The sequence below is a fragment of the Ectobacillus funiculus genome (genome assembly GCF_004138295.1).
Taxonomy (GTDB): Bacteria; Bacillota; Bacilli; order Bacillales; family Bacillaceae_G; genus Ectobacillus; species Ectobacillus funiculus.
Window position 1 is genome coordinate 57672 of sequence record NZ_SCFM01000017.1, and the last position, 57671, is coordinate 115342.

The 57671-nt window shown below is 39.8% G+C and carries 54 protein-coding genes and 1 pseudogene (2 of these 55 cut by a window edge); 12 read left to right on the forward strand and 43 right to left on the reverse strand.

The genetic code is table 11. The features are described from left to right. The 12 genes from EP737_RS13115 to EP737_RS13170 all read right to left on the reverse strand — a co-directional run. Positions 1-541: the start of a GntP family permease gene (locus EP737_RS13115; protein WP_129728426.1), read on the reverse strand. Its footprint begins 785 nt before the window's first position; the window shows 541 of its 1326 coding nt (coding positions 1-541); its start codon is at positions 539-541; its stop codon lies off the left edge, out of view. A gap of 82 nt (positions 542-623) precedes the next feature. After that, entirely contained in the window at positions 624-1352 is a 729-nt protein-coding gene (locus EP737_RS13120; protein WP_205650938.1) for a GntR family transcriptional regulator, read from the reverse strand. Continuing rightward, positions 1352-2368, reverse strand: coding sequence for a sugar kinase (locus EP737_RS13125; RefSeq protein ID WP_129728504.1), 1017 nt, complete (start codon positions 2366-2368; stop codon positions 1352-1354). The genes EP737_RS13120 and EP737_RS13125 overlap by 1 nt, the downstream gene beginning before the upstream one ends. Then, complete coding sequence (dagF, locus tag EP737_RS13130) at positions 2361-3116, reverse strand: 2-dehydro-3-deoxy-phosphogluconate aldolase (RefSeq protein WP_129728428.1); 756 nt, start codon at positions 3114-3116, stop codon at positions 2361-2363. The genes EP737_RS13125 and dagF overlap by 8 nt, the downstream gene beginning before the upstream one ends. Position 3117: 1 nt before the next feature. Continuing rightward, positions 3118-4221 carry a DgaE family pyridoxal phosphate-dependent ammonia lyase gene (locus EP737_RS13135; protein ID WP_129728429.1) on the reverse strand — a complete coding sequence of 368 codons (1104 nt, stop codon included), beginning with the start codon at positions 4219-4221 and terminating at the stop codon, positions 3118-3120. Beyond that, a complete protein-coding gene (locus EP737_RS13140; RefSeq protein WP_129728430.1) occupies positions 4199-5299 on the reverse strand; it encodes an amidohydrolase/deacetylase family metallohydrolase in 1101 nt (366 codons plus the stop codon). The genes EP737_RS13135 and EP737_RS13140 overlap by 23 nt, the downstream gene beginning before the upstream one ends. Before the next feature lie 589 nt (positions 5300-5888). Continuing rightward, positions 5889-6980: a DUF871 domain-containing protein gene (locus tag EP737_RS13145; RefSeq protein ID WP_129728431.1), complete on the reverse strand. Its 1092-nt coding sequence runs from the start codon at positions 6978-6980 to the stop codon at positions 5889-5891. 23 nt (positions 6981-7003) lie between these two features. Further along, complete coding sequence (locus EP737_RS13150; RefSeq protein WP_129728432.1) at positions 7004-7264, reverse strand: hypothetical protein; 261 nt, start codon at positions 7262-7264, stop codon at positions 7004-7006. A 1-nt stretch (position 7265) separates the two neighbouring features. Further along, positions 7266-8564, reverse strand: a complete 1299-nt coding sequence (locus EP737_RS13155; protein ID WP_129728433.1) for a PTS sugar transporter subunit IIC — start codon at positions 8562-8564, stop codon at positions 7266-7268. A 26-nt stretch (positions 8565-8590) separates the two neighbouring features. Continuing rightward, positions 8591-8899 (reverse strand): PTS sugar transporter subunit IIB, encoded by a 309-nt coding sequence (locus tag EP737_RS13160; protein WP_129728434.1) that lies wholly within the window; start codon positions 8897-8899, stop codon positions 8591-8593. A 112-nt stretch (positions 8900-9011) separates the two neighbouring features. Beyond that, a complete protein-coding gene (locus EP737_RS13165) occupies positions 9012-9338 on the reverse strand; it encodes a PTS lactose/cellobiose transporter subunit IIA (RefSeq protein ID WP_129728435.1) in 327 nt (108 codons plus the stop codon). 173 nt (positions 9339-9511) lie between these two features. Then, entirely contained in the window at positions 9512-11452 is a 1941-nt protein-coding gene (locus EP737_RS13170; RefSeq protein ID WP_129728436.1) for a BglG family transcription antiterminator, read from the reverse strand. 603 nt (positions 11453-12055) lie between these two features. Between EP737_RS13170 and EP737_RS26900 the strand changes: the two genes are divergently transcribed. Continuing rightward, the gene (locus EP737_RS26900; protein WP_425455906.1) at positions 12056-12232 is read left to right on the forward strand and encodes an IS3 family transposase; all 177 of its coding nucleotides are present in this window, start codon (positions 12056-12058) and stop codon (positions 12230-12232) included. A gap of 60 nt (positions 12233-12292) precedes the next feature. Here the strand turns inward: EP737_RS26900 and EP737_RS13185 are convergent, their stop codons facing one another. The 10 genes from EP737_RS13185 to EP737_RS25595 all read right to left on the reverse strand — a co-directional run bounded on the left by EP737_RS13185 (position 12293) and on the right by EP737_RS25595 (position 24168). Then, positions 12293-13471, reverse strand: coding sequence for a sugar ABC transporter permease (locus tag EP737_RS13185; RefSeq protein WP_129728437.1), 1179 nt, complete (start codon positions 13469-13471; stop codon positions 12293-12295). 2 nt (positions 13472-13473) lie between these two features. After that, positions 13474-14985 (reverse strand): xylose ABC transporter ATP-binding protein, encoded by a 1512-nt coding sequence (locus tag EP737_RS13190; protein WP_129728438.1) that lies wholly within the window; start codon positions 14983-14985, stop codon positions 13474-13476. A 70-nt stretch (positions 14986-15055) separates the two neighbouring features. Then, entirely contained in the window at positions 15056-16144 is a 1089-nt protein-coding gene (gene xylF, locus EP737_RS13195) for a D-xylose ABC transporter substrate-binding protein (RefSeq protein ID WP_129728439.1), read from the reverse strand. A 366-nt stretch (positions 16145-16510) separates the two neighbouring features. Further along, positions 16511-18049: a response regulator transcription factor gene (locus tag EP737_RS13200; protein ID WP_129728440.1), complete on the reverse strand. Its 1539-nt coding sequence runs from the start codon at positions 18047-18049 to the stop codon at positions 16511-16513. Continuing rightward, positions 18034-19479 (reverse strand): sensor histidine kinase, encoded by a 1446-nt coding sequence (locus tag EP737_RS13205; RefSeq protein WP_129728441.1) that lies wholly within the window; start codon positions 19477-19479, stop codon positions 18034-18036. The genes EP737_RS13200 and EP737_RS13205 overlap by 16 nt, the downstream gene beginning before the upstream one ends. Next, positions 19476-20462 (reverse strand): sugar-binding protein, encoded by a 987-nt coding sequence (locus EP737_RS13210; protein WP_129728442.1) that lies wholly within the window; start codon positions 20460-20462, stop codon positions 19476-19478. The genes EP737_RS13205 and EP737_RS13210 overlap by 4 nt, the downstream gene beginning before the upstream one ends. Positions 20463-20863: 401 nt before the next feature. Further along, complete coding sequence (locus EP737_RS13215; protein WP_246040253.1) at positions 20864-21118, reverse strand: P-loop NTPase family protein; 255 nt, start codon at positions 21116-21118, stop codon at positions 20864-20866. A 108-nt stretch (positions 21119-21226) separates the two neighbouring features. Further along, on the reverse strand, positions 21227-23536 hold the full coding sequence (gene helD / locus EP737_RS13220) for an RNA polymerase recycling motor HelD (RefSeq protein ID WP_129728507.1): 2310 nt from the start codon (positions 23534-23536) through the stop codon (positions 21227-21229). Positions 23537-23856: 320 nt separating this feature from the next. Further along, positions 23857-24024, reverse strand: a complete 168-nt coding sequence (locus EP737_RS26905) for a Fur-regulated basic protein FbpA (protein ID WP_129728443.1) — start codon at positions 24022-24024, stop codon at positions 23857-23859. Between the two features lie 24 nt (positions 24025-24048). Next, complete coding sequence (locus EP737_RS25595; RefSeq protein WP_246040257.1) at positions 24049-24168, reverse strand: hypothetical protein; 120 nt, start codon at positions 24166-24168, stop codon at positions 24049-24051. Positions 24169-24456: 288 nt separating this feature from the next. Here EP737_RS25595 and EP737_RS13230 point away from each other — a divergent pair, with 288 nt between their 5' ends. After that, the gene (locus EP737_RS13230; RefSeq protein ID WP_129728444.1) at positions 24457-24789 is read left to right on the forward strand and encodes a MerR family transcriptional regulator; all 333 of its coding nucleotides are present in this window, start codon (positions 24457-24459) and stop codon (positions 24787-24789) included. A 295-nt stretch (positions 24790-25084) separates the two neighbouring features. Here the strand turns inward: EP737_RS13230 and EP737_RS25600 are convergent, their stop codons facing one another. From EP737_RS25600 to EP737_RS13240, 3 genes are all read right to left on the reverse strand, one after another. Then, positions 25085-25255: a hypothetical protein gene (locus EP737_RS25600; RefSeq protein ID WP_165350784.1), complete on the reverse strand. Its 171-nt coding sequence runs from the start codon at positions 25253-25255 to the stop codon at positions 25085-25087. Positions 25256-25459: 204 nt separating this feature from the next. Continuing rightward, the gene (locus EP737_RS13235) at positions 25460-25717 is read right to left on the reverse strand and encodes a hypothetical protein (protein WP_129728445.1); all 258 of its coding nucleotides are present in this window, start codon (positions 25715-25717) and stop codon (positions 25460-25462) included. A 191-nt stretch (positions 25718-25908) separates the two neighbouring features. Then, a complete protein-coding gene (locus EP737_RS13240; protein WP_129728446.1) occupies positions 25909-27159 on the reverse strand; it encodes a dicarboxylate/amino acid:cation symporter in 1251 nt (416 codons plus the stop codon). 259 nt (positions 27160-27418) lie between these two features. Between EP737_RS13240 and EP737_RS13245 the strand changes: the two genes are divergently transcribed. After that, a complete protein-coding gene (locus EP737_RS13245) occupies positions 27419-28363 on the forward strand; it encodes a DctP family TRAP transporter solute-binding subunit (protein ID WP_165350785.1) in 945 nt (314 codons plus the stop codon). A gap of 336 nt (positions 28364-28699) precedes the next feature. Here the strand turns inward: EP737_RS13245 and EP737_RS13250 are convergent, their stop codons facing one another. After that, positions 28700-29395, reverse strand: a complete 696-nt coding sequence (locus EP737_RS13250) for a response regulator (RefSeq protein WP_281278897.1) — start codon at positions 29393-29395, stop codon at positions 28700-28702. Between the two features lie 16 nt (positions 29396-29411). Continuing rightward, positions 29412-30992, reverse strand: coding sequence for an ATP-binding protein (locus EP737_RS13255; protein WP_129728448.1), 1581 nt, complete (start codon positions 30990-30992; stop codon positions 29412-29414). Positions 30993-31246: 254 nt separating this feature from the next. Between EP737_RS13255 and EP737_RS13260 the strand changes: the two genes are divergently transcribed. After that, positions 31247-31414, forward strand: a complete 168-nt coding sequence (locus EP737_RS13260) for a DUF3933 family protein (RefSeq protein WP_129728449.1) — start codon at positions 31247-31249, stop codon at positions 31412-31414. Positions 31415-31651: 237 nt separating this feature from the next. Here EP737_RS13260 and EP737_RS13265 read toward each other — a convergent pair whose 3' ends face one another. The 6 genes from EP737_RS13265 to EP737_RS13290 all read right to left on the reverse strand — a co-directional run bounded on the left by EP737_RS13265 (position 31652) and on the right by EP737_RS13290 (position 42437). Continuing rightward, a complete protein-coding gene (locus EP737_RS13265; protein ID WP_129728450.1) occupies positions 31652-32650 on the reverse strand; it encodes a LacI family DNA-binding transcriptional regulator in 999 nt (332 codons plus the stop codon). A 770-nt stretch (positions 32651-33420) separates the two neighbouring features. Then, complete coding sequence (locus tag EP737_RS13270; protein ID WP_129728451.1) at positions 33421-34854, reverse strand: sugar porter family MFS transporter; 1434 nt, start codon at positions 34852-34854, stop codon at positions 33421-33423. A gap of 216 nt (positions 34855-35070) precedes the next feature. Next, a complete protein-coding gene (locus EP737_RS13275) occupies positions 35071-36123 on the reverse strand; it encodes a Gfo/Idh/MocA family oxidoreductase (RefSeq protein ID WP_165350790.1) in 1053 nt (350 codons plus the stop codon). 628 nt (positions 36124-36751) lie between these two features. Continuing rightward, complete coding sequence (locus tag EP737_RS13280) at positions 36752-39151, reverse strand: transglycosylase domain-containing protein (protein ID WP_129728453.1); 2400 nt, start codon at positions 39149-39151, stop codon at positions 36752-36754. Positions 39152-39633: 482 nt separating this feature from the next. Next, positions 39634-40806 (reverse strand): Ger(x)C family spore germination protein, encoded by a 1173-nt coding sequence (locus tag EP737_RS13285; protein ID WP_129728454.1) that lies wholly within the window; start codon positions 40804-40806, stop codon positions 39634-39636. A gap of 29 nt (positions 40807-40835) precedes the next feature. After that, on the reverse strand, positions 40836-42437 hold the full coding sequence (locus EP737_RS13290; RefSeq protein WP_129728455.1) for a spore germination protein: 1602 nt from the start codon (positions 42435-42437) through the stop codon (positions 40836-40838). A 142-nt stretch (positions 42438-42579) separates the two neighbouring features. Between EP737_RS13290 and EP737_RS13295 the strand changes: the two genes are divergently transcribed. Continuing rightward, positions 42580-43689 (forward strand): GerAB/ArcD/ProY family transporter, encoded by a 1110-nt coding sequence (locus tag EP737_RS13295; protein ID WP_129728456.1) that lies wholly within the window; start codon positions 42580-42582, stop codon positions 43687-43689. A 242-nt stretch (positions 43690-43931) separates the two neighbouring features. Continuing rightward, the gene (locus EP737_RS13300; protein ID WP_129728457.1) at positions 43932-44138 is read left to right on the forward strand and encodes a heavy-metal-associated domain-containing protein; all 207 of its coding nucleotides are present in this window, start codon (positions 43932-43934) and stop codon (positions 44136-44138) included. Between the two features lie 59 nt (positions 44139-44197). On the opposite strand, the gene EP737_RS13305 is transcribed toward EP737_RS13300, so the two are convergent. Together EP737_RS13305 and gloA2 are read right to left on the reverse strand one after the other, a co-directional pair. Then, complete coding sequence (locus EP737_RS13305; protein ID WP_129728458.1) at positions 44198-44833, reverse strand: MOSC domain-containing protein; 636 nt, start codon at positions 44831-44833, stop codon at positions 44198-44200. Between the two features lie 30 nt (positions 44834-44863). Next, positions 44864-45250, reverse strand: coding sequence for an SMU1112c/YaeR family gloxylase I-like metalloprotein (gene gloA2, locus EP737_RS13310; RefSeq protein WP_129728459.1), 387 nt, complete (start codon positions 45248-45250; stop codon positions 44864-44866). Between the two features lie 483 nt (positions 45251-45733). On the opposite strand from gloA2, the gene EP737_RS13315 reads away from it, so the two are divergent. Both EP737_RS13315 and EP737_RS13320 read left to right on the forward strand, forming a co-directional pair. Further along, positions 45734-46009: an ArsR/SmtB family transcription factor gene (locus EP737_RS13315; protein ID WP_379951712.1), complete on the forward strand. Its 276-nt coding sequence runs from the start codon at positions 45734-45736 to the stop codon at positions 46007-46009. 85 nt (positions 46010-46094) lie between these two features. Continuing rightward, on the forward strand, positions 46095-46367 hold the full coding sequence (locus tag EP737_RS13320) for an ArsR/SmtB family transcription factor (RefSeq protein ID WP_129728460.1): 273 nt from the start codon (positions 46095-46097) through the stop codon (positions 46365-46367). A gap of 102 nt (positions 46368-46469) precedes the next feature. Here EP737_RS13320 and EP737_RS13325 read toward each other — a convergent pair whose 3' ends face one another. After that, on the reverse strand, positions 46470-47330 hold the full coding sequence (locus EP737_RS13325) for a 50S ribosomal protein L11 methyltransferase (RefSeq protein WP_129728461.1): 861 nt from the start codon (positions 47328-47330) through the stop codon (positions 46470-46472). A gap of 542 nt (positions 47331-47872) precedes the next feature. On the opposite strand from EP737_RS13325, the gene EP737_RS13330 reads away from it, so the two are divergent. The 3 genes from EP737_RS13330 to EP737_RS13340 all read left to right on the forward strand — a co-directional run bounded on the left by EP737_RS13330 (position 47873) and on the right by EP737_RS13340 (position 49765). Beyond that, entirely contained in the window at positions 47873-48943 is a 1071-nt protein-coding gene (locus EP737_RS13330; protein WP_129728462.1) for an AI-2E family transporter, read from the forward strand. Between the two features lie 65 nt (positions 48944-49008). Beyond that, entirely contained in the window at positions 49009-49290 is a 282-nt protein-coding gene (locus EP737_RS13335; protein WP_165350786.1) for a YueH family protein, read from the forward strand. 229 nt (positions 49291-49519) lie between these two features. Then, on the forward strand, positions 49520-49765 hold the full coding sequence (locus tag EP737_RS13340) for an HPr family phosphocarrier protein (protein ID WP_129728464.1): 246 nt from the start codon (positions 49520-49522) through the stop codon (positions 49763-49765). 219 nt (positions 49766-49984) lie between these two features. Here the strand turns inward: EP737_RS13340 and EP737_RS13345 are convergent, their stop codons facing one another. Then, positions 49985-50848, reverse strand: a complete 864-nt coding sequence (locus tag EP737_RS13345; RefSeq protein WP_129728465.1) for an SDR family oxidoreductase — start codon at positions 50846-50848, stop codon at positions 49985-49987. Between the two features lie 240 nt (positions 50849-51088). Between EP737_RS13345 and EP737_RS13350 the strand changes: the two genes are divergently transcribed. Continuing rightward, complete coding sequence (locus EP737_RS13350; RefSeq protein WP_129728466.1) at positions 51089-51436, forward strand: winged helix-turn-helix transcriptional regulator; 348 nt, start codon at positions 51089-51091, stop codon at positions 51434-51436. Positions 51437-51631: 195 nt separating this feature from the next. Here the strand turns inward: EP737_RS13350 and gvpU are convergent, their stop codons facing one another. The 6 genes and pseudogenes from gvpU to bglB all read right to left on the reverse strand — a co-directional run. Further along, positions 51632-52066 carry a gas vesicle accessory protein GvpU gene (gene gvpU / locus EP737_RS13355; protein WP_129728467.1) on the reverse strand — a complete coding sequence of 145 codons (435 nt, stop codon included), beginning with the start codon at positions 52064-52066 and terminating at the stop codon, positions 51632-51634. A 217-nt stretch (positions 52067-52283) separates the two neighbouring features. After that, positions 52284-53579 (reverse strand): glucose-6-phosphate dehydrogenase, encoded by a 1296-nt coding sequence (zwf, locus tag EP737_RS13360; RefSeq protein ID WP_129728468.1) that lies wholly within the window; start codon positions 53577-53579, stop codon positions 52284-52286. 645 nt (positions 53580-54224) lie between these two features. Next, positions 54225-54425, reverse strand: a pseudogene (locus tag EP737_RS26910) (hypothetical protein); the annotation flags it as partial. 44 nt (positions 54426-54469) lie between these two features. Then, positions 54470-54784, reverse strand: a complete 315-nt coding sequence (rhaM, locus tag EP737_RS13365; protein ID WP_129728469.1) for an L-rhamnose mutarotase — start codon at positions 54782-54784, stop codon at positions 54470-54472. A 154-nt stretch (positions 54785-54938) separates the two neighbouring features. After that, the gene (locus tag EP737_RS13370; RefSeq protein WP_129728470.1) at positions 54939-56489 is read right to left on the reverse strand and encodes an MFS transporter; all 1551 of its coding nucleotides are present in this window, start codon (positions 56487-56489) and stop codon (positions 54939-54941) included. 128 nt (positions 56490-56617) lie between these two features. Beyond that, positions 56618-57671, reverse strand: partial view of a beta-galactosidase BglB gene (bglB, locus tag EP737_RS13375; RefSeq protein ID WP_129728471.1) — the 3' portion only. It continues 32 nt past the right edge of the window; 1054 of the gene's 1086 nt are visible here — the last part of the coding sequence; the start codon falls outside the window, past its right edge; its stop codon occupies positions 56618-56620.

The window sequence follows — 57671 nt, forward strand, 5'->3', positions numbered from 1 at the left end:
AGTAAATAAGGACTTTTCCTATATTGGCATTATAAATACCTATCGCGGTCATCGCCCCCGGATGCGGCGGTACAAGACCATGTACAATGGATAATCCGGCAATTACAGGTAATGCGATTAATAAAATGTTTTGTTTCGTTGTTTTATGAATTGAGATTACTAGAGGTAATAAAATTACAATCCCTACGTCGAAAAATACCGGAATTCCAATAATAAACCCTGCGATCAGCATTGCCCAAGGCAATTTCTTTATCCCAAAGACGCGAATAAAAAATTCTGCCACTTGCATGCCGGCACCTGAATCTGACATCAGCTTTCCTAAAATTGTACCTAGCGCCAAGATTCCAACTAAATGTCCTAAAACATTTCCAACCCCCGTTTCATAGGCAACAGCGATTTTATCCATTGATAACCCAGACATAATCGCTAAGAACAAACTCGCAACGGTTAAACTAATAAACGCATGCCATTTCCACCAAGCTACTCCTAAGATAACAATCACAATTGCTAACAAAGTAATCATTAATAGGTATATATCCATACTCCATTCCCCTTCCCTTTGGATAGTAAGCGTTTTCAAACACTTGGCGAGAAAAGAGACTGCATCGCTTTCTCGCTATTTTTTATATATCGTAATTTACAACATAATGTTGCATTTCCGTGTTGTAATATCCTTCACTGTATTCAATCACATCCCCCGCTTCATCATAGGAATAACGTGATCGTTTTAATAAAGGTGTTCCTTTTTTTACATGTAGTCTGTCCTCTACATGGAAAGGGGCAACAGCAACAGCAAACCCATCTCGAAACCTTTCTAAAGAAATATCTTGTCCCTCAATCAAACCGTACAAGGATTGCACATGTAAATCCGATGGTTCAATCCCTTCCATTCGCCGCGCATCTAAATAATGCGTGTAATGAATATAGGGTACGCCGTCAAGGTGATAAAGACGTTCTATTCGGAGACAATGCTCTCCGAATAATTGATAAGGCTCTGTATCTTCTTGATTGCATATAACTTCTGCTTGCAACAACTGTTTTTGAATTTTATGCCCCTCTTCGACCAATACTTCTGTAAAACGTTTTCCTTTGGAAAGTTTTGAAGCAGACGTATTTCGAATGACTTTCGTCCCTTTGCCGCTCTTCGTTTCAAGAAACCCCTCTTGAACAAGCTCTTTGATCGCATTTCGGACAGTAATTTTGCTGACATTGAATTCGCTTTCTAATTGCGGCTCCGAAGGTATATTCGTATCAATAGGATAGATACCGTGTAAAATCCGATCTTTCAAGATATTCTTCACTTGCAAATATAAAGGTCCTTTTTTTCGAGTTACGTTCACTGTTACATTCACTACCTTTCTACATCGCCCACTGTTTCTGTCATCGCTCTGAATATTTCGTTTTCCGACGACATTGGGGTATCGCCTACAATCGTATGCGCAAGCATCCCTGACGCTGCAGCAAACGCGACTGTTTTCTCTGGTGAAAACCCTTCCATCTCACCATGTACGATCCCACTCGTATAGGCATCTCCTGCACCTATTCTATCATAGACAGAAAAGGTAATGGTATTTGAGAACGTGAATGTTTGATTCTTAAATATAAAGCCGTGCAAAGAATGGGTATTGTCGCCATTGATTGTTCGATGCGTGCCTGCTATAACAGATATCTCGTATTTTTGTGCAACTTTTGGAATAAGCTCCATAAGTTGCTCTATACGTTTTTCTCTCTCTGTTTGCATACCGAGGACAAACATCGCATCTTTTTCGTTCATCATAACGATATCGGCAAAATACAGCATTTCTTCATAATGCGGTTTTGCCTTTTCATATCCGTCTGCCCCCCAGAGTGACGGGCGGTAGTTACAGTCGAAGACAACTGTGCCGCCATTTTCTTTAACAGCCTTCGCAAAGGATTTCATGTGATGACGGACGGAGTCGTTCATCGCAAGTGTGATTCCGCAAAAATGAACAACATCGATATTCTTGGCAATTCCCTCAAAATCATATGATCCTTCAGGGGCCGTATTGAAGCTGCTTTCCAGACGATTAGAATAGGTAACGCGGCTGGACCGCGCACCGAATCCATTTTCTAAGAAGTACATACCAACATAATTCCCGCCGCGAGTAATAAACGATCGATCAATACCTAATTTTTGAAGATACGATACTGCCGCATCACCTACTGCATTAGCTGGTAATGTGGATACGAGGTATCCTATATGCCCAAAGCGCGCCAGAGCCGATGCTACATTCACTCCCGTGCCAGAGAAAGAATAGTTTAATGTACTAGCCTGTGACAAAAGTTCGTATCCAGGCACTTGCAAGCGCATCATAACCTCGCCAAAAGCCGCAAACCTTTTAACCATGGTGATCAACTAATTTCTTCATTATTTCAAGTAATTCACGTACATCATCTACATTTGTTTTTCCTGTTTCCTTGTCAATGATTGATGAATAGACATGAGGGATTACTTGCGGAACATTTGCTTCTAAAGCAATACGTAAGATTGCTGCGAAATTCTCTTTATCAATTCCGCCAGTCGGCTCTAACGCAAATCCTTCTTCGCCACATGCTTGTGCAACAGCACGGAACTCGTCTTCACGGCTTAATCCTTGCATCGGGAAGTATTTCAATGCATTCCCGCCCATATCGCGCACAAGTGCAATCGCAGTTTTAATTGGTACAATTGCATGTTCATCCTGCGCAGCGCTTACTGGGCCTGTTGAGATATTCACATAGCCTACGCGCCCTGTCGGCGACACTAAACTGTTAATCCAGCTATCTTTTTCACCAAGGTTAGCACGTGTTGCTCCAACAGCAGGAAATACTTGGTTAATATGGCTGCCTGGGTAGTGTTTCGCAATTTCTGCTACTACAGCGGCCTGACGATTGTCACCAGCACCTAATCCAATCGATACTGCCTCATCAATTTCTTTTCCGTATTCTTTCATTGCTGCTACTGCTTCTTCTACCGTTGGATAATCTTTGGAGAGGACACCTACTAAAACATATCCTTCTGCCGCTTCAAATACCTCTTTCGCATTCTCTACGCTGCTTGCTAATACATTTAATGAGACACGATCTTTGTAAAAACGTTTTGTAATGTTTGACATATTATTTTCCCCTCACTAATTCGCGTATTTTAGATTCAATGACGTGGATGTCATCACCTTGGAGCGGACGTGGATCAATATCGAAATAGCCTTGTCTCACACCGTAATCACGTGTGTAGATGGCAATTTCACCTTCGCGCAGTCCCTTCACGACATCTTTTGCCGTCGTATTTGTCCGCTCTGGATCAATTTGAATACGTGCGCGGAATATTGCCCGCCCTGCTTCATCCTGTACAACCGTCACATTGACACCTTCAATGTCCTTCAGCGGCATTAATACTTGCAATGTTTCTTTTTCTTGTTTGCTTTTGTCCTCTTTTACGCCGTACTCATCAAGTGCTTGAAGCAGCCCGAACGTCGTTTCTTTGCCGACTTTCATACTTCTTCCGATACAATGCAGTTGCACTTTTAACCATTCAATATAGTTTCGATTACCGCCGACGATCCCTGAAGTCGGGCCTTCAATAGCCTTTGAACCGCTGTAAATCGCAAGGTCCGAGTATTTCACATACTTTTGAATATCTTCTTCTGCCGCAGCATCGACGATGAGCGGAACGCCATTCCTCCTTGCGACTTCCCATGCTTCCTCAATAGAGATCATATTTTTTTGAACCGTATGGTGCGATTTCACATAAAGAATAGCTGCCGTATTTTCACAAATGGCCTCTTCGATATGCTCCGCTCTGCCTTCATTCGCATAGCCGACTTCAACAAGCTTACCGCCGCCCAAGTAGATCATCGTTTCAACCGGCGCCCCGTATTGTACGTTGTGACCTTTCAGCATAATTACTTGATTTTTCGCAATGACTTCTTGATGCAGGCGTTCACTCTTGCGGCGATTCCCTTGCGTCACAAGTGCCGCGACAGAAAGGGCGATACCGCTGGATGCCGAGTTCACGACAACTGCCGCCTCTGAACCTAGGATGCGTGCGATATGGTCACCTGCTTTATCGACCAAATCCGCAATCTCCACATAACTTTGTCCGCCCTGCTTCATCGCATCCATCACTGTATCCGTCGGGGCTGACACACCTAGAATACTCATTCGTCCGCTCGCGTTAATGACACGTTTAAGCCCATATTTAGCATTCAATGAACGTTCCATTTACAACCACTCCTTTTGCTTCTATCCTTCTCTCTGCTACACGCTTGTCCCCCTCAGAATCAATGAGTGTAATCGGATCATTTTGAACTGTAAATAGTGTTAAATTCGCAGTGTCCCCGATCTGTATCCGGCCAAGCTCCGGTTTTTCCAGCCAGCTTGCCGCATTCGTTGTGACCGCCGCAATAACATCCTCAAGTGAATATCCTAAGTAAAGGAATTTTGAGAGAACATTGGACATGCTGTATACCGGACCGTTCAATCTATTCTTACGGTAGATATCTGTGCTGATTGTATTTAAATCGATGTGATGCCGTTTCGCTGCTTCAGCAACCTTGAATGAAAAGCTTGCATTGCCGTGACCGACATCCAAATGCACACCGCGTTCAATTGCATCAATCAACACTTGAAGCGGCTTGCCTTCATCATCGAAAAGATTATTTTCTTTCCCGTTGAGGTAATGAGTAATGACATCCCTTTTTTCCAAGAGAGGTATTACTTCCTCAATATTTGGCGGTCCGGAACCGATGTGCACCATTAATGGCAACGATGTTTCATGAGAAAGCTCCCGTGCCACCCGCAAAGGTTCAACCCCGCTGTCACGAACGACACTCTTACTAATACGCGCCTTCAATCCGACAATGAGATCCCGATGTTTGTTAACGGCCTGCAATACCTTGTCTTTATCTATCCAGTCCATATTGGATAATTCATCGATTCGTTTTAATCCAATTCGTGAAATGTTCAAAAATGCAAACAAGTTCGTTTTTGCCTGTTCCCTGCTCGCAGCCAAATCTGCAATCCGGTCCGCTCCGCAGCTTCCAGCATCAACAATCGTCGTTACGCCTTGTTTGACGCCAATTTCATCAATTTCATCGCCATATGGATCAAACTCAGGAAATGCATGGACATGTAAATCAATCCAGCCGCTCGATACGTATACATCTGAGTAGTCAATTATCTGCTGCCCACGTCCACTCCCAGCCTTTGTCACCTCGGCAATTTTTCCGTCTTCAACCACGATATCGATTTCTTCTTTATTTATGCGCTTTACATTGCGCAATACGAACCGCCCTTTCATTCATTTCACCTCTTCCGTAACTCCATTTAAATGCGCTTACATAACTAATTGCATCTGTATTTCTTTCTTACACATGTAGAATAACATAGAAAATCGATAAAGTAAACATAACGTTATAATGTTATGTTGTTGATATGTCCTAAGAAATCAAAAAAGTATAACTATCGTTGTTTTGTAATATTTCTGAAGCTTATTGTTCCTCAGGTCAGGGATTTTTCGCCCGCCTCCTTTAGATTCCCTATCACCAGAGACATCCTTTGTATATCTCGACACCCATAACGGACTTTCACCGTCTAATTGATGAATATGCCTGGCACATCAAAAAGCCAAGCGAGACTGAAGCTCACTTGGCAAATATGCTGCCTCCATAATATTGTCGGACAGAATCAGTGTTTTATAAAGAAAACTCGCCGATTGGCAAGCCCTGCCCTTGGGCGAAGACAGAGGCGTAGTTGCACTTATACTTTGTTCCTAAAATTTCTAACTACGTCGAATTGTCTTCCAGTTAGAAATTTATACTTTCTTAAAGTGTAAAGAAATGAACTCGTTCTATGTTTAAAACCTCTTTCACGCTGTCCCCACTCCAGTATTATTCTTGATCCTTTAAAACAAATGCTCCCCAGGGCTGAATATAATCAATGAGGAAATGCTCCTCCTCCACAACATCCCCAATATAGTTTTTCCGCTCATCTAATGGCATGTCTCGCAAAACAACCTGGAGCTCCCCTTTGTACTTACCAAAACTATTGTTTCCAATGAATAATCTCCCTTTTTGTTGCTTTATACTATTGTGGAAAGAGAAATCTTCGGCAGCATATTTTTTTCTTACCTCTACAGAACGAATCATATATTCGCTTATATCACCGCGTCGTACATGGATTTCTCGCAGTGCTATTTGTTTCTCTATATTAGATGCTTCCGGTTGAAGCTTTACTTTTAATTCCACCATTTCACGATTGAGGGAACCTAGTAATTTCAACTCTGCTTCACTTGCATATGCATTTCCAATAATTACATCATCAATTAGCTTTGTCGCCCATAGATGCTTCGCTTGTACATCAATTGGCAAGGAACGATGTTGTTCTAATGTACATAAACCATCATTAATATCCCAAGGGCCAAGATTTCCTTGACGAGAAGTGACAAACGCTGCCGTGCGGATTCCATGCTTTTTAAATCGTTTACTGCAGTCTATAAAAAAATTATATGGTAAGCCCGTATACCTTTGCGGATAAAAATTATGACATCCGAGCAGTTGTGTTTTATTCGCTTGATGAGTTAATATGTTCTCCAGATAGTCCACATCATTGCTCATGTTTAATTCAATCTTGAGTCCATATGGATTATATGTCATTTTTGCCTCTTTTAAACCATCGAATCCAAGATCTAGCCGAATGCCGTCAGCACCCAAATGAGCAAAGAAGCTTAAGTCGTCATAGCTAATACCCAACTTTCCGAAGACATCTGGTGCGACATCCAAAATGACTTCCATCCTCAGTGATTTTGCATGGGCGATAATGTCCATAAACTCTTCGATAATGATTTCTTTCGGTTTATTCACAGAGAGAAGACAGGTAAACACTCTTTCAAATCCGTATTGAGAAGCCAGCGTTAAATATTTCTTGTCTTTTTCGGGTGTTGAATGTTCTGGGTATATAGAAACACCTAATTTTCTTGACATTACCTCTTCTTCCTCTCATTCTGTTATAACTTTTTGCTGCGAGCCAAGCTCATTAAATAGTCTCGATATCTTGTTGAAACAAATACACCGCAAAATACAGTTGTTACAATAACTATAAAAACAAACTTGCTGCCGCTTAATACAAATATAACTAAGGACAAACTGATAACTAGAATAGAGATGCCGATAGATTTCCAGGGAGTTAACTTCTTCCCTAGGCCTGAACGTTCAAAAAGAATATGAGCTGCTATTAGAGCTAGCCCAGCACTTATCATTTCAATCATCTTAGGCTGCTTGTCCCCCTTCTTCTTCAGCTTTCATTTGTCGTCTTTCAAACATCTTAAAGAATGGATAGTAAATTACTAATGCAATAAGGAAATTTATAATTGAAAGTGCGCCAGCCGCAAAGGTCCAATTTGTGCTTATAATAGCTCCAATTGGCGCTAGCATGGTAAAAGGTAATTTTGCCATCATCATTGGAATAAACCCCGAAACTACTGCAAAATAAGAGATTGTTGTTGTGACTAATGGCGTAATAATAAATGGAATGGCAAGTATTGGATTCATAACGATAGGAGCACCAAAGATAATAGGCTCATTGATATTAAATAATCCTGGAACAAGGGATAATTTACCCAGTTCTTTTAAATATTTTACTTTTGAGAACATGAATAGAACGACAAGAGCTAAGGTTGATCCTGCTCCCCCAATCCATACAAACCATTGGAGAAATTGTTCTGTAAATAAATATGGCAAGTGATGGGCATCCCCAGTTCGTGCGAAAGTGTCCGCATTTTCTAAGATTGCCGTATCCCACATCGGACGTATAAGCGGATCTAAAATTGCCGGTCCATGAATACCAAGTGACCAGAAAAATACAATTAAGAAAACTGTTAATAATCCTCCCAACAGACTGTTGCCTACTAATACATTTTTAAGCGGGGAAATCAAGGTTGTAATAAAAGAGTTAATATTGAAGTTTAGCCCGTAACGAATCCCCCAAAAGACTAACACAACCGCAAAAGTAGGAATTAGGGCAGAAAACGATTTTGCAACTGCTGGCGGAACACTGTCTGGCAGCCTAACAGTAATGTTGCGTTTGATTAAAAACCTATAAATTTCAACAGTGATTAAAGATGTAACAATAGCTCCGAATAAAGATCCGGCACTTAAGCTACTGATAGGCAGCCAACGTCCGGCTCCGATTACTCCTTCAACTGGCTGTGTAATCTGTACAGGTACTACACAGGAAATTAGGAATGCAAGAATGGATAAAAAACCAGCGTTTAATTGATCTAGTTTATACGATTCTGCTAATGCTGACCCTACCCCAAAGGCTGCATATAGCGACATGGCACCAACCGTAAAACGAAATGGAACATCAAGAGCAGCTTTATGCGGCGCTATCCATTCACTAAACGCTTCAACTGGGAAGTTTAGCAAGAGAACAAAAAACGATCCGACAATTGTTAAGGGCAGCGTTGACATAACACCATTTCGTACTGCTAATAAATGCCTTTGCGATCCAATCTTGTAAGTGATTGGAGCGACCTTATTCTCCAAAAAGCCAAATAACTTATTCATCTCCTCATCCTCCCCTCTTGTTCTCGTTATGCTTTGGAAACTAATGACTCTGCATGCTGCAGAATTGCTTCTCCGTTGCACATTCCATAGTGCATTTGATTGATGACTTCAACCGGCACATTGTGATACTTTCCTAACTCTTGAAATCTTGGCAGTGAAAAGCGGATTTGAGGACCAAGAAGCACTACATCACAATCTTTTATTTCTTCTTCCGCTCTGCCTTGGTCAACTGCTTTAATCATATATTCTTTCCCTTGGCTCTCAGCCGACGCTTGCATTTTTCTCACGATGATACTAGTAGACATTCCTGCTGCACAACATAATAAAATTTTCATGTCTTATCTCCCCTTATAGAAATAAACTTAAAATTGCAATTTAAACGTGACTGCTATGCTTCTTGATTTATTGATCTCTTGCTGTAACGTAATAGATTTTGTTAAACATGCATTATGACTGAATAAGCAGTGTATCTATTTTTTGGTATAACGAAACAAATTCTTCTGCTAAATCTCTCACTGTAATTGCATTCATCAAATGATCTTGAGCATGAATCAAGATTAAACTAATCTCCGTTTTATTCTCGCCTGCTTCATCTTGAATGAGCTTAGTTTGTATTTGATGCGCAAGCCCTAATTCCTCTTTAGCCCTTTTAAGATTTGCTAGTGCTTCCTCCATGTTTGCATTCTTGGCAAACCTTATAGCTTCTAATGCTAAACTGCGTGCATTTCCACTATGCAAAATAATTTGAAAACTGATTGGCAAGTTTGTTTCCATATTAACCTCCTTATTTGTAAAAGCGCTTTCTTTTGATGGTTTTATTTTAGTTCAAAATCACCTTCTTCTAAATATAAAAAACTTCCGTTGGAAACGGAAGTTTTGGAATAGCATGATAATTCTTCTGCTACACTTTTCCATACATATACACTACGGACACGAATTGCGACTGTCTATTTTACATGTACCAATCTTTTAAACTCTTTTTGATTCACACAACTAATCATTTTATCTACTGTACTATTATTATCAAGAATGTTGTATAGGAAATCATATAAATATTGTAAGTCGCTCGTATTGTTTTCTTTTACGCTGAATAAACAAACCAATTGTACGGGTGTTCCTCCCCAATCAATCGGCTTAACCAAGGAACAAAATGCAACAAACGTCTCTTTACTTATGTTTTTGATAGGATGAGGAATGGCTACAAGGTTGCCAAAGGCTGTAGAAGAGCATGCCTCGCGCTCTAAAACAGAACTGCACAAAGTATGGCTTGCTAAGTTTAACTCAACGATTTTGTCACTTAAAAATTGAATGACTTCCTCTCTCGAATCCATATGTTGCTGTAAAAATATGAGCTCACTCTTTACATGGCTGCTGATGTCTTCACTGTGCTGTTCATATAAATTTTTCCTGACTTTACTTACATCATCTTTTCCTAGAATAGTGTTCACCTTTGTAACAGGTACAGGAAGATCGAAATCAATCGTAACAGTACTAATAATAAAATCAATATGCATCTCTAATACACAATCTTTTAATTCATAATAGCTGGTAACATCAACAACATCTAACAATCCCCCGAAATGCTCAATCAATTTATATTTCAATAATTGAGCACTTCCCTTTCCTGTTGCACAAACGATTAAACAGCGTTTTTGTTTCCGGGTCTTTTTCAGCCTCTCGATGGCTGCACCTAAATGAATGGCTAAATACCCGGTTTCACTTTCTTCAATTTCTTTGTTTATCTTGCCACCAATCACATTAGCTGCGATTAAACCCGCTTCGAAGGCTAAGGGATAATGCGTTTTGATATCTTGAATAATAGGATTTCGTACATTTAACCCATATTTAATACGGTTTAATGCAACATATAAATGCGCCGCCATATTAAGCTTTAGCTCTTCGTCATGCTTTACATCTATATTCATCTCTTCGTAAACGGCTTGAATAATTTCTTGTATCATGTCGTTCACTGTTTTCTCTTTTGAACTCGCTTCAGAGGTTGGATAACTAGTCACTTTTGTCCCTAATAAACGAATGGTAATATAAATGCCTTCTAAATATGGGAAATGAATAGAAAATACCTTTTCCAACTCCGAGAGCATATTACGGGAAATCGCATATTCCTTTGTATGTTCAATGTCTTTTGTATCTATATCTATTTCTTTCATTACACTGCCACTTCGAATTCTTTCAATAGAAATCAAAATATGCGCCAGCAAATTTTCAAATTCTTGATCGGATAATCCCATGCCTTTTTCCTTTAGAGAGCGCAGTACAATCTCTTTAACCATATCTATCTCAAGGGAGTTGAACAATTTCAACATATATTGTTCATTTTGCAGCATCGGTATGTGGATATCGCGATTAAAATAATACTCGGACATACAAGAACGAATGTAAAATTCATCACCCGTTACTCTCACACCGTAATTCGGACGTTTCTCTAGCATTAATTGATATTTCCCTAATAATTTCTTTACATCTTTCATTAAATTATTCACAGTAGATTTGCTAATATAAAGTTCTTCAGACAAGTCTTCTAACTTCATATAATTTGGTGAACTGAGTAATCTTCTTACTATATACATAACTCGTTCTTTCTGATCAATGGGGACAACAGCATGATTTACGGTATTGTTTTGAAGGTATGTTTGTATAAATGAATAAAATGAACCCTCATCCATGATTTCAAGCTGATACCCATTTCCCCTAGATGACTGGATAACCGCACCGTGTTCACAAATGAGCGAATTTAACATTTTTATATCGCCTCGGATTGTACGAGAGGAAACATTCGCAAACTTTGAGAGATAATTTCCATTAATGACCGACTTTGTATTGAGAAATTCTTTTAATATAAAGATTGATCGAGGATGCAAATGAATCATTCATGATCCCTCCCTTTTTATTCATCTCCCTCATAAAAGGTTCTGGTACAAATATGTTGTGAGAATGTAAAGACATGGTCCAGGCAATTTCTTGACATCGAGGAATCGAATGAGGGAATCTATCGCTTGCATGCCATTTCCGCCACTCCACTCCTAAAATGACAATTACATTGGCTGACAAGGTAGCCATTAATAGATACATACCCAAACTTAATTCCCTTCTTCTCCTGTCAAGTAAACGTTTTTGAATTATAAGTGAGAAAAGGATGTAATATCTTTTTTACACATAGACAATATCATAGAAAGCCAATGAAGTAAATATAACATTATAATCTTTAAAAGAGATACAAACTATAGGTTTGATTGTCTCTGATGTGAATGGGTTGGGACATGGTAACGAAGCAATTAAACTTACCAAGCAATCGTCATATAAGGAGATGGGTAAAGGCATATCGTAAATCTGGTGGGTGTTCTAGGATTAGAGGATCGGCGTGGAAAATCTATACGTAATACAAAAAAGCAACCGAGTAAAAAAACAATGAGCTTAGAGACAGTAGTAGAATACGTACAAGCACAAAATGATGTATAAAAAAAGATATTGGCATTCAAAATTTCTTTGGCCATTTAAAATCAAAGCTGTTATATCTACAGTCATTTCAAACAAAAGAGATGGTACGGCGTGCCGTTAAGAATTATATTTATTTTTATAACACAGAAAGAATTCAATTAAAGTTACACAGCCATTCTCCGATAGAGTACCGAAGAATGGCTGCATCATAGACACTGTCTTTTTGCCGATGTCTACTTGACAGGGGGATGTTCACACTAACAACACTATCATTACTTTTTATTCCTGCTCGCAATATCAAGCCAAACTGCTAAAATTAAGATGCTTCCTTTTACGATATACTGCCAGAAGGATTCCATTCCCATTAAGGACATTCCGTTATCAAGAGATGTCATAACAAGCGCACCGATAATGGCTCCAAGGATTGTTCCTGTACCGCCCATAAGCGATGTTCCGCCGATTACGCATGCAGCAACTGCATCCAATTCAAAGTTTTGTCCTGCTGTAATTGTTGCGGATGTTAGGCGCGCTGTTAGGATAAGAGCAGCCACAGCGGATAGTAAGCCTGTTAGGATAAAGAGCAGCATTGTACGGCTTTTAATATTAATACCTGACAAACGAGCTGCCTCAGGGTTTCCACCGAGTGCATAAATATGGCGGCCAAATGTCGTTTTTGTTGAAATAAAGCTGAAGATTAATGCGATAAGAATAACAAAGATGATTGGAAATGGTGTTCCTTTATAACTGTTCATCACATATACGAATGCAATAATAAGCAGGCTATAGAACGCAAGCTTTGCTGCATCTAAACCGAATGGCGCAACTTCAAATCCATATTGCTGACGGGATTTGCGTCTTCTAAACATTGAAATAGCCAATGCTCCAATTACGATTACCGCTAAAATTATTCCGAATGCATTTGTGAAATACGCATTTCCAATCGCTACAAAGTTTGGATCAGAAATTGAAATCGTTGTTGATTTTGTAATAGCCATTAATAAACCACGGAATATCATCATACCGCCAAGCGTTACGATAAAGGCAGGAATTGCGCGATATGCGACAAGCCACCCCTGCAATAAACCAATGAGAATGCCAGCTACAAGTGTACCTACAATTGCAACAACTGTCGGCAATCCCATCCAGCTACTTAAAATAGCAGCAACACCGCCTGTTAAACCTACGATAGAGCCGACAGATAGGTCAATATGACCAGCTACGATAACGAGTACCATACCAATTGCTAGGATAGAGGTTACCGACATTTGTGTAAATAGGTTCGATAGGTTACGCGCAGTTAAAAATGTATCATTTAAGAATGAGAATAAAATCCAGATCCCTACTAACGCAATAATCATCGTATAAGCACGAACATCAAATTTTCCAAAGATGTTTTTTGGACTCCGCTGCTTGATGGTCTCTTTTTGAGAAATCACTGCTTTTGCTTCCATTTTTATTTCCCTCCTGTTGCTGCCTGCATAATATTTTCCTGATTTGCTTCCTCACGCTTTAGCTCTTTTACGAATTTCCCCTCATTCATAACAAGAATACGATCGCTCATACCAAGAACCTCTGGAAGCTCGGAAGAAATCATGATGATTGCAACCCCGTCTTCTACAAGCCGATTCATTAAGTTATAAATCTCATATTTTGCTCCAACATCAATTCCGCGTGTTGGTTCATCTAAAATCAAAATTTTCGGCTTTGCCATCAGCCATTTTGCTAATACAACCTTCTGCTGATTTCCGCCTGAAAGGGATCCTACTCTTGTTTCAAGTGATGCTGTCTTCGTCTTCAACTCTTTCGCATATTTTGCACTCCACTTAATTTCTTCATTGTTATTCATCACACCGAACTTGCTGATTGTAGGCAAACTCGCTAGTGTTGTATTTGTTTTGACATCCATCCCAAGCACAAGACCAAGCCGCTTCCGATCCTCTGTTACAAGAGCCAAGCCTGCTTGAATCGCAGAGCGAACGGAGTTAATTTTCACCTTTTGGCCCTCGATACACACTTCACCTTCTGCTTTTCCTTCATATGCGCCAAACAAACTCATCACAAGCTCAGACCGACCTGCACCCATTAATCCAGCGATACCAAGAATTTCTCCCTTGCGCAGCTTAAAATTAATATTTTCATTCACCTTCATGCCCGGCTTATCCTTATTCCAGACGGTATAGTTCTTCACCTCAAGCACAACTTCCTTTGGTGTATGCTTTACATACGGATAACGCTCTGTTAATTCGCGTCCTACCATCAAAGCGATAACGCGGTCCTCATTTGCCTCTTCCCGGTCTAGCGTAGCGATAGATTGGCCGTCCCGTAAAATGGTAATAGAATCTGATAAGAAAAACACCTCAGGCATTTTATGGGAAATATAAATACAAGCAACGCCTTTTTTCCGCAAGTCCTGCAGCAAATTCATTAAAATTTCCACTTCACTCTCCGTTAGCGCTGCCGTCGGTTCATCCAAGATTAAAATTCTTGTATTCTTAGATAATGCTTTTGCAATTTCTACTAGCTGCTGTTGACCGATACCAAGAGAATGAACTTTCGTTTCCGGGTGAACATCGAGTCCGACAGCTTGCAGCCATTTTCTCGTTTCAGCATACAGCTGATCCCATTGAATGGAGCCGAACCGCTTCGGTTCTCTGCCTAGAAATATATTTTCTCCCACTGTCATATCCTTCACGAGCGCCAGCTCCTGATGAATAATGGAGATACCTGCTTGCTCTGCATCTGTAATATTACGGAAATTCATTGTCTTGCCATCGATACGGATTTCACCGCTGTATGTCCCTGCTGGATATAAACCGCTGAGCACCTTCATTAAGGTAGATTTACCTGCTCCATTTTCTCCGCACAGCGAATGAATTTCTCCTTTTTTGACTTTAAAACTTACATTATCTAAGGCTTTTACGCCGGGAAACTCTTTTGTAATGCTCATCATCTCTAAAGCGTACATTATTCCAACCCCCTTACTCTGTAAGGAATGAATTGGACATTCTGTCCAATTCACTTCCTCTTTACTAGAATTATTGTTTTGGCCATTGATCTTTCGGAACGTTTTTAAATACATCCTCAAGCTTTTTGAAGCCATCTTTAATAACTGTCGACATGATGTTTTCTTTCGTAACCGCAACTGGATCAAGCAACACAGCTGGAACGTCAATTTTTCCGTTCTCTACCTTTTGATCCGCCTTCACCTGTTCTCCTTTTGCTACGTTTACAGCCATTTCTGCTGCTGTCGTTGCGATTTTATCAATTGGCTTGTACACTGTCATCGTTTGTATACCTTCCGCAATACGCTGCAAGCCTGCTAAGTCTGCATCTTGACCAGACACCGGAATCTTACCGGCTAAGCCTTGTGCCGTTAATGCTTGGATTGCACCGCCTGCAGTTCCATCATTTGCTGCTACAACAGCTTGGATATTGTTTTTATTAGCTGTTAACGCATTCTCCATGTTTTTCAAGGCTTCCTCTGGCTTCCAATCTTTAGAATACTGATCATATACGATTTTGATATCGCCTTTATCAACGAGCGGCTTTAAGACATTCATTGCCCCTTCACGGAATAGCTTTGCATTGTTATCAGTATCTGCTCCTCCAATATAGGCGTAGTTGCCTTTCGGAGCCTTGTCTACAATCGCCTGCGCTTGCATTTCTCCTACACGTACATTGTCAAAGGAAACGTAGTAATCTACATCCGAATTTTTAATTAAACGGTCATAGGAAATCACTTTAATCCCTTCTCTATGAGCCTTTTCTACGATCGCTGCAGAAGCTTCGGCATTATGAGGTACCACTACAAGAACATCAACACCTTGAGAAATCAACTGCTCTGCTTGGCTCAGCTGCATGGCATCATCCCCGTTAGCTGATAGCGTTTTCACTTCTGCACCAAGGTCCTTTGCTTTTTTCTCAAATAATGCTTTGTCTGTTAGCCAACGTTCCTCTTTCAGGGTATCTAGTGAAAAACCGATTACAACTTTATCGTCTTTTTTCTTTTCATTGTTCTCTGCCTTCTGTTCATTGCCAGATGATACAACTCCACAAGCGGCAACCGTAGAAGCTAATGCAACTGCTAACGCACCTTTAGATACAACGTTGAACCATTTATTCATATGCTTAAGTCCCCCTATTTCTCTATTATGATCACGCTTACATACATAGATTATCATGGGGAATACTCCCTCTGTTTTCACTTTTTCTTCACTTATTTATGCATTATCTTCATTAATTTAACCTATCGAAAACGGTTACAAATAATTTCTACTGAAAACTAGCATTTTTTTATCTTTTACTTAAAATAGTCCAGAATTCAGCCCCTTCTCCCAGAAAATGCCGCCTGCGCCAAATTCACTTCCAACTCGAAATCTACTCTTTTTTAAATAGAAATAGAAAAATACCGTTACAAATCGCAACGGCATTCCACATTGAATCTATGTTTATACTATACCTGTTAGAAAAGGAATTTCTTTCACAGTTTGTTAAAGCAAAAGCTTTTGACGATATTCCTTTGGAGCTTCGTTCGTACATTTTTTAAATACCCGGCTAAAATAATTTGGATCATGATAGCCAATCTGAAAGCAAATCTCTTTTAAGCTTAATGCTTCATTTCTCATCAATTGCTTTGCTTTTTCAATGCGCATATTCATTACATAATCGCTGAATGTTTCTCCCGTTTGCTTTTTAAAAAGCTTACTGAAATATACAGAATTTAAATTTACATGCTCAGCTACCTGTTCAAGAGAAATATCCTCTGTATATTTGTCCTTAATATAATTCTTGGCCAGCATGAGCAAATGTCCTGCCCTTTTCTCCCGCTCATTCTTCATCTTAGAAATAATATTTATAACATATTGCTCACTCGCTACTCGCAGCATTGATAGATCATCTATATCAGGGAAGGAAATAGGCTCCAGCTGCAGATGGGAATGCTGCATGAATTGTGAAATATAACCAAACAGAGAAAGAAGCTGAGCGCGAATACGCTTTGCGTCACTCTTCGTTATCTCTATAAGCTTTTCATATATAGTCCGAAGCTGCAACATAGCTGCCTGCTCATCCATGATACTAATTGCATTGCATAGCTGCCGCCCTTGCTCCTCTGAAATGCTTCTTTTCATCTCTTTACGAAATGGCTGCACAGGTACAGCTTCTGTACATTGCTTGCTCGCTGCCAATGCCTCCTCATACGACTGCCGCCAGCCCGCGGCTCCTTTATGTACTGGACCAATTCCAATACAGACGGTTTGTCCTGTTTGCTGCTTTATATATTCACGCAACTTCCCTGCATCATGCAAAAAAGCTGCTTGCTGCACATCTCGTTCCCGCTCTAGGACAACAGGAAAGAAAACTGCCATATGCTGCTGAATAACTGGGCTGACTAAGCAATTTTGCTGTGACTTTACATAATGCTTCGCACACTCATATACGCGTCTTTGCTCCTTTTCATCCTTCACATCTGGAAATGATATCACAACTGCGCTGCCAAATTGCATCTCTATAGCAAGCATTCGTGACAGTGTGAGTACATCCAGCTCTTGAACCGTTTCTAGCATCAGCATTAACGTGCATTCATTCTCTGTAAGAGGCCGAAGATGAGAAACTTGTTCAATAAGCTCAAGCTCCTGTGTTCGCTTGCTGCGGTCTGTAACAATTTCATTCGTAAGCCGCTGGAGCAATGCAACAATCTGCTCCCGTTTTGCCGGCTTTAAAAGATAATCGCTCACTCCTAAGGAGAGCGCTTCCTTTGCATAAGTAAAATAATCATACGCTGTTACAATTACAATCTTTGTATCCGGGAGCTTTTTTTGAATCACAGAAACTGCCTCAAGACCCTGAATGCCTGGCATTTTAATATCCATAAAAATAATATCGGGCTGGTGTTTATCTGCCTTTTCAATTGCAACTCTTCCGTTCTCTGCATGATAGATGGTAAATTGCTCAGGCATTGCCCTTTGCACCATAAGCTCAAGACCTTCTCTCTCTAGCGGTTCATCATCAGCGATTAGTAATTGATACATACTTTCCCCTGCCCCCCTTGTTTGATTGGAAGCTTCAAAATAATACTTGTTCCCTCGCCCTGCTTACTGATAATATCCACAATCTCTTCCATTTCATAAAAGAGACGTAAGCGCTTAAATACATTTGTTGTCCCGAGTCCAGTGGAACGTCTCTTTGTTGGAAAAACCGGTGAAGCTGTCAACAATGACTCTTTTGTTTCTTCAGTCATCCCAGCACCATTGTCAAAAATAGCGACAAATACAAAGTTATCTATCTCCTTAACAGAAAGCTCTATAATTGCTCCCGCCTCCATTCCCTCAATACCATGCACAAATGCATTTTCCAAAAGCGGCTGAAGAGTTAAACACGGAATGGCTTGTTCTAAGCACGCTTCGTTAATATCCAATCTAAACTGGACCCGATCCCGGAATCGTGCTTTTTGAATCGCAAAATATTCCTCAGCATGCTTGATTTCATCCCGAAGCGTCACCGGTTCATCCAGCTTCCTTAGATTATAGCGCAGCAAATTGGACGTAGAAACCGTCAAGTCGCTCGTCTGCTCAGCCCCTTCAATATATGCCAGCTTTGAAATTACATTTAATGTATTAAATAAAAAGTGTGGATTGATCTGGCTTTGCAGCGCCTTTAACTCAAGCTCTTTCACAAGGCGCTCTTTTTCCAGAATTTCCATATTCTTACCCATCAATGTTCGGAGATTCTCTAGCATTTCATGAAACATATTTCCTAAAATACTAAACTCGTCCTTCGCTTGGAATACTGGTACAGCTATATCTAGGTTCCCTTTGCCAATCTGCTTTGCAATATACACAAGACGCTGGATAGGAATGACAATGCTTCGTGAGAGCCAGATTGCAAATACGATACTAAGCGCCGTTGTAAGAATAAATAGTATCCCGCCTAATTGGTTCATAGATCGTGTATTAGCCATAATCTTCTTAAAAATCGGCTGGTAGTTGCTTAGTTCTAAATCAACAAGATTTTGACTATCCTCCCGAATGAAAGAAGCAATTTTTTCAACTTCCTTGTATTGTTCCACATAGCCCGCAAAATCCTGCTCAAGTAATTTTTTTGTAGTAGCAGTCTCCAGCTCTAAAAATGATGAGATGAGATGACTGTAATTTTCTAAAATAAGCTCCTCATTTCCTCCGCGATTTTGTTTCTCTAATGATGCCTGAAGAGCCTGCAGCTTTCCTTTATGCCGAAGGAATGAGCTATAGGAATTTGTATCCTGATTCGCAATATAGCCGCTTAATAAACGGAGATTTTCCTGTGTCTCCATTGAAATTTGCTTGTATAGAAAAACCCTGTCAATCATGACATTATAGCTTTCTTGAACCTTTTTCCCGCTCTGAAAAACAAAAAATGAAACCAAATTAATTAAAATAACGAGAATTGGGATAAAAATAAATAATTTTGTGCGAATATTCAATTCGTTTCCTCCAGATGTACATTATTTTTCGTAATCACCTCAGTCGGAGTAAAATGTTCCACTTTCATCGCCTTCCCCTGTAAATGCTGGCGCAGAATTTTGATAGATTGAAAGCCCATATCAAAGGGTTTTTGTACAATGGTTGCTTGAATATGCCCATTTGAAATAGCTTGCAGAGTTTCCTCTACATCATCAAAGCCAAATATTTGCACATTATTTCTGCGCATATTAGTTGTTGCATTTAAAATACCGATTGCATCTAAAGCACTCATGCCGACCATAATTGACATGTCAGGATGCTTCTTCAGCATGCTTTCTCCCTGCAAAACGGCTTGGATTTGAGAAATATTCGACGACATTACCTCGACAACCTTCATCTGTGGATGCTTCTGAATGACAGATAGGAAGCCGTTAAATCGTAGTTTTTGACTTGTTGATGTTTCACTGCCAATCATTACGCCAATTTCACCTTCGCCCCCGGTCATTTCCGCTACCACTTCTCCTAATTTCTCACCAGCTGTATAATTGTCGGTTCCGACATAGGCAACCCGCTCACTCTTTGGCGAATCTGTATCAATCGTGACAACAGGAATATTCTCGTTAACAGCTTTATTAATAATTGGGGCAAACATCTGTTCATCAAGGCTTTGTACAACAATCCCGTCTACCTTAGATACAATTGCCTTTTCAAATAATTTCATTTGTTCTTCAACACTTGTCTGCAACGGGGCAATATACTCTACCTGCACATTGTACGTATGGGCTGCTTTCCTCGCTCCTTGTTCAATGCTTCTCCAATATGGATTATCCAATTCCTGGGCAATAAGAATAAAATGAGCCGTTTTTCCCTTTGCCTTTTGCGTCGTTTTCAAACTTTCTACGGCATTTTCAATATTGTTCGTATTTGCTGCAAAGCGAATAAGTACGTACATAAAAAGAACAAACAACACTATTAAACTAGCCGTCCACCTTTTGTTTCCCATATGTCCCTCCAATCCGTATTATATATAGTACAGATTAAGGGAAGCGTTTTCAATACCTTGCTGGATAAAATATAGCAAAGCAACTTAGGACAGTCTTTCTTTACTTGTCTAAGGAAACATATTGTATTAAGAAAAGCGGACAAGGCCCGCCTTTTATGGCAGCGTAGGAGTGGGCCGGAGTAAAAGGCGCTTTTTTCCTTTTGCAGAGGTTCAGCCCGGAGTCTGCCATTTTGGACCTTGGGAGCTAGACATCACCCCGAAAGGTTATACTTTCTGGTTACAATGTAAAAAACCTGAGTCCTGTACAATGCAGGATTCAGGTTTTTGTATAACATCGCAGCTCATATCTAGAAGAATACCGATACAAATACGGATTGCAGGGTTATAAGTATTCACAGTTATCACGATTCGCCTTTGTCTAACTTCTCAATCTCGTTTAAAAGCTGACGCGTTCGTTTCGCATTGCCTTCCGCAAAATTTTGCAGCCGCTCCTTCAGCTCTTCATCTGCATGAAGTCGCTCTGCTGTAATTAAATAGGTACGCATCATTTCATTTTCCATTTCAAGCGAATGCTCCAGAATATCCATTAACTGTTTTCCAGACATGGAATCTCCAGGCTTTTCCTGCCTGTCATAATCAAACTGGTGCGAGTCCATAAAATAATCTCCTCTCCTATCACTATCCACCAAGAATTGTTACCTATTCTCCCTCTTTTCATACGCTGCAAGCGAATTTATAACTTATGGAAGGAGTTCTTTGTTCACTTAGCCTTGTACATATAACTCTCTAGAAACATCTGCTAAAAGAGGGTTCTCCTCTTCTGAAGCGTACAAATACAGTTCATGCATCGCCCGTGTACACACTGTATAAAACAGCTTCCGATCTTCGGTGCAGTATTGCGAAGCGTCATATACAATGACCGCATCAAACTCCACGCCCTTGGCCAAATAAGACGGAATAACAAGCACCCCTGGCTCAAAGGAGGCACTCTCCTTCCGAATGAGGCGAAGCTGAAGGTCGTCTCGCATCGCATTGTACGCCTCCCTGCTTTCTGAAGCTGTTTTGCAAATAACGGCGATTGTCTCATGCCCGGCTGCTTGCAAACTTCGAACACGTTCTATAATACGCTGTGCTAACTGTTCCTTCAAAACGTTTGTAACAGAAGGCTTTTCCCCTTCACGGTTAAATGGCTCAATATTCTCTCCACCGGAAATTAGCTGACTTGTAAATTCAATAATTGGCCTTGTTGAACGGTAGCTGCGTGTCAATATAATTGTTTCGGTCTGCTTAGGACCATATAGCTCTTCAGCCGCCATAAAGCCGTTATCAGCAGCATGCGCATGAATTGCCTGATTCAAATCTCCCAGCACCGTCATACGCGCAAGCGGAAACAGCTTCTTTAAAAAAGCAAACTGAAACGGTGAATAGTCCTGCGCTTCATCTACAAACACATGGCGTACGGACGTATTGCGCTGAAAGCCTTCAAGCTGTTCTTTTAAATACAAGTACGGTGTTGCATCTTCATAAAACAGCTCGGCTGCATCTACCTTTTCAACGGTTTGCTTACACATATCCCCCCACTGCTCCGGCAAATCCATTTGAAATCGCTCGGCAGCCCCCGGTGCGAACAGTTGCTTATATACGGCAACAGCATCTAAAAATTGGAGACGCTTCACAAACCGGCGCAGCGGCTTAAACTTCTCCTGCACAACAACCGTTGCTAACAACCGCTCTTCCCTTTTAAAATCATCGAAGGTGTGCTCAGAATATTCCTTCTGTTTTTGCAATCTGCGATAAGCACGGACATAAATATCATTGTCCAAAAACTGCATTTCCTCCTCGACCCATGGCTTTTTCCGCTCCGAACGCTCCAAACGTCTTAATTCGGTTTTCAGCCATTCTGCAACAAGCTGCATCCGATTTGGAATGGATAGACTTGCATCTAAGCTATAAAATCGCTCATGAATTTGCGCTGCGGAAATCAGAACCTCTTCCCGAAACATAATATCCCTAAAGATCAATCCCTCTTCATGTACAGCTTCTACATACCGCTCAATTAACCGCATAAAATGCATCGTTGCTTTATAGCGAATACTTACCATGCGCACAGGATAGCCCGGATCACTCTTGGAACTAAGTGCATATTCCATTTGTGTAAAGGGATCCTCTAAATCAAAATGCTTACCAAGCTGCCGCTCCAAATATTCCTGAAAGGTCGCCTGCTGCATATTTTCTTCCCCAAGCTCCGGCAAAACTGTTGCCACGTAGCTATTAAACATGGAGTTTGGTGAAAACAACACAATCTGATCCGCGTTTAGCCCGCCACGATATCGATAGAGCAAATAAGCGGCTCGCTGCAAAGCAGCCGAAGTTTTTCCGCTCCCTGCTGCTCCCTGCACAACCAACAAACGGCTTGTGTCGTTGCGGATAATCCGATTTTGTTCCTTCTGAATCGTTGCTACAATGCTTTTCATTTGTGTGTTCGCTTGCTTCCCCAATACCTCACGCAGCATTTCATCACCAATGGTAATGCCAGTATCAAACATACTCTCAATATGGCTATTGCGGATGACAAACTGGCGCTTTCTCTTCATTTCTCCTGTAATCGTACCGCCAGGCGCTTCATATTGTGCTGGACCAATTCCGTAATCATAATATAAGCTTGAAATCGGTGCTCGCCAATCATAAACGAGAAATTGCTCCGTCTCCTCGTCATAAAACGAACCGACTCCTAAATAAATCCTTTCTTCCTCTTCTCCGTCTTCTATAAAATCAATCCGCCCAAAGTAGGGGGAAGACTGTAATCTTTTTAATATTTTCAGTTGTTCATTTCCATGACGGTGACTCCGTTCCCTCTCAGCTAATAATTCAACTTGCTGCTTTAAGCTCGTGAAGGTTTCCGCAGCTTCAACCGCATCATCAAAGTTTACAGTTACATCCTCCCAAAAGTTTTGGCGAATTCCTACAACTTCTGATTTTACCGCTCCCGCTTGCTGCTCTAGGGCGGCGCTTTTTAATTTCATTTTTGCGACGACTTCATCAACGCGTTGTTGCTCCTGCTCTAAATCTCTCATAGACATCCGCCACTCCTTTTATCAAACTAAATCCTCTGATGGAAATTTATGTATAACGGTTTTTTCTATCCTATTGCTATTCTCTTTCATCCTAGCTAAGGATGCAACTTATATTATGACACAGACACGCAAAATCCATCGGCGTTCCTGCCTTGAATTTTTTCTTTTCCTAATATATAACTGCTGCATGCCCAAAATTCCTCCCTTCTGGAAATTTATCCTTTCTTACGGCGCAAAGAAAAAAGGTATAACAAAAGCAGCATATAGCGCTATTGTTATACCTATAATGAGTTTCTTATATGGTGAAAAAAGCATAGCATTCAAAGGTGCTGTTGAGAATGTCTATACGATTGATATACCTGTTTTAGATCACTCAATGTCATTTCATACAAATGAACATTGGACTTCTTATAAATCCCAGCTTCCAGCAATCTTTCAATGTAAAATCGCTTTTGCCGTTCTACGGCTTTTCTGAGTAAATTTGACATGCCGCATGCCCCTTTCTGAAAAGCTTATTGATTTTGCAATGTCCGCAGTAGATCGAAGGCTTTGTTTCCCGCTAACGTCATCAACTCTTCGAGCATCTCATCTCTCAACAAATCCAGCTCAATAATTTTTCTGGCCAGTTGCATAGATTCCTCTAAATTTGTCACGTTGCCCCCCTCCTTTCTCCTGCTTTCATGTGCTGATTACACTTTGCTGTATATTATTTTGTCTTTATTTTATTGTATGAAATTTCCAATTATTTTCCTCGAAAATCGTAAGAAAACCTTACAGTGTTTTGAATTTTTTTCCATTTCATGTAAGAAAATATAACAAGGATGTCAGAAAATATAACAAACATGTCGCATAATTCGCAAAAAAAGCGTATAGTAATAAATATGGGAAAGAAAGTGTAACACAAAAAGGGGAGAACTGTGTTGGCGCTCAAAGAAGAGTCCTATAAAGACAAGAAGGTTATTACCATTGGAACAGTCAGTGAGATTACAGGATTATCCGAACGTCAGATTCGGTACTACGAAGAAAGAAAACTCATTTTCCCGGAGCGTACGCAGAAAGGTACAAGAAAGTACTCCTTCAACGATATAGAGCAGTTGATGGAAATTGTGGAGAAAATGGAGGAAGGCGTGCAGACGTACGAAATTCGAAAAGAGATGCTGCGAAAGGAAAAACAACTGAACGAGAAAACTGTTCGTGAACAAATGATTCGCGGACAGCTAAATGCACAATTTGGTATTCAAAAGCCACGATAATTGTATGAAAAACATCCGGAAAGCTTTCCTATAGAGTTCAGATAAACAAAAAGCACAAATAACCGGAGCAAATGGCACAAAACATTCATATCGCACCTATGATAGGATTTTGTACTTGGTCAGTTTATTTACCGCACATACCCTTTCGTCTGCCAAAACGGCTGCACCACCTACCTTCATTCACGTACCTTCTTTTTGTACACAAGTATCGTATGTTGCCAATCATATGAAAAAAGGCTGCTCCTAGGCAGCCTTTTTTCATATCGAGAACTTGTTAGAGCACCGTCTCGTTTCATCATCCGGTACTATCATTCAATTTATCAAATTCACCTCTTGCGCTATGTAAATACTTAAATACCTCAAGCTGCTGCTCGGGAGATAATTCCTTGACACTTGTATCATCGAATCCTAAAACAATAGATAACAGATCTGTTAAATAGCGATTGTCCACAAACTCATTGGGCATATTTTATACCTCCCTGTGCAAAGTCTTTCTACATAGAGTTTCCACTCTTATGTATTTTTATACGAATCAAAGCAACCGAAAAGCAAATCTTTCCCTATCAAGCTTACGACACCGTCCAGGACCAAGACGGTGCCTCATGAATCGTTGCTTATTTTACCTGTTAAATACGCACTTCATTCTATAGCCAGCTGCAGAAAGAATTCCTTAACTCCCCGTGTACGGGCTGCCATAACCTCCTCCCGTGTATGGGCTGCCATAGCCTCCTCCCATATATGGACTGCCGTAGCCTCCTCCCGTATATGGACTGCCATAGCCTCCTCCCGTATATGGACTGCCATAGCCTCCTCCCGTATATGAGCATCCACAGCCTCCCCCCATATATGGACTGCCGTAGCCTCCTCCCATATATGGACCCATAGCTAAATATGGAGATCCTCCAAATGGTACCTGTCGTGGAAACATTCCTATTTCCTCCCTTTTCATCATTTTACCTATCACCTTTACCATATGCGTCTTAAAGCCAACAGGAATAGGTGTTTATCTTCCTGACAACAAATATTGAAATAGATCATATAACGCCCGTTATAAGCAACCAAACAACCAACAACGGGCTATCCTTTCGTACAAAGAAAGGATAGCCCGTTTGTCCACTATTAAGAAATCCTTGATTCTACTACTTTTTCTACCTGTTGCGGAGTGAATTCATTTTCCATTTTTGCAACTACAACAGTTGCCACACCGTTTCCGATTAGGTTTGTAATAGCACGCGCTTCAGACATAAAGCGATCCACTCCCAACAGAAGTGCCATACCCTCTACCGGAATTACCGGGAATGCGGCAAGCGTCGCAGCCAACGTAACAAATCCAGAACCCGTTACTCCTGCAGCACCCTTTGACGTAAGCATTAAAATACCGAGCAATGTGATTTGATCCCAAATGCTTAAATCAATACCATAAGCTTGCGCGATAAAGATTGCAGCCATGGACAAGTAAATAGATGTTCCATCAAGGTTGAAGGAATAACCCGTTGGCACTACAAGACCAACAACAGATTTAGAGCAGCCGTATTGGTTTAATCGGTCCATTAAACGAGGTAACGCAGATTCAGAGGAGGAAGTACCTAATACTAGGAAAATCTCATCTTTAATAAATTTAATGAATGATAGAATGTTAAAGCCATAGAATCTTGCAATTGCACCTAATATAAACACGATAAAGAAGAACATCGTTAAGTAAACAGAGCCCATTAGTTTGCCAAGAGAAAACAAAGAACCAAGGCCAAAATTTCCAATTGTATAAGACATCGCACCAAACGCCGCAATCGGAGAAAGCTTCATAATCATATTTACAATTCCGAAAAAGCCATGACTCAATTTATCGAACAGTTGAATAACAGGCTTTGACTGCTCTCCCATAGCCGCAAGCGCAACCCCGAATAACACAGCAAAAAATAGAATAGGAAGCAACTCACCCTTCGCCATCGCGCTCACGATATTATCAGGGATGATACCCATGAGAAAGTCTACTAAACCATGACTTGTTTCTGCTGCTTGCTTTGTAAATTGAGAAACATCTCCCTCTATGTTGCTCGTATTAATGCCCTCACCAGGCTTCACAAGATTTACAATAAGGAGTCCAATCGCCAAAGCAAACGTTGTCACAATTTCAAAGTATAACAACGCCTTACCGCCAATACGTCCTACCTTTTTTACATCTCCCATGCTTGCAATACCAATGACAATTGTAAAGAATACAATCGGAGCAATAACCATTTTAATAAGTTTAATAAAAATATCAGCTAACACCTTCAACTCTGCTCCGAACGCGGGGAAGAAGTGACCTACGCAAATACCAATAATAATTGCTAGAATTACTTGAACAGTCAGATTTTTCAGTTTAGACATTGTTCATCCTCCTTTTAATTTTTGAAAACGCTTTATTTCCTGTACCCAACTATAATAGAAGTTCACAAGTCCGACAATTTTATGGTTTTTTAGTTCTTATTGTTCTTTTTGGTCTCACAAAATAACTAGGTTATAATAAAAGAAAGTTCCGTTATGACTACCAGGAAGGTGATGCACTTTGTATTGTATAAGGAGGGTTCTTTTCTATCCCATCATAACAGCCGCCTTTCTATTGTCTGGATGCAGCTCCCCTCGCGCTGTGGACTATGATCAAGTAAGCGATCAAGAAAGGCTCATTATTCGCTTCCCGTATGTAACGGGGGAAAATACTCCTAAAGGATTAGCAGCGAAGAAATTTAAAGAGCTTATAGAGAAGCGGAGCAATGGAAAAATCGAGGTGCAGGTCTTTCCAAATTCCAGTCTATACTCTGACTACAAAGAAATTGAACAGCTGCAAAAGGGAAATGTTCAGATGATTGCGCCACATACAGCCAAATTTTCAGAAATCCTTCCAGAAGCACAGCTGCTAGACTTACCATACTTATTTAACAACCATGAGGAAGTTGATGAATTGGCAGAGGGGCCAGTCGGCGCAGAAATAAGCCGGCTTCTTGAAAAAAAAGGCTTTAAGCTGCTTGCTGTTTGGAATAATGGCTTTAAACAGCTGACAAACAACCAAAAACCAATTCAAACGCCTGAAGATCTCTTTGGACTGGTCTTTCGTATCGCACATAGTGAAGTAATTAAAGAGCAGTTCGAGCTTGCTGGCGCCAAAAGCATTGTTCTGCCATTTGATGAATTGTACAGAGCATTAGAAGCTGGAAAAGTGCAGGGAGAAGAAAATACTGTTTCAAACATTAATAACAAACGGCTCTACACTCATCAAGAATATATGACTAAAAGCGACCATGGCTATTTAGGATACTTTGTTATTACAACAAACCAGTTTTGGAGCAGTCTTCCGAAAGATACAAAAACGATGCTTGAGGAAACAATAGACGAGGTAACAGAATGGGAAAGACAAACAGCTGCAAAGATGGAGGAGGAGCAATACTTACAGCTGAAACAGCAAGAGGATCTTTCTATTTATGAGTTAAGTCCTAAAGAAAAGACGGAGTGGAGGAACACCTTTCATTCTACATACCAATGGTTTACAAACAAAATTGATAATAAAGTGATTGAAGAATATGTAAAAACAAAATAACCATAGTTTCTCGTATAGACAATAAATCATTTAAAGAAAACTCGCCGATTGGCGAGCCCTGCTCTTGGGCGAAGACAAGTTGCACTTATACTTTATTCCTAAAATTTCTCGCCACGTCGAATGATCTCCCAGCTAGAAATTTATACTTTCTTAAAGTGTAAGAAAGGCGGACAAAGCCCGCCTTTTACGGCAGTACAGGGGCCGGAGTACTTCAACCTAGAATGTATCCATTTTTACAAGAAAGAAAAAAAGCTTCACAGAAAAGCAAGATGCAGCCCGCCTTTTCTATGAAGCTTTTTTCGTAATAGAAGAGCTGCCAATTGTAGCTGTTTCACATTATAAAGGAGAATAGCGATTAATAGGTCGTCCAATCGTTCCATATTGAACTTCCAATTTTATTTTTTTCGTTTTCTCCAGATAATCTAAATATCTTCGCGCTGTCACTCGCGCCAGCCCAACCCCCTCAGCAACCTCTTCAGCCGACAATGCTTTCTTCTGATTTAATAAAAACAGCAAAATTTGTTTCATTGTAACTGCATTTAACCCCTTTGGAAGAGGCTCTTCGGATAATTGCAACTCTCTCTGCTGCGGCTTGACCTTAGTATTCGCCAAATAATCAATCTCTTCTTGGTTTAGCTCGTTCTTTGCCAGCTTGAGACGGAGCGCCTTATAATTATCAAGTGCACTCTTGAAGCGGTCAAAGCGAAACGGCTTCACAATATAATCAATAGCTCCGTACCGAAATACACTTTGCACTGTTTCTGAATCACGAGCTGCGGTCACCAAAATCACATCAACAGGTTGGTTTTGCTTACGCAGTTCTACCAATACATCCATGCCATTCAAATCAGGCAAAAAATGATCAAGAATAACAAGATGGGGCTGCTTTGCAGCAATCGCCGCTAAAGCCTCTATACCAGATTGCGCTGCACCTACAATTTCAAATCCACCGGTAGCTTCCACAAACTGCTTGTTCACCTCCATAACCATCGGATCATCATCCACAATCATTACCCTGATGTTTTCCTGCAACTCCCTTGCCCCTTTCCTATTTCGGAATAATAACCGTGAAAATGGTTCCCAGATTTACTTCTGTCTCCAAATCGATTCTCCCACCCACATTTTCTACATACCTATGAATCAGAGCAAGCCCAATTCCCCGATTTTTACTTCCCTTTGTCGTAAATCCTTGCTTATATATTTGATCTCGTATCTGTTTCGGAATACCTGGTCCATTGTCCTTTATCTCAATTCTTAATTCATCTGCCAAATCACGAATGGCACACTCTATTTTCCGTCTCTCTAAGGCCTGGCCTTGAAGTGCCTCCATCGCATTTTCTAATAAGTTTCCGATTACCGTAACCAAAATACCAACATCCCATTTCTGCGGGATGTCCTTCAAACAGCTGCCGCGGTCGATATGGAGCTGAATACCCAGCTCCTTCGCGCGGCTTACCTTTGCAAGCAGCAAACCAGAAATACTATAGTCACATATGTTATTAGTTAAAAAAGATGCCAGCTCCTCCTGCTCATGTACACTATCGAACACGTAGCTAAGCGCTTGTTCTGATTTTCCTAATTGAATAAGTCCAGCAATTGCATGCAGCTTATTTCGATGCTCATGATTCTGTACACGAAGCGCCTCAATAAATTGCTTAACCCCTGTCAACTCCTCGGCCAAATTAAACATTTCTGTTTTATCTCGAAACGTTGCTGCCGCTCCTACAATTTTCCCCTTTACCCGTATCGGCAGAATACTGACCAGTATGCGAGCGTTACCAACAATGCGATCCTCATTATATTGCGGAGTTCCCGTTTGCATCACTGTTGTTAACCCGCTGTCTGGGATAACATCAAGCACTCCTTTTCCAACAACAGGTTCTGCCAAGCCAAGAATGCGGCAAGCCTCTGGATTCGCTATTGTAATACGATATTGACTGTCAATCGCTATAACCCCATCACCAATTGATTGAAAAACAGCAACCCGCTCCTCAAGCAAGCGGGCAATCTCAGCCGGCTCCATATTAAACATTTGCTTTTTAATATTGTAAGCAAGCAATACTGCCCCTATCAATCCAACAATAAGAGCAATAAAAAAAGGAATCTGCAAATCACTGCGATATTCTAAAAGCAGCTGCTTATACGTCGGTGTTACAATTCCTACAACAACAACCCCGACTTGTTTGCTTTCCTTCATCACTGGCACAAACGCCCTGATAGAAGGCCCCTTACTGCCATAAGCACGGGAAATATACACTTGCTCAGCTAAGGAAGGGCCTTCATCTCCTCCCATAAATACTGTCCCAATCTTCGATGAGATAGGGTGAGAATAGCGAATACGATTCATATCATAGACGACAATATATTCCACATCTGTTGCAAGACGAATTTTTTCGGCAACCGGCTGAATGCTCTTAGCCCCATCAGGCTGCCCAACATTATTAATAATCGGTTCCAGCTCCGCAACTGATCGGGCAATAGACAATGCACGCTGTCCTTGTTCATTTTCCGTTGCTGACAATACCTTTTCTACGAGCATTCCACCGCTAATAGCACTTGATAAAAATACAAGGCAAAATACAAGAATCCCAATTTTCATGCGCAAATTGGATATAAACAGTTTCTTCATCTATAATTTCCTCAATGTTTGTAGTTGGACTGCAAAGAAAATGTAACAAGCTTAGTATAGCATTTCATAAGATTGGTTTGCATACAAAACGGGAGGCTCACTTAGTCGAATCACTATCTCACTTGCAGAAAGAAAACTCCATCAGCATCTATCTGGAAATGTATCGCTAAAGTAGAAACGAGAGATTATTTTGCCCAATTCCTCTAGTAGCATTATACTATGTAAAAAGACTGTAGGATGAAGGGAGAAACACAATGAGCCGATATGCTGTTTGCAGAGTTGAAAAAGATGGTTATTTTATTTATTCGTATGCTGAAACCTTTGAGGAAGCCATTCAAAAGGCAGAGGAATGCAGTATGAGAAGCGGTGATTCCTATATTGCGATTTCAGAAGAAAAACTAAAACAACGAGAGGTAAAATAATGTAAGCCTGCTGATGAACAGAGGAGACATATTTGACTGCAAGTCTAGTTGCGTATGTTCACGCGCCTGCCATTCATGTGTTTTGTAAGGACTGTCAATGCCGATTGTACTTGCTCAAGGGTGCCTCTAAAAGGAAACATAAACCTTTGTACGTGAACTACCACGAACCTAAAGGTATCGTGGTTTTACGCCCACAAATATAAAAACTTTATTTTCTCTGATTGTTGATTTATAGATTTAAAGCAAAGCAGCTGTTGATTGTCTAATCATCAATTCAGGAGAAAGGAGTAACCGTTCTTTATAAGGTTTAGATGTTTGCATTTCTTTCGTTAATAAATCAATAACCTTTGCTCCCATCTCTTTCACCGGTTGGGCAACTGTCGTTAGCATTGGGGAAGTTGTCGTCGAAAGTACCGTATTATCAAACCCAACAACAGATACATCCTCAGGAATATTGAATCCCATTTCCTTAGCAGCCTGTATAACCCCAGCCGCCAACAAGTCATTACAGGCAAAAATAGCAGTAGGTCTTTCTTGCAAGGAAAGAAGTTGCTGGGCACCTTCATATCCCTTTTGAATCATAGCTTCTGTTTTTATTATATAGCCATCCAGTATAGGTAACTCAGCTTCTTCCATAGCATCTCTAAATGCCTCCAGGCGCGGTATATTACTCCGAACATTTTCAGCAATAATAGCAATTCTCTTATGACCTAAGGATAGCAAATATGAAGTAGCTAAGTATCCTCCTTTATAGTCATCAACCGTTACAGTATCTATAGATAATTTTGGGATCTCTGAAGCGATTAAGGCAATCGGAATTCCTTTTTCCAGCAGACCTTCAAGCAAGTCAGTGCTTCGAAAAGCTGAAGCTACAACAATGCCATCTATTCTTTGGCTAGTTAAAAGTGATAGATATTCTTTTTCCTTTTCTGCATCATTATCTGTATTACACATCATAACATTAAATCCCAACTCACGACTGCGATCTTCAATGCTTCTTGCAACCTCAGCATAAAACGGATTTGAGATATCAGGAACCAGCAAACCAATCACCTTTGTTTTTTTCCCTCTTAGAGAAGCTGCGGCTACATCAGGATGATAATTGAGTTTATTCATTGCTTGGAACACTTTTTTCCTAGTTTGTTCACTAATGCTTCCCGTATTATGTATCACTTTTGAAACAGTGGAAATGGAAACCCCAGCTTCTTGAGCGACACTATGAATGGTCGGTTTCACAACAGTAGCTCCTCCTTTCTTTACTAGCTTTCATTTATATAACATTAACATAGTAACATGAAAACGCTTCATGCTATTATAACATGTAAAATTCAATATCGAATATCAAGACTATTGTTTAATATTATGTATATCTTCATGATACATAAGTACAACAAAGATATCTTAATATAACAAACTCAAATATAACCCACTCTTGCTCCTCTCCCTCCTTCTATACTGCTATTTTATAAAAGGAGAGGTATGTTCCGATTTTACACTTACTCCAATATTAGGTCTCCCTTCTAAACAAAAAAACTAAGAGAAAGTATGTACAGGAGCAGGATACCCACTAAAGAAAACTCGCCGATTGGCAAGCCCTGCCCTTGGGCGAAGACAGAGGCGTAGTTGCACTTATACTGTATTCCTAAAATTCCCTACTACGCCGAATGAACTTCTAGCTGGGAATTTATACTTTCTTACAGTGAGAAAAAGACAGCCTTGATATACAAGGCTGCCTCACATTCATTATTGATAGTCTCTACAGCATACAGCACCCTTTTCAGAGAAGTGCGTACGACTTTTTAATAAAGTCTGATAGTACTACATTCGGTAACATGACCTAAGGTAGAACAATGGAGGTGTTCTCAAGTCGCTTAACCCATCAATCAAATCAGCAAATTTTGAATCAACACTCCATTTCGTAATAGGGTGATGTACTTCGACAGCCCTATGTAAACTGCATACTTACAATTTATTTTTCTAGTCATAAGCGCTTACAATTATTTTTCTTATTGGACCTTCATCATTGATTTATTTGTGTTGCCCTGATCATATTGTGAACGGAAATGCTCCTCTATATCTTCAAGTGTGCGTCCATTTGTTTCTGGCATCCATTTGTAAACGAAGCCAATTCCCAATATACCAAGAACGACAAAAATAAAGAATGTAGTAGATAGACCTACAGAGCTTAGCAGTATTGGAAAAGTAAAACCAATAATAAAGTTTACAATCCATAGGAAAAATACACTAATACCAGCCCCAAGACCCCTTAGTCTTTGCGGGAAGATTTCTGCAATGACTAACCATGTTACCGGTCCAACACACGCCTGCATAAAGGCAAGGAATAACACCGTTAAAGAAAGCACAACATACGGAAGGGCAGCCGATCCTTCAAGTACCTTTGAAAATATTGCAATAAGTAAAAGTGCTGTTGTGGTTCCAGACAAACCAATAATCAACATGGGACGACGATTTACCTTACCAACCATCCAAATCCCAAATACGACTGCAATCACTGAAACGAGCCCATTCGCAATGTTAGCAATTAAAGCCGCCTTCGTACCAAAGCCAGACTCTTCAAGAATTTGCGTTCCATAATACATAATGGAGTTAACACCTGTAATTTGATTTACCATGGCAACCCCAATGCCAATTAACAAAACGCGGCGCAGCCATGGTGCGGCAAAGTCTTTGATAGATGCCTTTTCAAGCTCTGAATCCCTTTGTAATGCTGCTTCAATTTCATGAAATTCAGTTTGTGCTCGTTTCTCGTCACGTATTTGTTTCAGAACACGCAGCGCCTCATTCTTTTTCCCTTTTGCAGCTAGCCATCTTGGGCTCTCTGGAACAACAAGCATACTTACAAATAGCGCTAAAGCCGGAATTGCACAAATAAAAAGCATGTATCGCCAAACATGTCCAGTATCAGCCATTGTAACACCAAGAATAGCGTTGAAAACGTAGGCTAATAATTGCCCGCCAACAATCATAAATTCATTCATCGTCACCATTCGGCCGCGTTGCTCATGGGGTGCCATTTCTGCTAAAAAGGCCGGTACCATCGATGATGCCCCGCCAACAGCGAGCCCTAGTAAAAACCGGAAGACAACCATGATTGAAACATTAGGCGCAAATGTAGTTCCAAGTGATGCTAACAGGAATAAAAACGAAAGATTAAGGATCATTTTCCGACGACCATAGCGGTCTGCTAGTTTACCGCACGCTAACGCACCAAATGCAGCTCCTAATAGAAGCGAGCTCGTAACAAGACCTTCTGTAACTGGTGTTAGATGAAGCTGATCAGGCCTTTCCATAAAAGGTAAAGCTCCGTTGATAACCCCAGTATCATATCCAAAAAGAAGCCCGCCAAAGGTCGCAGAAATCATAATAAGCTGCAAAAAGCTTTTATAATTTCTTGGGTTCTTCCTCCCTTGATTGCTCATGCATGATCACCCTCATTTGCTGTATTGTGCCAACCTCTAATTCATACACTGCTTCTCGTTTTACTTTACTTTTAACAATATATAAGTCCAACTTAAACATCTGATATATCACTAACTCTGCCACTTAATGAATACTTGAACTGACCTGCTTTAAATATGTGGAAACATTAAAATGGACTTATATAGTCATCAAATAACGAGTAGCGTGCCCTCCAATTAAATAGATAACGGTTTTGTTTTATAAGGAGATTGAACCGAAATCAGTTCTCCTGTTTCAAATGACTCTTTGCAAGCATAGCCAAGGGCTGTAGATAATACCCCGTCTTCCACAGTGACACTTGGTTGTCTGTTCTCCCTGATGCAAGAAATAAATTCTTCTGCCTCGCTCAAATACGCCTGTTCAAATCGTTCTAAAAATCCGTCTGAGCATTCTTTCACGACCCCATTATCATCAAATACGGATACCATATTTTTGTCTGGGGTTGTCCCAATTCTTAATGTACCTTTCGTGCCGATAATCTCAGTTTCAATATGATATCCATGAGCACAGTTACGGCCAGCTACAAAAATTCCCATTTTATTGTTTTCAAATTTCACCAATGCCGCTCCTGTTTCGGCATCGTTTAACTGTGCAATTTCTGGATAAGCATAAGCACCGCCAATCGCCCATACCTGTTTGGCTTCTGCATTTAGATACCATCTAGCTAAATCCAGGTCATGGATGGCCATATCCAAGAACAAACCACCACTGTAATTGTTTTTCGCAAACTGCATAAATCCATTGATAGCTTTTGCCGGATCAAGTCCGTAGCAACGAACCAAAACCGGATCTCCGATTTTCCCTTGCTCAATTTTCTTTTTCGCATATACATATGATCTGTCATATCTTCGCATGAAACCAATCATAAATACCTTGTCTGGGTGATTATTAACTACCTCTTGAACACGTACTGCTTCTTCCAAATATAATCCAAGCGGTTTTTCACTGAATACATGAAAACCAGCATGTAAGGCCTTTTCAATTTGTTCACAATGAAATCCAGATGGAGAAGCAATAAATATAGCATCTAACTCCTTATTCTTCAGCATTTCATCATAATCAGTATAGGTATATTTAACATCCCACTCTTTTTGGACTTGTTCGACTTCATCTTGAATAACACTGCAAACAGCTAATAATTCACAGTTCGGGATACGGAACGCCAAATTTTCTGCATGCTGTCTCCCTAATCGACCTAATCCAACAATACCAACCTTTACCTTCCCCATCATATCTCTCCACCTTTTCATATTTTATAAATTTTGTTGAAGCTGCACCTGAATACCGATTTCTGTATTAATAGTAAAATCAATACATATTAAGCGCTTACTTTTAAAACTATAATAAGTTTTAAAAACAATTTCGATTAACTTCTCTTATGAGTTTTAATTAATAAAACCAATAGCGTCTTACATTGAAAATGCTGTTAAGACAAAAATAATGAGAATTACATATCATAATCTTTTGTTTTTATCTTAACTAGAAAAACCTACCTTTCATAAGTTTTAAGGAAAACGTTTTCTTTAATTGTTTTTAATTATAAGATAGTTTTTGATAGAGGTCAATATTGTTTTTTCTAAAAAAGAAGTGATATTGGAGAGTTTTTATAGAATATTCCATGTGAAAGATGGATAAATAGGCTAAATATTTACTAAAATGTCCTATAGAGCTTATTAATTTGATTCATTCTTCATAAAAAAGTATATTTCATTAAGGTTTCAAGGAAAACGATTTCTCAAAAGATTAGAGTAGCCCAAGATCAAAAACAGCCCCGATCCATTTGCCGAGGCTGCTTCCTTTCCGAGCAAGTAGGGATGTGAGAAATCCTGTTCTGCTTGCTTTGGGTGATTGATGATTCTATTGAGTTGCTTGACTCTGTGTGCTTTCTTGGTTCTGTTGCTTTTCCTGGGTTTGGGGTTGCTGCTCTTGTGTCGGCTTACCGGTATTACCAGTAGTATTGCCGGTGTTACCAGTAGTATTGCCGGTGTTACCAGTAGTGTTGCCAGTATTACCAGTAGTATTGCCAGTATTACCAGTAGTATTGCCAGTATTACCAGTAGTATTACTGTTTCCATTATTCCCCTGCTGCGTTCCACTATCCTGCTTTTGTTCTTCGTTCTGCTTCTCGTTCTGCTTCTCGTTTTCCTTCTCTTGTTTTTGCTCTTGTTTTTGCTCTTGTTTTTGCTCTTCTTTTTCTTGCTTTTCTTCTTCTTTCTCTTGTTGCTTCTCTTCCTGTTCTTGAGCCTTATCTTCTGTTTCCTGCTTTTCTGTTTCCTGCTTCTCTTCCTGCTCTACTTGTACACTCTGATTTTTTTTCTTATACTTGCTGCCAAGTAATGAGAGATCGAATGTTTTATCAGGAAGCACAGATTGGGATTTGGAAATAATCTCTTTAAAGATAACTGCAGACGTCGATCCACTAGATGAGGAAAGATAATGTGATGCGTCTGTTTTATCATATCCAAGCCAAACGGCACCTGCAATCTCCGGTGTATATCCGACGAACCAATGATCCTTCGCCCCATCGAGCCCTTGTATTGGCAATTGTGTCGTTCCTGTTTTACCTGCAATATCCCTTCCGCTTATCGCAGCTTTTCTTCCAGTCCCTTCCTGCACAACACCTTTAAGCATGTAGGTTATTTTTTGTGCAGTGACGGGATCCATAATCCTCTTCGATTTTTTCTTCCATTTTCCAATTGTTTCTCCATCCGCATTTTTAATTTCCTTAATTGCGTGGGCCTCTACCATCACACCATTATTTGCGAATGCAGCAAAAGCTTGTGCCATTTTAAGCGGAGAGGTACCCTCATGCATGCCGCCTAATGCAATAGCAGGGGTTTCGTCTTCTTTCTCTAGCGGAATGCCAAAGCTGCGTACAGAATCTAAGCCTTTCTCTAAGCCGATCTTTTGTAATAACCAAACAGCTGGGACATTGTAGGACTCAATGACAGCCTGGTACATAGATACTTCCCCACGGAAGCGTTTATCGTAGTTTAGCGGTGTATATCCGCTAATATTAAGCGGCCTATCTTGTAGTTCATCGAATATGTCATATCCATTCTCCAACGCAGGCGTATAAACAGCCAACGGCTTCATCGAAGAGCCAGGCTGCCGTTTTAACTGTGTTGCACGATTAAACTGTCTAAATGTATGCTCTCCTCTTCCTCCGATTAGCGCCTGAATCCCCCCTGTTGAAGGATTTACAAACACCGCGCTGCTTTGTACGAGCTGATCAGATGGGCTGTTCGGGAACAGGCGATTATTTGCATATGTCTTTTCCGTCGCTTCCTGCATCGTTGGATTGAGCTCTGTATAAATGCTGTAACCTCCAGCTAAAATCTCATTTGCGTTTAAACCGTACTTCTCACTGGCTTCTTCAATAATATGATCAACATAATGAGGATATTTTCCATCATAGTCATCAGTCGCTTTTTTGCTTTTCAACACAATTTTCTGCGCCTTTGCTTGGTTCACTTCGCTTTGAGTAATATATCCTTCCTTTTGCATTAAAGAAAGGACAACATTTCTTCTCTCCATCGACTTTTCAAAATTCTTAACAGGCGATAACACAGAAGGTGCTTTAATTAATCCAGCCAGGATAGCAGATTCGCTCAATGTTAGGTCTTTGGCATTTTTACCGAAGTATGTTTCAGCAGCTCTCTCAATTCCCCATGCTCCTTCTCCAAAATAAATTTGATTTAAGTAGCGAACAATGATTTCATCCTTTGAGTACGTGCGTTCAATTTTCTTTGTCAGAACGAGCTCCTTCAATTTCCGTGTATATGTCCTATCCTGAGTGAGGAACACATTTTTTGCTAACTGCTGTGTGATTGTACTCCCGCCCGCTACAACCTCTCCGCTTTTTACGTTCTCAATAAATGCCCGGGCAATTCCCACATAATTAATTCCATGATGCTTATAAAATCGTTGATCCTCTGTTGCAATAACGGCATGAATAACATCCTTTGGGATTTCGTCTAATCCAACCCCTTTAATATCGGAAGCAGCAATTGTACTGGCAATCTTACCATTTTGATCATAAATAACAGTCGGCTGCGGCGCTGGATCCTCTAATTTACTTACATCGCTTGCTAGAACAGCAATATTAAAAACGAGAAGCATGCAAGCAATTAATGCTGCTGTTGCCGTCATAATTTTAAACATAAGGCCTTTAGAACGCCATAGCGTTCCTATACGCCTCGACGACTTTTGCTTTTGCTGTTGCTTTTGCTGCTGCCTTCTCTCCATTCTCCCCATACTTCAAACCACCTTTGGCATAATTTCTCAAGCTTTATAAATTACATAGCTTTTATTTTTTAATAAACAAGACATTTCGTCAATAGGAAACGTATATCTTCTATATTTAATTGTTTTGTTATTTCTACTATAAATATTCAAAATAACTCTTAATAGAGGGATAAAAATGAAGCGAATGAAAAATTTTATAAACCCGTTATATCAGGGAGCAGCGGTCAGTAACAAGACAACACGCTGTTTTATAATAAGGTGGTTAAAAACTCGCCGCCTGGCAAGCCCTGCCCTTGGGCGAAGACAGAGACGTAGCCCTACTTATACTGTATTCCTAAAACTTCCGACTACGTCAAATTCACTTCTAGCTGGAAATTTATACTTTCCTACAGTATAAAACAAGTCGTCTGACAAGCAGACAGTTTCCGGAATATAAACAAAATCAACATCCAGCCATAGAAGGAAATGGATAGATACATACCGATTTTATTTTAATCTTTCATTTCTGGAGATTTGACGTAAAGCCCGATTCGAACGATGGAAATATGAGGCGTTATGCTGACCTCTAGTTCGGGAAATTCCTCATTCCACTGTTTTTTAAAGCGTTCTTTCCATAGCTTCGGGTAGGTGCGATACAAGGAATTTCCAAACCCAAATATATCAGAATGAAACTGTTTCTGTGTCTTATAAAGAGCCGATTGCATCCTTTTTTTCACGTCCATCTCTAGCAGATTTTGAACGTATTGCAATACTTTTGGATTGCCTAGATCTAAACTTGAACCATTTTCAAAAAGCTCAACTTCTGCATGAACATTCACTTTCATCTTTACTTTGCCTTGCTCAAGGATTGGCTTCACCTTTGTCTTTCCTGTTAGTAACTGGGCACCGATTTTCCCCCCTCCTTTTTCCTTTGGTACCGTGACTGTAACATTTGATTTCTCCACCTCATTGCGAAACCATAGTACCCCCCGTGTATCCCTCTCATCAATCCACCCTACTAATTTGTCTTGACGAAAAACAGCCGTTCCGCTGATGGCAGGATTTAGCCCCGCATTCTTCCTTCCCTTTTCTGCAGGTCTTATTGCCACTTGAGCCGCAGCAGGGGAGATACCTTCTGTCGTAAGCATATCAATAAAGTCCTTTTGCATGATCCTTAGCCCTACCCCCGCTTTCAATTCCTCCCTAATAGCCTCTGAAGTGTATCGCTCAATGTTGGGAGCTGGTTTTAAAATGCGTGCAGCTTCTCCCTTGGAGAACAAAATAAAACCACGCAGACGTGATTCCCTTCCTCTCGCAAAGAAACTTAAGAGTGGAAAAACACCATCCTTTGCCGCCCTTTCTCCAATGATTATGTTTCGGCTATGAGAAAAGAAAATGCGACGAGGAAATTTTTCTTGCAGTTTCCGAGAGGCATCCATCACGTTTTCTCCCGTCTCCGAAATCAGCAGAGTTGTTTCCATTTCCCCTCCAGAACCACCGGCCCCAACAGGGCCAAGCTTCTTTGGAATTGCCACTTGAAGCGCGATACGGATTTTTCCATCACGCATCTTATCGATAGCTGTGGCAGTTACAATCGCGATATCATTAATCTCCACCCGGCTCCAACAGCCAGCTAGTACGAGTATCATAACGCAGCAGATAACGAGGATGCCTAGTTTTCTCATAACGCTCCCCTTTCCTAGCCATAGCTTTTCTAACTTTTTCGCTGAGGTGAACGCGGACGCAATGAATGACTCATCCGTTTTCGATTCTTTTTCCCGGTTTGATCAGAACGATCCACCATTCCCCACCAAGGAACACGCACATAAATATCCTTCAAACTCGTAAGATTCAAAGGTGCCACTGGAGACAAATAAGGCACACCGAAAGAACGAAGTCGTGCCATATGAATTAAAAGAATTAAAATTGCCACTAAGATACCATATAAACCTAATGTTGCCGCGCAAATCATCATAGGAAATCGAAGCAGCCGAATGGCGATTCCTTGACTAAAGACCGGAAAAATAAAGGAGGATATCCCGGTAATAGAAACAACAATTACCATCGAAGCAGATACAATTCCTGCCTGTACTGCCGCCTGTCCAATGACCAGAGCTCCCACAATACTTACCGCCTGCCCGACAGTCCTTGGCAGACGTACACCCGCTTCCCGCAATCCTTCGAAGGAAATCTCCATAATTAAAGCTTCTACAAAGGCCGGAAAAGGAACAGTTTCCCTTCCAGAAGCAACACTAAGCAATAAGGTAGTCGGAAGCATTTCTGGATGATAGGTCGTAATCGCAATATAAAGGGAGGGTAAAAGTAAAGCAATTCCTATCATACAGAAGCGGAGCCATCGGATTACCGTCGAAACCATAAAATGCTGGTAATAGTCCTCACTTGATTGCAGCATTTCATAAAAAGTAATCGGCACAATCAGCGCAAACGGTGTATTGTCAATGAGTATCCCTATCTTTCCTTCCAATAAATTAGCTGCCACCTTGTCTGGACGCTCAGTATTGTTCACCTGGGGGAAAACAGAAAAGGGATTATCCCCAATAAGTTCCTCAATATAGCCGCTTTCTAAAATTGCATCAATATCAATTCGTCTTAACCTTTCTCGCACCTCTGCTACGAGAGATGGCTCCACAACCCCGTCCAGATAGGTAATCACGATATTCGTATTTGATAATCGCCCTACCTTTATAGCTTCCATTTTGAGCTGAGAGGTTTTTAATCTTCTGCGAAGCAGACTCGTGTTGGTTCTCAAGTTTTCTGTAAAACCTTCCCTAGGACCACGGATTACCGCTTCCGTCGCTGGCTCTTCAACAGATCTCATGTCCCATCCTTTGGCGCTAATAAAAAGAGCTTGCTTTACTCCATCTAATAATAAAACGGTATCCCCGTCCAAAATATGCTCTACTGCTTCCTGAATGGTCTGTCCTATACTAACTTGAGAAACATGAATAATTTGCTCTTGCAGAAAGGTTTCCATATCCCTTAATGGAATGTCTGCGGAAAGAAATGTCATTTTCCCAACGTTCAGCAAGGGTTTCATCACATCAGAATCAATTATTTCTGCATCTACCATGCCGTCTAAACAAATAAGCACTCCCTTTTGTATCCTGCTTAACCGAAACTCATAAAACACAATATCGGAGGATCGCTCAAAAATTCCTTTCAACTGTTTTATATCATCATGGAAATGACCTGTAAGTTGATCATATTTTGCATCATCTTGCCGAGAACATAACTGCGGCTCATGATTTTGATTTGATTGTGAGTTCCTCTTTTTCAACCAACGCAACATTCCCATTTCCACATATCCCCTTCTATCTTCTATACATTTTTCTTATTTTGACCAGATATAAAAATAAATTTCAAGGATATACTCTAAAAATTTTGTTCATGTTAATACTAAAGCAGGTGACAAAAAGTGGATTAGGATGGGGAAAACCATGGAAAGAATCTCAATCACCCAATTGTTTATGCTTACCTTATTGTTTCAAATTGGCTCTTCTGGGATATTCGGGTTTGCTTCTGCAGCCGGGAAAGATGCTTGGCTATCTGTCTTATTGTCTACTGCACTTGGGACATGTCTCATTGGTATATTTCTCATCTTAATGCGTCTTCAGCCGGGATTAACTCTTGTTGAATGGTTTCCTGCTCAGTTTGGTCAATGGCTTGGCACCCCTATTTCCTGGTTTTATATGCTTATGTTTTTATACAACTCTAGTCGTACACTCGGTGATGTAAAGGACCTCATCCCAACAACTATTTTGCCAGGTACACCTAATTGGGTGATACTTAGCGTATTTATGATCGCTATCGCTTATGCTCTGTTTAGTGGAATTGAGGTTATAGCTCGTCTCGGAGAGATCATTTTGCCTGTCCTATTAGTTTTATTTTTGGTTGAGATTGTCTTAATTTTTGGATCAGATACGATCCGTATTGAACGATTACAGCCAGTTTTGGGAGAAGGATGGGACCGTGTTTGGGAAGGGGCATGGCCAAGCGGCGCCCAGCAATCCTTTGCGGAAACCCTTGAGTTCGCTATGATTTGGACATTGACGAAACAGCCGGAACGCATCGCAAAGACGACTATTTTGGCTACTCTTTTATATGGAATTCTTCTTTCTACTTTCGATGCACTGGCCATCCTGACATTTGGTGAAGAAGTCTTTTCAAGCAGTACGTACCCCTTATACAGGTTAGTCAAAACTATCTCTATTGCGGACTTTCTCGAGAACCTAGATGCATTAGGGATTTTGTATTTTATGGGCTTCGTCTTTTTTAAAGTGACGTTACAAATGTATGGAGTCATTCGGGGAATACAGCAATTGTTATATCTTAGCGATAGCAGAGTTCTTGTTTTCCCTGTAAGCGTCATTGTCCTTATTTTAGGATTAACCGAATCCGAAAGCACATCGGAGCATATTGCTTCAGGTTTAGGAAGCCTTGCATATCCTTCGATAGTCCCTTGGTTTTTAATTCCTAGTTTATTATTGATTGTGACCTGTATCCGAAAGGGCATATCCGGCAAACAAATGAAAAAAAGCAGATTATAGTATGAATAGGAGCTGTATCTCACAATGGAGCAATTTTTTTGGCCATGGCAGTCTAGAGTAATCATTCAGCATCCTTGGGCTCTACATATATTTCTCTTTTTCCTGTCTATCGTTTTATCCATCATTACGTGGGTAAGAAAGAAAAACAGGATCGAGTAACTAAGAATTCTACTTAGATTTAAAATGGAAGTCTATTGCTTAGGAACATACATCTATAAAACGCTTGGAAAGGAAGATGTAAATTGGCAGATACAACTATCTATGTAAAAGAAGCAACAAATGAACAACCTATTCAAACATTAGAATCAATTCTTATACAGATGGATGGCGTTGAATGGACCGATGTGAACATGGAAGATGGCGAAGTGAAGATTACATACAATGAAAGTCAAGTTACTGAGGAACAGATTATTAACAAAATTCAGCAATACGGACTGCATCCCCTGTAATACGGAAAAAATGTCTAAAATCTGTCGTAAAGAAAACTCGCCGAATTGGCGAGCTTTCTTTACCGGTTCTTTGTAATACGCTGCACAAGCTTATTTCTCCACGCAGGTGCCAACGCCTCTTCCGCTAGAATTTCTTTCGCCTCTCCCTCATTCCATGGGCCGTGGAAATAAATACGGTTTGTATGTAAAACAGTCACAGATTTTCCTCGCTCTAATAGAGTGATGCTTGCATCTTTATCTACAAACCCTTCCTCAAGCACACGCATAAAATAGCCTGTATATCCAGTTTTCACAATTTCCGCCATCAAGCCCTTACAGCCCGTATGATGGTCAATCGTAATACATGGGATCCTTCCCTGCGTTACTTGTACAATCGCTTCTCCAATTCGGTACACATCCCCGATGTATGTATCTTCCTCTTTCATACCTATTACAGTAAAATTCTCTCCAAACGCCGGACGCGGCAAGGTGCTCCCAAATTTCTTTTCCCATAGCGCATAGTGCTCAAACGGATAGACACAAACAGCCCGATCCACTCCGCCGTGAAATGAGGTATTGGCAACAGCATCACCATCAAACGATTCCTTTCGCAGCCAACATCCTTCTACCTCTTCTTTCCCGATTCCCGTTACGAGCGTTCCGTTCTTCAATTGTTTTGTTTTTGGAAGCCCGACACTGATTTGCAGCAGCTTCATCTCATGAACCCCTTTCGTTTTGATTTCGTTTTACGCCTCATATAGCTCTAAAGGCAAGCCGTCTGGATCCTGAAAGAATGTGAACTGCTTGCCTGTAAGAGAATCGATTCGGATTGGCTCAACGCTCACACCATGCTCCTTCAGCTCGCATACAGCTGCTTTTATATCTGTAACTTGAAACGCTAAATGGCGCAAGCCAGCCGCTTCCGGATAACTCGGACGCTTTGGAGGATGCGGAAAAGAAAACAATTCGATTTGTCCATGCTCTCCTACCGCAAGATCCAATTTATAGGAATCTCTCTCCTCTCGATAGATTTCACTGATAATACTGAGCCCCAGAATATTTACATAAAAGTGCTTCGACTTTTCATAATTAGAGCAAATAATCGCAGTATGATGAATTTTTTCTATGTTCATATTCTTTCTTCCTCCATACATATGTTTTCTAAAATCCCTTAAAATATTGCTTAGCTTCTATCTTAGCATGTGCCTGTTCGTTTTCTTACTCAATGCGGGTATTCTATCCAAAAAAATTTCTCTGACACCAATGGTTCGAAACAAATTTAAAACTCTTCTATTTTTTTTAAAAGACGGACAGAAAAAACGACATATCCCCGAATTATTATAATAGATAGGCAGATTGCTAATAAAGAAAACTCGCCGACTGGCGAGCCCTGCTTTTGGACGAAGACAGAGGCGTAGTTGCACTTATACTTTGTTCCTAAAATTTCTCGCTACGTCGAATTGGCTGCCAGCTAGAAATTTATCCTTTCTTAAAGTATAAGAAACCTCTCTTATTAGCATGTTCAATGTCAATATTATCAATTCCATGCAATATGAAGAACTATGTATCTTAATCTTAGCAAGAATACAAGTAAAAGATAACAAGGGAGAAAAATTATGATGCAAAAAATAAGAAAATATGAAAACAGTGCCGAAGTATTAAGAATTTTAGCTCATCCTGTTCGTTTAGGACTGATTGAGACGATGATCACAAACGGTCCTACGAATGTAACATCCATGTACGAGGAATTTAAAATGCCGCAAAGTACAATTAGCCAGCATTTATCTAAATTAAAATCCGCAAAAATTATTTCCGGGACACGTAAAGGCTTAGAAATTTACTATGAGGTTGTTGACGACCGCGCAAAATCCATTCTTTCTACACTTGCGTAAGTTATCAATTCCGTACAATATGAAGAACTATGTATCTTATCTTAGTAAGAACATAACCAAAAGATAATAAAGGAGCGAAGTTAAAATGCAAAAAATAGGAAAATACGAAAACAGTGCCGAAGTATTAAAAATTTTAGCTCATCCTGTTCGTTTAGGGCTGATTGAGACAATGATCGCAAACGGTCCTACAAATGTCACATCGATGTATGAGGAATTCAAAATGCCGCAAAGTACAATTAGCCAGCATTTATCTAAGCTGAAATCCGCAAAAATTATTTCCGGGACACGTAAAGGTCTAGAGATTTACTATGAGGTTGTTGACGACCGCGCAAAATCCATTCTTTCTACACTTGCGTAAGCAGACGAATCGGCTTGCAGCCTAATAGCCGCAAAATAGAAGCTGTTTATGCATACAGTGTCCCATAGACTGTAATCTATGGGACACTTTTATGTACAATCGTCATTTATTAAAATACATCGTAATCCACTCATCGGACTGCAATCTCTTTTGCAAAGAGAAGCCAGCATTTTGAAACAAAGCAATTACATGCTCCGTATGCCATTCAACCAGGCCTGAGACAAGGAAATGATTGCTTTTTTCCAGCAGCTCATGTCTATCGATAATTATTTTTGCCTCATCTCCTCCAATGTTAATAAAAATCCAATCAAACCAATCTTGGATACGGTAGCTTCCATCTATTAAATCAGCCTGTACAATTTGGATTTGCTTTACGCCGTTCAAATTTGCATGATGTAAGATCTCCCGTTCAACAGGCTCTAAATCTACAGCTATAACCTCCTGAGCACCTTTTAATAACGCCGCTATACTTAAAATACCTGATCCGGTTCCTAAGTCCAAGACCCTCTTCTTCGTGAAATCACGGTCTAAAATAACCTCCAAACAAGCTTGTGTTGTCCCATGAATACCTGTTCCAAATGCCCCTTGCGGATCTAAATGCAGCGTCGCCTCCGGTTTGTACTCTTTGTCAGAACCAGCGTAGCGGATCACCCATCCGTTTTTCAGCTCAATATCTTCAAACGCTTGGTTCCACTCCTGTGTTTCCACCATCCGATATATAATCTCTTCCCTTCTAATAGATAAAAGTGCAGGAAGTATAGAAAGATATTGCTCCGGATCTTCATCCCCATACACCTTTAAATCTACCTGCTGCTGTGTATCTGTCTCAAATGCATATCCATTTTGAGTCACCTTCACCTCAATCGGAGCCTCATAATATAAATTATAAATTCCTGCCTCATACAATCTTTGCGCGGCTTCCTCCACCTGTGTATATGGCAATGTTATGCTAAATTCATACATCCTCTCACACTTCCTTTAACTCATACTGCATCAATCTCTTACTTACCTAACCGTTTTCGTTAATAATTATACAAAAAATAGAGAAATATAAAAAACATGACGTACAAAATTCTGCGATTTTGTACGTCATGTTTTTTCTTTATATATAAGGTTAGGGGAGTATCAGCTAGAAATTTATACTTTCTTAAATTGGAACAGAATCCTCAAAATAATAGGGTAATTTGGTATAATGAATGAGGCTAATTGTTCCTCAGAAAAATCTTTATTTAAAATTTCTTACTACGTCGAATTGTCTTCTAGCTAGAAATTTATACTTTCTTAAAGTGTAAGCTAAAAGGTAGCGGTAATGTTCCGCGTTCATTCCGCAACAATCTAGTAAAGAGGCTAATTAATTACTGAAAAACTATAAAATAACTTCAGTTTATCCTATGAAATCCTATCCTTTCCCTTTAATAACATGATAAGATTGCAGGATCACTCACAATGTTTCTATAATTTAAGGAAGGACAGGAAAAATTGACTAAGAAGGAGCGAACAGCAAAATGGGGATATCAAACACACGTTGGTTTCGTGTTAGCATAGCAATCATCTTGTGCCTCGTCATCATCTGGCTGGCGAATGAAGTGAAGTTTATTTTTACACCACTTATTATATTTGTACAAACCTTGTTTACACCCTTTTTAATAGCAGGAGTTTTATTTTATCTTTGCCGCCCTCTCTTGCATTGGCTGGAAGGACGAAAGGTGCCGAGAGGGATTGGAATTGTAGTCATCTTTTTGGTAATAGCCGGTCTTCTGACCTTTGTTATTTCGTTTATCGGACCGATTATTCAAAAGCAATTCGTAAACCTAGTCCATAATACACCAAAAATGATCGACTCTGTGCAAAAAGGAATTCATTACTGGCAAGAACATCAACAGTTTATCCCGCAGTATGTCAAGGAAGGTGTTACCTATATCACCGATAGCCTTGGCGATATCGTAGCGGTAACAGGTTCATCCATCGGTACGCTCCTAAGCAATACGGTCAGTCTTGTTGTGGCGCTCGCCATTGTGCCGTTCATTCTCTTCTATTTATTAAGCGACCGCGACAAATTTGTTCCGAGTGTAATTCGTTTCTTCCCAAGCTCGAAAACAGATTATATCCGCGGCATCTTAGGCGATATGGATAAAGCATTAGCTAGCTACATTCAAGGCCAGCTCATTGTAAGTACATGTATCGGTGTGTTGCTGTTAATTGGCTATTTGATTATCGGTCTTGATTATGCGCTCTTGCTAGCCCTGTTCGGTATGGTCATGAATATCATTCCGTTTCTCGGACCATTTTTGGCAGTAATCCCTGCTATCATTGCTGCTTGGCTGCAGGACCCGATTATGGTTGTATATGTTATCATCATTATGTTTGCCGCCCAGCAAATTGAAAGCAGCTTTGTATCTCCGCTTGTTATGGGACGCGCCCTGAAAATCCATCCGCTTACCATCATTCTTCTCATTTTAGTTGGAGGAAATTTGGCTGGGGTGCTCGGGATGATTTTAATTATTCCTATATATGCAGTATGCAAGGTTATTGTGCAGCATAGCTATAGGCTGCTGAAAATCAATAAAAGCACCTAATCTTTATTAGGTATTTCTTTTATTGAAAAATGGAACGAAATCTACAGAAAAAGGGGGAGTATCTAATGAAACAATATGATGTAGCCGAGGGTACTGGAGTTTTAAAAGTATATCTCGAAAATATAAGCGAAAATCGTGTACTTGTTGCTATTCCTCAAAAAGAGTGGTCATTTTTACTTCGCTATGATATTGGCACACATGATGAGGCGAAACAAGAATATAATGAACTGCTTCGTTCCCTTTGTCGTCAGGGATTACAGTATCAGCTTGCACAAGAGCTAGCAGATGTAATTAACAAAGCAGTTCATAATGAAAAGACGCCTTACGATAATGTTATCAGGTGGTAATCTAGACAATTAAATGATAAAGCGGCTAATGTCTAAACTGACTACATATCATCCTTAATTTTCCAAAACGACATAATTACAGTGCAAAAAAAGCGCAAGATTATCTTACAACATATCTGTAATATGCTGGATATCCATTTATAATTAACATAAGAGGATAGCTTGACTCCTCCAACCTCTAGTTAAAATACACTACAATAATCAGAATTTAATCAAGGGAGGGATATATATGGTGAAACAAACTGTATTATTGCAAGGAGATCATCATATAAAGCGAATTTCGGAGATTGTCCAAGAGGCAAAAAAATTCCAAAGTAAAATTGCTTTATATACCCCTACCTATAACAAAAAGATTAATTTAAAGGATACACTTGGATTATTGTCTCTGCCTCTACAAAAAGGAGCAGAAGTAACAGTGACAGCTATAGGAACAGATGAACAAGAAGCAATCGCAGCTATTGTTAACAGATTATAAAAAGAAAACTCGCCGACTGGCGAGCCGTTAGGCGAAGTTGTACTTACAATGTATACCTAAAATTTCCCACTACACCAAATTGACTTTTAGCTGGAAATTTAGACTTTCTTAAAGCGCAGGATAAGATATAAATCAAATAGCTGTCTTTCATAGCCAATCTATCTTTAGTAAAAACCGACCTCTGAAAGGTCGGTTTTTACTTGCGTTCAATTATTTTGTTTAAGAGATTCCATTCACGATTTGAGTCAGCGCCTCGCGGATTGGCGTAACTGGACGACCGAGAAGTTTTTCAAAATCATTGCTCTCGATTTCCAAAGCTCCCTCCCGAATGCCTTTTTGGATTTCTACAAGGAAAGGAATAACGAATTCTGGTACGCCTGCACCTTTCATGATATCGACATAAGCAGCGTCATCAATCTGTTGCACAGGTACCTCTTTACCTAATACAGTACCAAGAGCAGCTGCAAGTTCTTCTTGAGTCATGAGCTTACCAGAAAGCTCGTAGACCGTATTCTCATGGCCATTCCCAGCCAGTACAGCTGCCGCAGCCTCCGCATACTCTTGTTGTAATGCCCAACCTACCTTGCCAGAACCTGCTGATGTCACCCAAGGGGCTCCTGCTAGAACACCTTGAATGCTTGAGATTTCATTCTCCAAGTACCAGTTATTGCGTAAGAAAGAATAAGGAATACCTGTTTTTAAGATCGCTTCTTCCGCAGCAACATGTGGCGGGGCAAGGAATATCGTACTTTCACTTACATTTGCTACACTAGTATAAGCAATAAATTTAACTCCAGCACGCTCTGCCGCAGCTACGGCATCGGTATGTTGACGAACTCTCGTTTCATTGTCTCCATCTGCAGAAATAAGCAATAAGCGATCAATACCTGCAAAAGCAGAATCCAATGTTTCTGGACGATCAAAATCTCCTTGGCGAACCTCCACTCCGCGAGCTCGTAATCCTTCCGCTTTTTCTGGATTGCGAACACTTACAGCTATTTGACTCGCTGGTACAGTTTTCAGCAGCGTCTCTACAATCTTCGTTCCCAATTTTCCTGTTGCACCTGTTACTAGCATTTTCATTGTCTTTTCCCCCAATATATGTTTTATCGTAATGATGATTGTTACAGCAGTTTAACCTATACCATTATCCCTAAACAGAATAATGACTTACGGTGCACTCACCCGTTTATCTAAAGGTTTTACTTGTTGAAGTATCAAGTATAGGTATATAGTATATCCATAGTCATAATAATAAAAGTAGGCATTTTTTTATGACATAGTCACAAAAATAGTACCATTATGATCGAGAGGGATAACACGATGGCTCGCTTTAAGATTCCGGGAGAACCCCCTCCTAAAGGACAGGAAGAAGTATGTCCTGTAACGTATACTCAAAATTTAACCGCAGGAAGATGGAAAATCATTATTCTATGGCATCTAAGTAAGGGGACAAGAAGATTCAATGAACTTCAAAGGTTGTTGCCTGGTATTTCAAAAGGAATATTGACGCGACAGCTGAGGGAACTGGAAGAAGACCAAATGGTTCATAGAGAGGTATATAAAGAAGTTCCTCCCAAAGTAGAATACTCGCTAACATCAAAAGGGATAAGCTTTGTCCCTATACTAGACATTATGGGAGAGTGGGGTAAAAAACATATGAAGAGCTAAGGAAGGCCCACCGATTGGCGAGCCCTGCCCCCGGGCAAAGACAGAGGCGTAGTTACCCTTATTCTGTATTCCTAAAATTTCTCGCTACGTCGAATTGGCATCCAGCTAGAAATTTATATGTTCTTACAATGTAAAAAAGGAGATAAAGTGTCTGCTTTATCTCCCCTTCCATTTTTCCTTTATTATGAAGGAATTTTATAATTCCATATTACCAATCGTATATCCATCCACTGCACTTAATTTACCTCTCCAATAATTACCGTTAAGGGATATAGGTTCTTGATTCACTCCAAAAATCTGGACATTCTTCAGATGAATGAAGTTGTAGTCAGGAGGAGCTGCCGTCTCTTCTTCTGAGTCTTCCTCCATTTCTAAAAAGTTTCCGTATATCTCACCGAACAGCTTGGCTACGCTGCTATCTTCACCTGATACAGCGTTAACTATTCCTTCTAGATATTTTTTACGAGAAATAGCTGTGCCTGAAATAATGGCCCCGCCCACATTAAGGGTAATACCTACCTCAAGCTGGATTTCCTTATGTTCGATTAAAGCAATGATAGTATTTAGATAAATATCACGCTCAATATACTTTCCCTCAAAATACTTAAGTTCGTTTGTTTCTTCGCTCATTAGCCTGTCTCCTTTCTGATTACACTTCAGATTATAACATTAGCTGGAAATTTATACTCCCTTTCTTAAAGGGGAAGCAAAATAAGCACGTCATCTTTTCTTAATAACATGAGAAAAGAATAACGTGCTTTTGAGTTTGCGGACAATAGCTTTTACCTTGATGAATGTCGCAGTACACCAAATAAGGGAAATTTCATTTCATAGGATTTGAAGAACATTAAGATACTGATAAAACTCGTGCATCAAAAATCAACCGTTCATAAGCCTCAGGCACACCTTCTTGTTCTGATGTGAAATTGATCCTTACTGGCTCCATCTTTCCATCATTCAATGGGTTTTTACTATTGAGCTGTAGGGAAACATTCTCATTCGGATTGATCTCGATGATCAAAAGATTAGGCTCTGTTTGCTCATTTCGATTTCTATATAACTCTTTTAATGAATCTTTGAACTCGATTACGATACGAGTAGATTTTTCTTTCATTCTTTTTCCTGTACGAATATAGAAAGGCACTCCATCCCAAAATGGATTATCAATCCGCAACCTAGCAGCCACAAACGTGTCATTGTGGGAAGAAGCTTCAATTCCAGGCTCATCTGTATAGCCGGCAGCCGGCTGACCGTGAATCTCTCCTGCACTATACTGACCGCGAATCACATGTAAGCCTACATCTTCCTTTTTTAACGGACGAAGAGATTCCATAACCTTTCTTTTTTCCTCACGGATATCATTTGCGCTAATTTGTTTTGGTAGATGCATAGCTGTCATCATCAGCAGCTGCAGCATATGGTTTTGCACCATATCACGAATCGCTCCTGCCCCGTCATAATACGCTGCTCTCTCTTCTACCTCAACCGTTTCACTAGCTGTAATTTGCACATTAGCAATATATTGATTGTTCCATAATGCTTGCAGAACAGGATTTGCAAATGCTAAAGCTTCCAAGTTTTGAACCATTGGTTTTCCAAGATAATGGTCAATCCGATAAATTTCTTCCTCTTCAAAGGCCTTGCTTAGTTTTACATTTAAATCGCGAGCAGATTCTAGATCATGTCCAAATGGTTTTTCAATAATCAGACGTTTCCAACCCTTTGTCGAACCTAATCCACTCTCCTTAATATTTAAAGCAATCCCATCAAAAAGCTCTGGTGCAACCGATAGATAAAACATTCGGTTTTCTGGAATATGTAACTCTTCTTCACGTCGCTCTACAAAATCCAGTAGCTTCCCGTAATCTTCGGTATTTGTTACATCTAGAACCTTATAACGAAAGGCATCGAGAAACTCTCCCATTTTGGAATAGTCATGCTCCACCCGCCTAGAAAATGTTTCTATTGATTGTTCCACGCGATTTTGAAACTCAGCATCAGACAAAGCTCTCCTGCCCAGACCAATAATAGAAATCGATTGGGGCAGTTTTTGATCAACAAATAAATTGTATAAAGCAGGGTAAATTTTTCTCTTAGCTAAATCCCCCGTTGCTCCAAATAAGACAAAGGTCATAGATTCCATTTTTTCGTTCCCCCTTTTTATTGAACACATTTCTTAAAGAAAACTCGCCGATTGGCAAGCCCTGCCCTTGGGCGCAGACAGGGGCGTAGCCCTACTTATACTTTATTCCTAAAATTTCTCGCTACGTCGAATTGTCTTCCAGCTAGAAATTTATACTTTCTTAAAATGTAAAAACTATTTTTTCTCCATTATAGAAATATTAGTTAATGGCGGAATAAAGCTTATTAAAAACTAAACGAAAGAGGCTTGGACGATAGGAACAAAAAATAGAGAATTTTCTCTGTAACTGCCGCTTCTTTTGAAAAGATTGTATTGTAACAAATATAAATCAGGAGCCTAATATCTCTTCGGAGTAACGCACTTTAAACATAAATAAATTTCCTATACAGAAATGTTATTTATCATTCAGAAAATTTATATCCAGATTATATATTATTCTGAAAACGAATGCAATTGTAAATATATAGCTAAGGTTCTGGTGCAAAAAAAATTTATTCCCTGTGGTTCGCAATATAATCTGCCGTTCGAATAGCTAAGGCTACGGTTGTCAGCGAAGGATTGGTGAGCCCCGTAGTTGCTCCCATACTGTACTCCTAAAACTTCCACCTACGTCGAACTCGCTTCTATCTGGAAATTTACACCTTCCTACAGTGCACAAAAGCCATCACCTTTTGATGATGGCTTTTTTCGCTTATAACTTTCCCTTCTTACTCTCAATAAGCTCCTAAAGTTATCTGTTCCAAGTGTGGCAGCCCGATGTCTGCCTGCTAAAAATCCTGCTACAGCATAATGCTCCTTTGAAATTTTAAATTCCTCTGCATGGAATAATACAAATTGTATAGCTTGTACAAGATCCTTCGTATTCCTAACCTAAACTAATTATTTTCTATCTATTCCATATAAAACATTTCTACTAATTCAACAGCAACCGGGCTATTATCCGGATTTGTTTTCATTAATGGTTTCATATATTCCCACCATTTTCTACAAATCGCGGTTTCAGCCATTTGATTCCATTTCTCTTCACTTTCAATTTCTACATAAGCAAATAACTTTCCAGTTTCTTTTTCTAAAAAAATAGAATAATTATGAGCTCCATGTGCTTTTAACTCTTTTACCATTTCAGGCCAAATTTCATCATGTCTCTGTTTATATTCATCATAACTGTCTTTATTAACAAACATGATAGACGCTTTTCTAATCATTATTCATTCTCCTTTGTTCTTTTTAAATACCGTCAGAAACTTCTTTAATATAGAGTCGCTGCCTGATAGCCAACATCCATTAAAATGTAATAAAACTATCCGAACCCGTAAAAGGCTGTAAATGAAGAGACATTTACAGCCATTACATATTACACTACGAGATTAATTCTTTCTCATCGTTTTTTTTATTTTTGTAATTCACATAATTCTCATAGCCAACCGGATTATTCCCCCATGACTTTTCATAGGTCCAACCTGTTAATTGTTCAAACACCTGACGAGATTCTGGAGTAACACTTTTTTTAGATCCACCATTTTTCAAGCGTTCAATCTCAGCTATCAAGGTAACATGATTTTCTTTTGTTAATTTGTAACGGAAGGAAACAATTAATCCGCCAATTAAGAAGAAAAGTGTACCAAACAATAGGATAAATATGATAGTATTAACTACAGAGTCTGGTTGTGTTTCTTGACCTGAAACAAATCCTGATGCGTCTAAAATAGCACCTACTAGAAATACTGCGAGTGCTTGCGTACCTTTTCGGATTAAGCTCATAACTCCAGCGAACACTCCTTCACGTCGCTGACCCGTTAACGCTTCATCCACATCAGGAATAAATGCATAGTTGTTCCATGGAATATAGTTAAGTCCACCGCGTCCCAACCCTGCAATACCAATCATAACAAACAATAGCGGTAAACTATTTGTCATACCAGTAAACTCTAATACGATAAATCCTGCAATACCAAGAATAAATAGAGAAATCGCAGTGCGGTAAGCCGGAGCTGGATTCAATTTAATAGTTATTGTCATCGCAATCCATACACCAATAATTTGCAGCATAAACATAAATGCTAATAAATTAGAAGCAACTACAGCACTTTTCATAAGAGCAAAGACTACAAAATAAGTGAATACCGCGTTAAATACGTCTTGGCTTAAATATCCGCCTAAATACATACCTAAGTGGTGACGGAATGTTTTTACACGCAAGGTAGAGAATAAATCAAGATAAATCTTTTGAACATTTTGTAAAAATGTTCTCTTATCTACCAGCTTTTCCTCGGGAATTTCATCAAAAGGGCGTTCCCAAGTATTTTTATAGAGAAGGCATAACACGATAATAAATATGACGGTAAAAATGATGCCGGAATACAAGAAAGTGAGAGGATCATCTTTACCTAGAGTTTCTACAAGACGTCCAGGAATAAATGCAGCAAATACAGCAGAAGCCTGAGCGATAAACATTCTTGCGCCAGTAAATTTTGAACGAATCTTATAATCGTTGCTCATTTCTGCCGCTAGTGTATCATAAGGAATTAAGACCATAGAATACACGAGTTCAAAGATAATGTACGTTAATAGATAGTACCAATATCCAAATCCATCGACCCAAATTAACGTATAGACAAGAACAAGAGGAATCGCAGCTAAAATAAAGAATTTCCGTCTCCCAAACCGGCGACCTAGCTTTGTTTTATGAAAATTATCTGTAATATACCCCATTGTTGGCGCAGCAACTGCATCGACTACCCGGGCAATCGCGAAAATGGAACCAGCTTCAACGGCGGTTAATCCACAAAAGGTTGTAAGAAAATATAGTAACCATGCAGCGGTTAAGGCAAAGGCTCCTGCTCCTAGAAAATCCCCTAATCCATAGGACAAATAATTAATAAGTTTTATTTCTTTTGACCTTTCTCCCATTTTGCCTTCCTCCAATTTATGAAACCGTAATCAAAAATCTGAAACACTAATAAGATATTAATTAAATATTACAGTTGTAAGATTCCGAACTCCCACGAATCAGCAAGTGAGAGCTCAGACACCTTTCTTTAAATGTTGTAATATAAATATTCTACTAAGCAAAGAATAGCCATTGATTGTCCATAAGGCATACCTGTCACAGGGATCTTTTTATAGAAATCTAGCGTGTCTCCCATTGCTGTACCAGCAGATACGTGCTGTAGTTCCCCTTTGTCATCGATATTCTCAATAACTGCTTGGACTGCTTTTAATGCCATCTTCAAATACTTTTTATCTACATGACGTTTACGGATAGCTTTTAATGTACCGAATGCGAAACCTGCTGTACAAGATGCTTCTACATAAGATGATGGATCATCTAATAAAGTATGCCATAAACCGTTTTCATTTTGACATGCTTCCAAAGCTTCTAATTGTCTGTCAAGGGTATCAACTAAGATCTGACGGACTGGATCATTTGCTGGCAAATCAACTAAATCTAAAAATTCAGGAATTGCAATTGTTATCCAAGAGTTTCCACGACCCCATAGTGCTTCAGCGAAGTTGTGATTCCCTTCAAAAGTCCAGCCATGGAACCATAATCCCGTTCTCTTATCAAAAAGATACTTAATGTGTACTAAAAATTGCTTTTTAGCTTCTTCAATGTATTCAGGTTTATTTAGCAAAAGACCGATCTTCGCCAAAGGTAAAACACTCATCATTAACGTATCGTCCCATAGTTGTTGGTAATTTTCTGAACCAAAGACAACATGTTGAATGGCACCATCTTTTGTTCTCGTCATATCGTGATATAACCAATCACCCCATGTTTCTAAATACGGTAAATAAGTTGGATTTTCTGTTTCTTCATATAAATACGCAAGTGTGATCATTTGCACCATCGTATTCACATTTTTCTCAACCGGCGGCTGTTTAAATTGCTCATCGAACCAGTTAATAATAATATTCAATACTTTTTCATTTTTTGTAAGCTTGTAGTATTTCACCATTCCATAAAGGCCTACGCCTGCTGTCCATTCCCAGTAATTAAAGCTCTTATTATCTATTTTACGTCCATCTGCAAGAGGAATCGCATACTTCCCTTCTGGATCATTCAGATTAACTAAGTTATCAATTAATAAT

Bases quoted from the DNA above. Each gene is read 5' to 3' on its own strand.
- EP737_RS13125 (WP_129728504.1), bottom strand. From the start codon at position 2,368: ATGGTTAAAAGGTTTGCGGCTTTTGGCGAGGTTATGATGCGCTTGCAA.
- dagF (WP_129728428.1), bottom strand. From the start codon at position 3,116: ATGTCAAACATTACAAAACGTTTTTACAAAGATCGTGTCTCATTAAAT.
- EP737_RS13135 (WP_129728429.1), bottom strand. From the start codon at position 4,221: ATGGAACGTTCATTGAATGCTAAATATGGGCTTAAACGTGTCATTAAC.
- EP737_RS13140 (WP_129728430.1), bottom strand. From the start codon at position 5,299: ATGAAAGGGCGGTTCGTATTGCGCAATGTAAAGCGCATAAATAAAGAA.
- EP737_RS13145 (WP_129728431.1), bottom strand. From the start codon at position 6,980: ATGTCAAGAAAATTAGGTGTTTCTATATACCCAGAACATTCAACACCC.
- EP737_RS13150 (WP_129728432.1), bottom strand. From the start codon at position 7,264: ATGATTGAAATGATAAGTGCTGGGCTAGCTCTAATAGCAGCTCATATT.
- EP737_RS13155 (WP_129728433.1), bottom strand. From the start codon at position 8,564: ATGAATAAGTTATTTGGCTTTTTGGAGAATAAGGTCGCTCCAATCACT.
- EP737_RS13160 (WP_129728434.1), bottom strand. From the start codon at position 8,899: ATGAAAATTTTATTATGTTGTGCAGCAGGAATGTCTACTAGTATCATC.
- EP737_RS13165 (WP_129728435.1), bottom strand. From the start codon at position 9,338: ATGGAAACAAACTTGCCAATCAGTTTTCAAATTATTTTGCATAGTGGA.
- EP737_RS13170 (WP_129728436.1), bottom strand. From the start codon at position 11,452: ATGATTCATTTGCATCCTCGATCAATCTTTATATTAAAAGAATTTCTC.
- EP737_RS13185 (WP_129728437.1), bottom strand. From the start codon at position 13,471: ATGGAAGCAAAAGCAGTGATTTCTCAAAAAGAGACCATCAAGCAGCGG.
- EP737_RS13190 (WP_129728438.1), bottom strand. From the start codon at position 14,985: ATGTACGCTTTAGAGATGATGAGCATTACAAAAGAGTTTCCCGGCGTA.
- xylF (WP_129728439.1), bottom strand. From the start codon at position 16,144: ATGAATAAATGGTTCAACGTTGTATCTAAAGGTGCGTTAGCAGTTGCA.
- EP737_RS13200 (WP_129728440.1), bottom strand. From the start codon at position 18,049: ATGTATCAATTACTAATCGCTGATGATGAACCGCTAGAGAGAGAAGGT.
- EP737_RS13210 (WP_129728442.1), bottom strand. From the start codon at position 20,462: ATGGGAAACAAAAGGTGGACGGCTAGTTTAATAGTGTTGTTTGTTCTT.
- EP737_RS13215 (WP_246040253.1), bottom strand. From the start codon at position 21,118: ATGGACTCGCACCAGTTTGATTATGACAGGCAGGAAAAGCCTGGAGAT.
- helD (WP_129728507.1), bottom strand. From the start codon at position 23,536: ATGAGAGATTTAGAGCAGGAGCAACAACGCGTTGATGAAGTCGTCGCA.
- EP737_RS26905 (WP_129728443.1), bottom strand. From the start codon at position 24,024: ATGTCAAATTTACTCAGAAAAGCCGTAGAACGGCAAAAGCGATTTTAC.
- EP737_RS25595 (WP_246040257.1), bottom strand. From the start codon at position 24,168: ATGCAACTGGCCAGAAAAATTATTGAGCTGGATTTGTTGAGAGATGAG.
- EP737_RS25600 (WP_165350784.1), bottom strand. From the start codon at position 25,255: ATGCCCAATGAGTTTGTGGACAATCGCTATTTAACAGATCTGTTATCT.
- EP737_RS13235 (WP_129728445.1), bottom strand. From the start codon at position 25,717: ATGTTTCCACGACAGGTACCATTTGGAGGATCTCCATATTTAGCTATG.
- EP737_RS13240 (WP_129728446.1), bottom strand. From the start codon at position 27,159: ATGTCTAAACTGAAAAATCTGACTGTTCAAGTAATTCTAGCAATTATT.
- EP737_RS13255 (WP_129728448.1), bottom strand. From the start codon at position 30,992: ATGAAGAAACTGTTTATATCCAATTTGCGCATGAAAATTGGGATTCTT.
- EP737_RS13260 (WP_129728449.1), top strand. From the start codon at position 31,247: ATGAGCCGATATGCTGTTTGCAGAGTTGAAAAAGATGGTTATTTTATT.
- EP737_RS13270 (WP_129728451.1), bottom strand. From the start codon at position 34,854: ATGAGCAATCAAGGGAGGAAGAACCCAAGAAATTATAAAAGCTTTTTG.
- EP737_RS13275 (WP_165350790.1), bottom strand. From the start codon at position 36,123: ATGGGGAAGGTAAAGGTTGGTATTGTTGGATTAGGTCGATTAGGGAGA.
- EP737_RS13280 (WP_129728453.1), bottom strand. From the start codon at position 39,151: ATGGGGAGAATGGAGAGAAGGCAGCAGCAAAAGCAACAGCAAAAGCAA.
- EP737_RS13285 (WP_129728454.1), bottom strand. From the start codon at position 40,806: ATGAGAAAACTAGGCATCCTCGTTATCTGCTGCGTTATGATACTCGTA.
- EP737_RS13290 (WP_129728455.1), bottom strand. From the start codon at position 42,437: ATGGGAATGTTGCGTTGGTTGAAAAAGAGGAACTCACAATCAAATCAA.
- EP737_RS13295 (WP_129728456.1), top strand. From the start codon at position 42,580: ATGGAAAGAATCTCAATCACCCAATTGTTTATGCTTACCTTATTGTTT.
- EP737_RS13305 (WP_129728458.1), bottom strand. From the start codon at position 44,833: ATGAAGCTGCTGCAAATCAGTGTCGGGCTTCCAAAAACAAAACAATTG.
- gloA2 (WP_129728459.1), bottom strand. From the start codon at position 45,250: ATGAACATAGAAAAAATTCATCATACTGCGATTATTTGCTCTAATTAT.
- EP737_RS13315 (WP_379951712.1), top strand. From the start codon at position 45,734: ATGATGCAAAAAATAAGAAAATATGAAAACAGTGCCGAAGTATTAAGA.
- EP737_RS13320 (WP_129728460.1), top strand. From the start codon at position 46,095: ATGCAAAAAATAGGAAAATACGAAAACAGTGCCGAAGTATTAAAAATT.
- EP737_RS13325 (WP_129728461.1), bottom strand. From the start codon at position 47,330: ATGTATGAATTTAGCATAACATTGCCATATACACAGGTGGAGGAAGCC.
- EP737_RS13330 (WP_129728462.1), top strand. From the start codon at position 47,873: ATGGGGATATCAAACACACGTTGGTTTCGTGTTAGCATAGCAATCATC.
- EP737_RS13335 (WP_165350786.1), top strand. From the start codon at position 49,009: ATGAAACAATATGATGTAGCCGAGGGTACTGGAGTTTTAAAAGTATAT.
- EP737_RS13340 (WP_129728464.1), top strand. From the start codon at position 49,520: ATGGTGAAACAAACTGTATTATTGCAAGGAGATCATCATATAAAGCGA.
- EP737_RS13345 (WP_129728465.1), bottom strand. From the start codon at position 50,848: ATGAAAATGCTAGTAACAGGTGCAACAGGAAAATTGGGAACGAAGATT.
- EP737_RS13350 (WP_129728466.1), top strand. From the start codon at position 51,089: ATGGCTCGCTTTAAGATTCCGGGAGAACCCCCTCCTAAAGGACAGGAA.
- gvpU (WP_129728467.1), bottom strand. From the start codon at position 52,066: ATGAGCGAAGAAACAAACGAACTTAAGTATTTTGAGGGAAAGTATATT.
- zwf (WP_129728468.1), bottom strand. From the start codon at position 53,579: ATGGAATCTATGACCTTTGTCTTATTTGGAGCAACGGGGGATTTAGCT.
- rhaM (WP_129728469.1), bottom strand. From the start codon at position 54,784: ATGATTAGAAAAGCGTCTATCATGTTTGTTAATAAAGACAGTTATGAT.
- EP737_RS13370 (WP_129728470.1), bottom strand. From the start codon at position 56,489: ATGGGAGAAAGGTCAAAAGAAATAAAACTTATTAATTATTTGTCCTAT.